Origin of the sequence: Halococcus sp. AFM35 (genome assembly GCF_051195015.1) — an archaeon.
Classification (GTDB): domain Archaea; phylum Halobacteriota; class Halobacteria; order Halobacteriales; family Halococcaceae; genus Halococcus.
In genome coordinates, this window is record NZ_JBNTJU010000007.1 from 108,153 (window position 1) to 154,506 (window position 46,354).

General features: G+C 65.1%; 54 protein-coding genes. 28 read left to right on the forward strand and 26 right to left on the reverse strand.

What is annotated here, in order from left to right:
- The first annotated feature begins 126 nt into the window (after nt 1-126).
- From ACQUQO_RS07790 to ACQUQO_RS07800, 3 genes are read left to right on the forward strand one after another with little or no spacing between them, the layout of a single operon-like run.
- On the forward strand, nt 127-276 hold the full coding sequence (locus ACQUQO_RS07790; RefSeq protein WP_435077411.1) for a C2H2-type zinc finger protein: 150 nt from the start codon (nt 127-129) through the stop codon (nt 274-276).
- 24 nt (nt 277-300) lie between these two features.
- The gene (locus tag ACQUQO_RS07795) at nt 301-567 is read left to right on the forward strand and encodes an HAH_0734 family protein (protein ID WP_435077412.1); all 267 of its coding nucleotides are present in this window, start codon (nt 301-303) and stop codon (nt 565-567) included.
- A gap of 52 nt (nt 568-619) precedes the next feature.
- Nucleotides 620-1,609: a matrixin family metalloprotease gene (locus ACQUQO_RS07800; protein WP_435077413.1), complete on the forward strand. Its 990-nt coding sequence runs from the start codon at nt 620-622 to the stop codon at nt 1,607-1,609.
- On the opposite strand, the gene ACQUQO_RS07805 is transcribed toward ACQUQO_RS07800, so the two are convergent.
- From ACQUQO_RS07805 to ACQUQO_RS07835, 7 genes are all read right to left on the reverse strand, one after another.
- On the reverse strand, nt 1,610-1,771 hold the full coding sequence (locus ACQUQO_RS07805; protein ID WP_435077414.1) for a hypothetical protein: 162 nt from the start codon (nt 1,769-1,771) through the stop codon (nt 1,610-1,612).
- Between the two features lie 67 nt (nt 1,772-1,838).
- Nucleotides 1,839-2,927: an aminopeptidase gene (locus ACQUQO_RS07810; protein WP_435077415.1), complete on the reverse strand. Its 1,089-nt coding sequence runs from the start codon at nt 2,925-2,927 to the stop codon at nt 1,839-1,841.
- Nucleotides 2,928-3,006: 79 nt separating this feature from the next.
- Nucleotides 3,007-3,285, reverse strand: a complete 279-nt coding sequence (locus ACQUQO_RS07815; RefSeq protein ID WP_435077416.1) for a hypothetical protein — start codon at nt 3,283-3,285, stop codon at nt 3,007-3,009.
- A 57-nt stretch (nt 3,286-3,342) separates the two neighbouring features.
- A complete protein-coding gene (locus ACQUQO_RS07820; RefSeq protein ID WP_435077417.1) occupies nt 3,343-4,797 on the reverse strand; it encodes a S8 family serine peptidase in 1,455 nt (484 codons plus the stop codon).
- Nucleotides 4,798-4,936: 139 nt separating this feature from the next.
- On the reverse strand, nt 4,937-6,859 hold the full coding sequence (gene thrS / locus ACQUQO_RS07825; protein ID WP_435077418.1) for a threonine--tRNA ligase: 1,923 nt from the start codon (nt 6,857-6,859) through the stop codon (nt 4,937-4,939).
- A gap of 54 nt (nt 6,860-6,913) precedes the next feature.
- Nucleotides 6,914-7,264, reverse strand: a complete 351-nt coding sequence (locus ACQUQO_RS07830; protein ID WP_435077419.1) for a DUF5802 family protein — start codon at nt 7,262-7,264, stop codon at nt 6,914-6,916.
- Between the two features lie 48 nt (nt 7,265-7,312).
- Entirely contained in the window at nt 7,313-7,456 is a 144-nt protein-coding gene (locus ACQUQO_RS07835) for a hypothetical protein (protein WP_435077421.1), read from the reverse strand.
- Here ACQUQO_RS07835 and ACQUQO_RS07840 point away from each other — a divergent pair.
- Both ACQUQO_RS07840 and ACQUQO_RS07845 read left to right on the forward strand, forming a co-directional pair.
- A complete protein-coding gene (locus ACQUQO_RS07840) occupies nt 7,450-8,184 on the forward strand; it encodes a hypothetical protein (protein WP_435077422.1) in 735 nt (244 codons plus the stop codon). The two genes, ACQUQO_RS07835 and ACQUQO_RS07840, sit on opposite strands and share 7 nt — an antisense overlap.
- A gap of 6 nt (nt 8,185-8,190) precedes the next feature.
- Nucleotides 8,191-8,868, forward strand: a complete 678-nt coding sequence (locus tag ACQUQO_RS07845) for an ArsR/SmtB family transcription factor (protein WP_435077423.1) — start codon at nt 8,191-8,193, stop codon at nt 8,866-8,868.
- 575 nt (nt 8,869-9,443) lie between these two features.
- Here ACQUQO_RS07845 and ACQUQO_RS07850 read toward each other — a convergent pair.
- On the reverse strand, nt 9,444-9,926 hold the full coding sequence (locus ACQUQO_RS07850; protein WP_435077424.1) for a hypothetical protein: 483 nt from the start codon (nt 9,924-9,926) through the stop codon (nt 9,444-9,446).
- A 63-nt stretch (nt 9,927-9,989) separates the two neighbouring features.
- A complete protein-coding gene (locus ACQUQO_RS07855; RefSeq protein ID WP_435077425.1) occupies nt 9,990-10,886 on the reverse strand; it encodes a ribonucleotide-diphosphate reductase subunit beta in 897 nt (298 codons plus the stop codon).
- A 132-nt stretch (nt 10,887-11,018) separates the two neighbouring features.
- Between ACQUQO_RS07855 and gatD the strand changes: the two genes are divergently transcribed.
- Together gatD and ACQUQO_RS07865 are read left to right on the forward strand one after the other, a co-directional pair.
- Complete coding sequence (gatD, locus tag ACQUQO_RS07860) at nt 11,019-12,284, forward strand: Glu-tRNA(Gln) amidotransferase subunit GatD (RefSeq protein WP_435077426.1); 1,266 nt, start codon at nt 11,019-11,021, stop codon at nt 12,282-12,284.
- Nucleotides 12,281-13,195, forward strand: a complete 915-nt coding sequence (locus ACQUQO_RS07865) for a GNAT family N-acetyltransferase (RefSeq protein ID WP_435077427.1) — start codon at nt 12,281-12,283, stop codon at nt 13,193-13,195. The genes gatD and ACQUQO_RS07865 overlap by 4 nt, the downstream gene beginning before the upstream one ends.
- A gap of 402 nt (nt 13,196-13,597) precedes the next feature.
- Here the strand turns inward: ACQUQO_RS07865 and ACQUQO_RS07870 are convergent, their stop codons facing one another.
- Nucleotides 13,598-14,491, reverse strand: coding sequence for a 1,4-dihydroxy-2-naphthoyl-CoA synthase (locus ACQUQO_RS07870; RefSeq protein ID WP_435077428.1), 894 nt, complete (start codon nt 14,489-14,491; stop codon nt 13,598-13,600).
- Between the two features lie 285 nt (nt 14,492-14,776).
- On the opposite strand from ACQUQO_RS07870, the gene ACQUQO_RS07875 reads away from it, so the two are divergent.
- From ACQUQO_RS07875 to ACQUQO_RS07890, 4 genes are read left to right on the forward strand one after another with little or no spacing between them, the layout of a single operon-like run.
- Entirely contained in the window at nt 14,777-15,715 is a 939-nt protein-coding gene (locus ACQUQO_RS07875; RefSeq protein ID WP_435077429.1) for a glycine betaine ABC transporter substrate-binding protein, read from the forward strand.
- Nucleotides 15,712-16,425, forward strand: a complete 714-nt coding sequence (locus ACQUQO_RS07880) for an ABC transporter permease (protein WP_435077430.1) — start codon at nt 15,712-15,714, stop codon at nt 16,423-16,425. Before ACQUQO_RS07875 ends, ACQUQO_RS07880 begins: the two co-directional genes overlap by 4 nt.
- Complete coding sequence (locus ACQUQO_RS07885; RefSeq protein WP_435077431.1) at nt 16,422-17,435, forward strand: ABC transporter ATP-binding protein; 1,014 nt, start codon at nt 16,422-16,424, stop codon at nt 17,433-17,435. Before ACQUQO_RS07880 ends, ACQUQO_RS07885 begins: the two co-directional genes overlap by 4 nt.
- Nucleotides 17,432-18,106, forward strand: a complete 675-nt coding sequence (locus tag ACQUQO_RS07890) for an ABC transporter permease (RefSeq protein WP_435077432.1) — start codon at nt 17,432-17,434, stop codon at nt 18,104-18,106. Before ACQUQO_RS07885 ends, ACQUQO_RS07890 begins: the two co-directional genes overlap by 4 nt.
- On the opposite strand, the gene menD is transcribed toward ACQUQO_RS07890, so the two are convergent.
- Together menD and ACQUQO_RS07900 are read right to left on the reverse strand one after the other, a co-directional pair.
- On the reverse strand, nt 18,103-19,872 hold the full coding sequence (gene menD / locus ACQUQO_RS07895) for a 2-succinyl-5-enolpyruvyl-6-hydroxy-3-cyclohexene-1-carboxylic-acid synthase (protein ID WP_435077433.1): 1,770 nt from the start codon (nt 19,870-19,872) through the stop codon (nt 18,103-18,105). The two genes, ACQUQO_RS07890 and menD, sit on opposite strands and share 4 nt — an antisense overlap.
- Nucleotides 19,869-21,218 (reverse strand): isochorismate synthase, encoded by a 1,350-nt coding sequence (locus tag ACQUQO_RS07900; RefSeq protein WP_435077468.1) that lies wholly within the window; start codon nt 21,216-21,218, stop codon nt 19,869-19,871. Before ACQUQO_RS07900 ends, menD begins: the two co-directional genes overlap by 4 nt.
- Nucleotides 21,219-21,470: 252 nt before the next feature.
- On the opposite strand from ACQUQO_RS07900, the gene ACQUQO_RS07905 reads away from it, so the two are divergent.
- The 6 genes from ACQUQO_RS07905 (at nt 21,471) to ACQUQO_RS07930 (ending at nt 24,411) form a co-directional block, all read left to right on the forward strand.
- Nucleotides 21,471-21,686: a DUF7120 family protein gene (locus tag ACQUQO_RS07905; RefSeq protein ID WP_435077434.1), complete on the forward strand. Its 216-nt coding sequence runs from the start codon at nt 21,471-21,473 to the stop codon at nt 21,684-21,686.
- Between the two features lie 52 nt (nt 21,687-21,738).
- Nucleotides 21,739-22,017 carry a UPF0058 family protein gene (locus ACQUQO_RS07910; RefSeq protein ID WP_435077435.1) on the forward strand — a complete coding sequence of 93 codons (279 nt, stop codon included), beginning with the start codon at nt 21,739-21,741 and terminating at the stop codon, nt 22,015-22,017.
- Nucleotides 22,018-22,082: 65 nt separating this feature from the next.
- Nucleotides 22,083-22,478 carry a cytidine deaminase gene (gene cdd / locus ACQUQO_RS07915; RefSeq protein ID WP_435077436.1) on the forward strand — a complete coding sequence of 132 codons (396 nt, stop codon included), beginning with the start codon at nt 22,083-22,085 and terminating at the stop codon, nt 22,476-22,478.
- Nucleotides 22,475-23,299: a nucleoside phosphorylase gene (locus ACQUQO_RS07920; RefSeq protein ID WP_435077437.1), complete on the forward strand. Its 825-nt coding sequence runs from the start codon at nt 22,475-22,477 to the stop codon at nt 23,297-23,299. The genes cdd and ACQUQO_RS07920 overlap by 4 nt, the downstream gene beginning before the upstream one ends.
- Nucleotides 23,300-23,386: 87 nt before the next feature.
- Nucleotides 23,387-24,040, forward strand: coding sequence for a ferredoxin Fer (gene fer / locus ACQUQO_RS07925; RefSeq protein WP_435077438.1), 654 nt, complete (start codon nt 23,387-23,389; stop codon nt 24,038-24,040).
- Between the two features lie 56 nt (nt 24,041-24,096).
- Nucleotides 24,097-24,411, forward strand: a complete 315-nt coding sequence (locus ACQUQO_RS07930; RefSeq protein ID WP_435077439.1) for an EthD family reductase — start codon at nt 24,097-24,099, stop codon at nt 24,409-24,411.
- A gap of 2 nt (nt 24,412-24,413) precedes the next feature.
- On the opposite strand, the gene ACQUQO_RS07935 is transcribed toward ACQUQO_RS07930, so the two are convergent.
- On the reverse strand, nt 24,414-24,890 hold the full coding sequence (locus tag ACQUQO_RS07935) for a GNAT family N-acetyltransferase (RefSeq protein ID WP_435077440.1): 477 nt from the start codon (nt 24,888-24,890) through the stop codon (nt 24,414-24,416).
- Between the two features lie 87 nt (nt 24,891-24,977).
- Between ACQUQO_RS07935 and ACQUQO_RS07940 the strand changes: the two genes are divergently transcribed.
- The 3 genes from ACQUQO_RS07940 to ACQUQO_RS07950 are packed head-to-tail and all read left to right on the forward strand — an operon-like array spanning nt 24,978 to nt 27,729.
- Nucleotides 24,978-25,817: a DUF502 domain-containing protein gene (locus ACQUQO_RS07940; RefSeq protein ID WP_435077441.1), complete on the forward strand. Its 840-nt coding sequence runs from the start codon at nt 24,978-24,980 to the stop codon at nt 25,815-25,817.
- On the forward strand, nt 25,814-26,224 hold the full coding sequence (locus ACQUQO_RS07945; protein WP_435077442.1) for an archease: 411 nt from the start codon (nt 25,814-25,816) through the stop codon (nt 26,222-26,224). Before ACQUQO_RS07940 ends, ACQUQO_RS07945 begins: the two co-directional genes overlap by 4 nt.
- Before the next feature lie 47 nt (nt 26,225-26,271).
- Complete coding sequence (locus ACQUQO_RS07950; protein WP_435077443.1) at nt 26,272-27,729, forward strand: RtcB family protein; 1,458 nt, start codon at nt 26,272-26,274, stop codon at nt 27,727-27,729.
- Here ACQUQO_RS07950 and ACQUQO_RS07955 read toward each other — a convergent pair.
- The 4 genes from ACQUQO_RS07955 to ACQUQO_RS07970 are packed head-to-tail and all read right to left on the reverse strand — an operon-like array spanning nt 27,726 to nt 30,886.
- Nucleotides 27,726-28,019: a hypothetical protein gene (locus ACQUQO_RS07955; protein ID WP_435077444.1), complete on the reverse strand. Its 294-nt coding sequence runs from the start codon at nt 28,017-28,019 to the stop codon at nt 27,726-27,728. The two genes, ACQUQO_RS07950 and ACQUQO_RS07955, sit on opposite strands and share 4 nt — an antisense overlap.
- 57 nt (nt 28,020-28,076) lie before the next feature.
- Entirely contained in the window at nt 28,077-28,484 is a 408-nt protein-coding gene (locus ACQUQO_RS07960; protein ID WP_435077445.1) for a YlbF family regulator, read from the reverse strand.
- Between the two features lie 38 nt (nt 28,485-28,522).
- Nucleotides 28,523-29,182, reverse strand: a complete 660-nt coding sequence (locus ACQUQO_RS07965) for an alpha/beta hydrolase (RefSeq protein ID WP_435077446.1) — start codon at nt 29,180-29,182, stop codon at nt 28,523-28,525.
- Nucleotides 29,183-29,236: 54 nt separating this feature from the next.
- Nucleotides 29,237-30,886 (reverse strand): NADH-quinone oxidoreductase subunit D, encoded by a 1,650-nt coding sequence (locus ACQUQO_RS07970; RefSeq protein WP_435077447.1) that lies wholly within the window; start codon nt 30,884-30,886, stop codon nt 29,237-29,239.
- A 115-nt stretch (nt 30,887-31,001) separates the two neighbouring features.
- Between ACQUQO_RS07970 and ACQUQO_RS07975 the strand changes: the two genes are divergently transcribed.
- From ACQUQO_RS07975 to ACQUQO_RS07985, 3 genes are all read left to right on the forward strand, one after another.
- Nucleotides 31,002-31,661, forward strand: a complete 660-nt coding sequence (locus ACQUQO_RS07975) for a helix-turn-helix domain-containing protein (RefSeq protein ID WP_435077448.1) — start codon at nt 31,002-31,004, stop codon at nt 31,659-31,661.
- 161 nt (nt 31,662-31,822) lie between these two features.
- Nucleotides 31,823-32,872, forward strand: coding sequence for a diphthamide biosynthesis enzyme Dph2 (gene dph2, locus ACQUQO_RS07980; protein ID WP_435077449.1), 1,050 nt, complete (start codon nt 31,823-31,825; stop codon nt 32,870-32,872).
- Between the two features lie 63 nt (nt 32,873-32,935).
- Complete coding sequence (locus tag ACQUQO_RS07985; RefSeq protein ID WP_435077450.1) at nt 32,936-33,490, forward strand: GNAT family N-acetyltransferase; 555 nt, start codon at nt 32,936-32,938, stop codon at nt 33,488-33,490.
- 242 nt (nt 33,491-33,732) lie between these two features.
- On the opposite strand, the gene ACQUQO_RS07990 is transcribed toward ACQUQO_RS07985, so the two are convergent.
- From ACQUQO_RS07990 to ACQUQO_RS08000, 3 genes are all read right to left on the reverse strand, one after another.
- Complete coding sequence (locus ACQUQO_RS07990) at nt 33,733-34,569, reverse strand: aldo/keto reductase (protein ID WP_435077451.1); 837 nt, start codon at nt 34,567-34,569, stop codon at nt 33,733-33,735.
- Nucleotides 34,570-34,625: 56 nt separating this feature from the next.
- A complete protein-coding gene (locus ACQUQO_RS07995) occupies nt 34,626-35,723 on the reverse strand; it encodes an NADH:flavin oxidoreductase/NADH oxidase (protein WP_435077453.1) in 1,098 nt (365 codons plus the stop codon).
- 106 nt (nt 35,724-35,829) lie between these two features.
- Nucleotides 35,830-36,117 carry a DUF7550 family protein gene (locus ACQUQO_RS08000; protein ID WP_435077454.1) on the reverse strand — a complete coding sequence of 96 codons (288 nt, stop codon included), beginning with the start codon at nt 36,115-36,117 and terminating at the stop codon, nt 35,830-35,832.
- Nucleotides 36,118-36,204: 87 nt separating this feature from the next.
- Between ACQUQO_RS08000 and hisF the strand changes: the two genes are divergently transcribed.
- Nucleotides 36,205-37,020 (forward strand): imidazole glycerol phosphate synthase subunit HisF, encoded by an 816-nt coding sequence (gene hisF, locus ACQUQO_RS08005; protein WP_435077455.1) that lies wholly within the window; start codon nt 36,205-36,207, stop codon nt 37,018-37,020.
- A gap of 141 nt (nt 37,021-37,161) precedes the next feature.
- Here hisF and ACQUQO_RS08010 read toward each other — a convergent pair whose 3' ends face one another.
- Complete coding sequence (locus ACQUQO_RS08010; RefSeq protein ID WP_435077456.1) at nt 37,162-37,389, reverse strand: hypothetical protein; 228 nt, start codon at nt 37,387-37,389, stop codon at nt 37,162-37,164.
- 88 nt (nt 37,390-37,477) lie between these two features.
- On the opposite strand from ACQUQO_RS08010, the gene ACQUQO_RS08015 reads away from it, so the two are divergent.
- A complete protein-coding gene (locus tag ACQUQO_RS08015) occupies nt 37,478-37,714 on the forward strand; it encodes a hypothetical protein (protein WP_435077457.1) in 237 nt (78 codons plus the stop codon).
- Nucleotides 37,715-37,734: 20 nt separating this feature from the next.
- Here ACQUQO_RS08015 and ACQUQO_RS08020 read toward each other — a convergent pair whose 3' ends face one another.
- Nucleotides 37,735-38,016 carry a DNA-directed RNA polymerase subunit L gene (locus tag ACQUQO_RS08020; protein WP_435077458.1) on the reverse strand — a complete coding sequence of 94 codons (282 nt, stop codon included), beginning with the start codon at nt 38,014-38,016 and terminating at the stop codon, nt 37,735-37,737.
- A gap of 79 nt (nt 38,017-38,095) precedes the next feature.
- Between ACQUQO_RS08020 and ACQUQO_RS08025 the strand changes: the two genes are divergently transcribed.
- Nucleotides 38,096-39,736: a rhomboid family intramembrane serine protease gene (locus ACQUQO_RS08025; RefSeq protein ID WP_435077459.1), complete on the forward strand. Its 1,641-nt coding sequence runs from the start codon at nt 38,096-38,098 to the stop codon at nt 39,734-39,736.
- Nucleotides 39,737-39,844: 108 nt separating this feature from the next.
- Here ACQUQO_RS08025 and ACQUQO_RS08030 read toward each other — a convergent pair whose 3' ends face one another.
- Nucleotides 39,845-40,528: a recombinase family protein gene (locus tag ACQUQO_RS08030; RefSeq protein ID WP_435077460.1), complete on the reverse strand. Its 684-nt coding sequence runs from the start codon at nt 40,526-40,528 to the stop codon at nt 39,845-39,847.
- Between the two features lie 242 nt (nt 40,529-40,770).
- Here ACQUQO_RS08030 and ACQUQO_RS08035 point away from each other — a divergent pair, with 242 nt between their 5' ends.
- Nucleotides 40,771-42,015 (forward strand): NRAMP family divalent metal transporter, encoded by a 1,245-nt coding sequence (locus ACQUQO_RS08035; protein WP_435077461.1) that lies wholly within the window; start codon nt 40,771-40,773, stop codon nt 42,013-42,015.
- Here the strand turns inward: ACQUQO_RS08035 and ACQUQO_RS08040 are convergent.
- The gene (locus tag ACQUQO_RS08040; protein WP_435077462.1) at nt 42,012-42,635 is read right to left on the reverse strand and encodes an METTL5 family protein; all 624 of its coding nucleotides are present in this window, start codon (nt 42,633-42,635) and stop codon (nt 42,012-42,014) included. The two genes, ACQUQO_RS08035 and ACQUQO_RS08040, sit on opposite strands and share 4 nt — an antisense overlap.
- 97 nt (nt 42,636-42,732) lie before the next feature.
- Here ACQUQO_RS08040 and ACQUQO_RS08045 point away from each other — a divergent pair, with 97 nt between their 5' ends.
- Nucleotides 42,733-43,674, forward strand: coding sequence for an alpha/beta hydrolase (locus ACQUQO_RS08045; protein ID WP_435077463.1), 942 nt, complete (start codon nt 42,733-42,735; stop codon nt 43,672-43,674).
- A 7-nt stretch (nt 43,675-43,681) separates the two neighbouring features.
- On the opposite strand, the gene tbsP is transcribed toward ACQUQO_RS08045, so the two are convergent.
- Nucleotides 43,682-44,512 carry a transcriptional regulator TbsP gene (gene tbsP, locus ACQUQO_RS08050; RefSeq protein WP_435077464.1) on the reverse strand — a complete coding sequence of 277 codons (831 nt, stop codon included), beginning with the start codon at nt 44,510-44,512 and terminating at the stop codon, nt 43,682-43,684.
- 390 nt (nt 44,513-44,902) lie between these two features.
- Nucleotides 44,903-46,354 (reverse strand): hypothetical protein (locus tag ACQUQO_RS08055; RefSeq protein WP_435077465.1); only part of this gene is annotated, 1,452 nt, incomplete at its 5' end.

Here is a 46,354-nt window from a genome sequence, read left to right on the forward strand (position 1 = left end):
TAACGAGCGGGCGGATAAAACCCGTTTGGTCTGGCGGGATGGTCCGCGGTGGGTGTCGTCCCCTCTCGCGGCGCGGAACCCGTCGTTTGCCGGTGAAAGCGTTTCGGTCGGTCGCCGGGACGGACGATGAGTTCGACCGACAACGACTGTCACATCTGCGGGGAATCGTTCGAGAGCGAGCAAGCGCTCAACGAACACATGGCCGAAGAACGTCCCGAGCACGAAATGACCCGAACGCCGTCGGTTTTCCCGTCGATGCCCGTCCGAAGCGCTTAGGTTCGCGTCGGCTGACGTGCAGGTATGAAGCGGCTCATCATCAACGGCAACCCCGACGTCCGCAAAGGGGGAATCATCGACCTCGACGGCGAGGAGCTGGTCTGTTTCGGCATCAGCAAACAGGGTGAGTGGCACGGTCCCGACCGCCCGCAGCTGTGGTGTACGGTCGGAACCGAAGACGAGACCGAAGCCTTCGAGCGCCGCGAGTTCATCCCGATGCACCTCGACGTCGAGACCGTCGACGCCGAGTCCGTCGAGGTGGTACAGCGCAAGGGCGAGCTCACCGTCTGAACGAGCCACGCATGAGCTAAACGTGACGGAAACGGACCGCCGTCGACCGACGATGGCCGAAACCATTCCGGTGGTCGTGGTGCTCGCCGTCGTCCTTTCCGCCGGCTGCGCCGGTCTCACCGAGCGCCCGCTGCCCGATGACCTCGCCGGCTACGCGGGCGACCCGGACAACCCCTACGGCGACCGAAATCTGACCGTGGCCGTCACTGCGAACGACTCGACACGCGCGTTCGACCCGCTCGTCGCCGAAGCGGTCGACTACTGGGAGACACACGACGAACGATATCTGAACTACTCGGTGAACGTCACGCTCGCGGCGAACGCCAGCGACCCCGACATCCGCGTGTCGTTCACGCCACGCATTGCCCACTGTGGACAGGTTACAAACGCCGCCGGCTGCGCACCCGAAATCACCGCTCCCTCCCAGACCGGTGACACCGTCGAGGTTCGCGCGCTCGACAACCTCTCGGCGAACTCGACGGTGCGCGTGCTCGAACACGAGTTCGGTCACGCGCTCGGCCTCGGCCACGGCGACCCCCCACAGGAGCTGATGGCGACGCACACGACGCTGACGAGCCTGCCGAAACCGAACGCCAGCACGCGCGCGCTCGCGTGGAACGATTCGACACTCACCGTGTTCGTCACCGACGACGCCTCGGCGGCCGAACGCGAGGGGATCGACCACGCGCTGGACTACTACGACCGGGGCGCGGACGGCACGGTTCCGGAAAACGTCTCCTTCCGCATGGTTTCGAGCTTCGCAAACGCCGACGTCGTGATTCGTCCCACCGAGCGCTCGCCCTGCGCATCCGAGCGGGGGTCGTGTGGCTCGGTCTTCGGCCGCGACAGCGACGGCGACGGCGCGCTCGAAACGTACACGCGCCTCGAAATTACCTACACCGGTCTCGACGCCGACGCCGTGGGCTGGCACGTCGCGCGCTGGCTCGGACTCGGTTTCGGCATCGAGAACGAATCGGCCTATCCGCCGGTACTGCGCGAATCGACGGGCTACGACGAGCGCCGGAGCGACTGGTGGCAGTAGTCATCGAAGCGGTCCCCACTCGCGGCGGCGAATCGAGTAACCTCCACACTCCGGACAGACCTGTCGGCGTTCGTCGAATCCAACGCCGCAGTTCCGGCAGACGTACTCGGTCTCCCCCTCGTCGCGCCCGATGTACCGGTTGAGTCGGTCGAAATAGCTCATCCGCAGGCCACTCCCAGTAAACTATCGACCACAGGCGGTAAATACTTTGTCGGGGTTCGACGGGCGCTCATTCCTCGAAGCCCGCCTCCCACCGGAAGGCTCCGTCGCGCTGGACGGTCTCACCGTCGATTTCGAGCCGCGAGTCGTCGCTCATGTCGGTGATCAAATCGACGTGAACCGCGCTCTCGTTGCCCGCCTCGCCGTCGGGCAGACAGGCGTCGTAGGCACGCCCGAGCGCCAAATGGACTGTGCCAGCCATCTTCTCGTCGAACAGAATACTATCCGTCGGCCGGTCGATGCCGCGGTTCATCCCGATTCCCAGTTCGCCGAGGCGGCGCGCGCCGTCATCGGTGTCGAGGATTTCGCCGATGACAGCAGGACCGTCGTAGTCGATGACTTCACCGTCTTCGAAGGTCAGTCGAACATCCTGAACCCGCTTTCCGCGAACGGTCATCGGCACGTCGAAGGTAGCGTGGCCCTCGGTCCCGTAGGGTGCGGTGAACACCTCGCCGCTCGGGAGATTGTGGCTGTCGTCGGCGACCGATGCGGTGGAGTTCACCGCGGTCCGGTTCTCGATTGCCATCGTGACGTCGGTCCCCTCGCCGACGATGCGGACCTCGCGTCCCGCGTCAAGTCGCTCTTTGAGTCCGCTCATCTCCTCGGCGAGCGCTTCCCAATCGCGGAGCACGGCGTCGTAGACGAACTCTCGGTAGGCTTCGTAGCTCATGCCGGCCTGCTGGGCAAGCGAGCGCGTGGGATGCACGGTCGAGACCCAGTCGGTGTTCATGTACGCCTCCCGAACCTTCTCGCGCGCCGTGGCGTGGGTCGACCGCGTTTGGCCCGGAACGTCCGCCATCGCGCTCGCGTTCCGCCCACCACCGAGCGAGAGCACGGCGTCGGCGTTCTCGTAGAGCGCGTGTTCGTGTGCGGGATTTTCGTCGAATTCGTCGTCGTGCGCCCGGAGGTAGGCGCGATTGATTTCACCCGAGGTGTACGTCACCACAGGGTTCGCGCCGCGGTCGCCGAGTTCCGCCGCGACGGCGACCGCGAGGTCGTGTGCGCCCGGTGCGACCGCGAGGACGACGTCGTCGCCCGCCTCGATACGGGCGCTCCACTCGACCAGTACCGCCGCGTGCTCGACGATGCGTTCGTCCATACTACCGGATAGCTCGACGCGACCAAAAACCCGTCCACACGACGCCACAACTTGGTCGGGTTTGCGAGGGGTCGTCGCGCTATCCGCGCCAGTCGCTGACGTGCGCCGTCTCGTCGACCCGTACGTGAGAGGGATTCGTCTTCCGCAGCCACAACGCGAACTTCTGCATCTCCTCGCTCGCCTTGAGGTCCGCGACGGTGTTGAAACGGTGTTTCAACTCGTGGTTGGTGAAGACGGCATGAATCTGGCGGTGACAGGGGTCACAGACCGGGGCGACCGAACTCTCCTTGCGATTCTGTGGCGTCAGATGGTGTCTCGTCGTTTCGACGTTGCGCTCACAGATGGCGCACTCGCTCATGTGTTTCGTACGGGTCGATTGCTCATCGGTGCTTCGACAAACGAGTTCGTCGGCGGTTCAGACGAGCGTCACGTCCGAGAACCCGGCGAGGGTACCGCTCTCGGCGCGCGAGGTGGCGGCGTAGGCGTCGACGAACCCGCTCCCGACGTTGTACGGCGTGTACTCGCTCGTTGCGTCCTCGGCCTCGGCGGTGAGCGTGTTCAACAGTTCCGTCGGCGAGACATCGCCGCCGTTGTTTGCGCGGTAGGCATCCACCACGAGCGTGGCGATGCCCACCGTCGCCGGACACGCCATCGAGGTGCCGCTGATGGTCGCATAGAAGAGTCGGCCGTCGTCGGCACTACTCGCACCGAGCACGTCGCCGGGCGACATCGTGCTGACGATGGCGTTGCCGGGCGCGCCGATGCCCGGTCGGTAGACGCCGATTGGGCCGGAGCTGCTCCCGGTCTCGTAGTAGTTTCGGAGGTTGTCGAGCGCCGTCCCCCGGTCCCAGTTGTCGGGCGTGTTGGCGCTGGTCTGCTTGCGCCCGCGCGAGGAGAAGTTCGTCACGGCCTTCTGGTCGTTCGTCGCGGCGACGCCGAGCACGTGGGGCGCTTTGGCGTACTGGTTCAGCGTGTTCGTGCCCGGCCCGGAGTTGCCGGCCGCGAACACCGACAGCAACCCCTCCTGATAGGCCTCCCACGTCGCCGTGTTGAGCGCGCTGTCGGGGTCGAAGTCCTCGCCATTGGAAGAGCCATAGGAGTTGCTGACGATCTTCACGTCGGAGTCGCCGTCCCGAACCCGCTTCAGGAGGTGGTCGTAGGCCGCGGCGGTCTTCAACACGACGAGGACCGCGCCGCCCGCGTACACGTCGAGGTCCGCGTCGGGAGCCATCCCGCGGAACTGGCCGTCGCTCGCCGACCCGTCGCCCGCCACAGTACCGGAGCAGTGGGTGCCGTGGCCGCCGCCGTCGGTGTCGACGATGCCGACGTCCGTCCAGAGCGTGGGCGAGCCGAGCGGATTGCCGACCCACTGCCAGTTGTGGGCGACGTTCTCACGGAGGTCCGGATGGTCGCCGTCGACGCCCGAGTCGATGACCGCCGCGTGGACGCCCTCGCCGGTGTAGCCCGTCGAGAGGCCGCTTCCGCTGCCCGATTGGACCTCATCTGCGCGCGTCACGTCTCTGGTGTCATCGTTGTACAGTTCGAGTTCCTTGTTGCGCTCGACGCGGCGAACGCCGTCGAGAGCGGCAAGCTCCTCTATGAGACCGCCACCCACTTCGGTGTAGCCGATTGGCAGGACGTCGAACTTGTAGTAGCCGTTCGGGAGGGCGAAGTTTGCCAGTTGGTCGACCGCGTCGTTGGACTCGAAGACGACCAGCGCCTCCTGGAGCACGTCGCTCGTGAGGTCGAACGCGCTGTCGACCAGCGACGTGGACGCCGCGCCCGCGACGCCGCTGAACGGTAGCGCTGCTGTGACGCCTGCTGCACCTGTCGCCGTGATGAACGTCCGCCTGTCGATTGCGTCTCGCATGGAGCGAACCCCCGTTCTACACGAGCAATTCGGTTCTGCCCGATTGAAACGGCTTTTTAAGTGTTCGTTCGGGCGGAACGTTGCTCGCTGGGTCCGTTCCGTGCCCGCTTCGTGTGGCCGGCGAGAAGTACCGTCCGCGTCAGTCGAGGAAGTCGGGCGCGACCGACTTCTCGTCGCGCTCGCGTTCGAGGTGGTCACGGAACTCCTCGACGGCGACGCCGTCGCGCTCGCGCTCTTGGCGGTCGCGGACCGACACCGTGCCGTCCGCCGCTTCGGTGTCGCCGACGATGAGCATATAGGGTACACGGTCGTCGTGGCCCGCCCGAATCTTGCGTCCGACCGTCCACGAACGGGTCTCGATTTCCGTACGGAACCCATCGAACTCGGCGGCGATGTCCTCGGCGTAGGCGATGTTGTCGTCGCTGACAGGTAAAATCCGCACCTGTTCGGGCGCGAGCCAGAGCGGAAAGTCGCCGTTGAAGTGCTCGATGAGCACCATGAAGAAGCGCTCGTAGCTGCCGTAGAGCGCCCGATGGATCATCACCGGGCGGTGCTCGTCGTTGTCCTCGCCCACGTACGACAGGTCGAAGCGCTCGGGCATGTTGAAATCGAGCTGCACGGTGGGACCGTCCCAGACCCGCCCGAGCGCGTCCTCGAAGGCGAAGTCGATCTTCGGTCCGTAGAACGCCCCGTCGCCCGCTTCGACGTCGTAGTCGTACCCGCCGTCGTCGAGCACGGTGCGGAGCTGGGATTCGGCCTGCTCCCAGAGGGCGTCGCTGCCGACGGATTTGTCGGGCCGGGTCGCCAACACGAGTTCGGTCTCCAGACCCACCGTGTCCATCACCTCGAAGACGGTGTTCATGATGGTTCGAATCTCCTCGGCTATCTGGTCGGGTCGGACGAACAGATGGCCGTCGTCGATGGTGAACGACCACGTCCGGGAGAGTCCCGAGAGTTCGCCGTGCTGTTCCTTTCGGTATACCTTCCCGTCCTCGAAGTATCTCACTGGGAGATCCCGATAGCTCCACGAATGCTGGTCGAAGATCGTCGCGTGGCCCGGACAGTTCATCGGCTTCAGCCCATACTCCTCGTCGTCGACGTCGAGCAGGAACATGTCGTCGACGTAGTTGTCGTAGTGGCCCGACTGCTTCCAGAGTTCCGTCCGAAACAAGTGGGGGGTTTCGACGGGTTCGTAGCCGGCATCGAGGTTGAGCGAGCGCGCGTATTCCGAAAGTTCGTCGAGCACGCGCTTGCCGTTGGGATGATACAAGGGGAGGCCCGGTCCCGTCGTCTCGTCGACCGAAAACAGGTCCATCTCCCGGCCGATCTTCCGATGGTCGCGCTCTTTTGCCTGCTCGCGGCGTTCGAGGAACTCCGCCAGACCGTCCTCGGTCGGGAAGGCCGTCCCGTACACTCGGGTGAGCGTTTCGTTTGCTTCCTCGCCGCGCCAGTACGCCGCCGAGGTTTCGAGCAGCGAGAAGCCACCGATTTCCCCTGTGGATTCGACGTGTGGTCCCTGACACAGGTCGAAAAACTCGCCCTGTTCGTAGAAGCTCACGGGGTCCTCGTCGGCGGCCTCCGTTTCGAGGATGTCGCGCTTGAACGGGTTGTCCTCGTAGATATCGAAGGCTTCCTCGCGCGGGCGCTCGACGCGCTCGATGGGGAGGTCCTCGTCGATGATTGCCGCGGCTTCGTCCTCGATTTCGCGTAGGTCCGACTCGTCGAGGTCGATGTTCGCGATGTCGTAATAGAACCCGTCGTCGGTCCACGGTCCGATGGTGAGTTTCGCGTCGGGATGGAGTCGGGAGAGTGCCTGCGCGAAGACGTGCGCCGCCGAGTGCCGGAGCACGTCGAGGTATTCATCGGACCCGTCGGTGACGATTTCCAGTTCACTGTCCTTCTCGATGGGTTCGGCGGCGGCGACGAGGTCGCCATCGACCACGCCCGCAATCGTATCGTGGCCGAGACCGGGACCGATCTCGTGGGCCACGTCCTCGACCGTCGAGCCGCGCTCGACCTGTAGTTCGGAACCGTCCGGCAGCGTCACGACGACATCGCTCATGAGGTGAATAGATGCCACGCGGGGGATAAGCCTGTTGAGACGCCCCCATCTCGCTCAGACGGCCTGCCCGGAGAGACGGAGCAACTGGGCGGCGCGGTCGGCCTTGGCGAGGAACACCTCCCGGAGGGTCGGCGGCGTCTCGATGCGAGTCTCGGCGAGCAACGACGCGGGCACCCAGAGCGTGTCGCGGGGGACGCCGCTGTCGCCGCCGACGGCGAAATGGCTCGTTTCGAGCTTCATCACGAGCGGCAGGTCGGTGCGTTCGATACCTTCGCCGGCGGCATACAACTGTTCGTTGAGCCGTTCGTGGGTGGCCTGTTGGATGAACGCACCCGCCCCCTCGTCGGGCGTGGGTTCGATGGAGAGCCGGCCGACGAAGTAGCCACGCGAGAACCGTTCGAACATACTATGTATATTGCTACCACACACCACCTCATAAACGTTTCCGCGTTGTCAGTCGTTCCCCCAGTCGGAGATACCGAGCACGACATCGCACTCTGGACAGGTCCAGACCTTCGGCGTGCTCGCGGCGGTCGCCTGTTCGAGCCGCTCCGCCCAAACGCTGATGTCGGCCTCACAGTACGGACAGTATGCCATTCAAGACCATACCACAGGATGGCACTTGTAGTTTCTGGCAGGCCACGCGCCACCGGAACGATGCACGGCACATCGGAGGGGCCGAACGGCCAGCGCGCTTTTACTCTCCCGTCTCCGAACGACCGGTAGTGAACACGAACGCCGCCGCGGTCGCTTTCGTTTCGGTACTGCTCTGTGGATTCGTTGGCATGGGTGTCAGTCCGCAGGTCGGGACGAGCGAGCCGACCACCCGACCTGCGACCGAAGACGTGGGACGCGAAGTCTCGGTGTTCATGCAGCGCGGCGTCGCCGCGGCCAACGGCTCGGTCGATTCGGGCATGTGGACGGCGGCCTTCGAGAGCGCCGAGAACCAATCGCGCAAGGAGGCGCTCGTCGCCCAGCGCGCGGCGACCCTCCGCGTCCGCCTCACGAGGCTCGAAACCCGCATCGAGCGGTTCCCCACGGGGACGAACCGTTCGGTCGCCCACCGAGCACGCCGGGCGCGTCTCGCCGCCGACCGCGACGCCCTCGCCACCGCCATCAGCGAGGCGAAGACGACCGCAGCGAGCGAGGGCGTGAACGCCTCGGGACTGGACCGACTCAGTCGCCGCGTCGAGAACCTCTCAGCGCCCACGGCGACGGGCAACGGAAGCAGTCGGTCGCCCACGCCGGCCGTCGGCACCGACGGCCCACGGCGGAGCGAAACGGCGGTCGCCGGGACAACGTTTTACACATCGAGCACTAACTGAAGGTGAATGGACTCCGCGGCGCTGCTCGACCTGCTCGGCAACGAGAACCGCCGACGCATTCTCAGGTTACTCGCCCAACGGCCGTTCTACGTCACCGAAATCAGCGATTCGCTCGGCGTGAGTCCGAAGGCCGTCATCGACCATCTCCGGAAATTGGAGGAGGCGGGACTGGTCGAGAGCCACGTCGACGACGGTCGTCGGAAGTACTTCCGCATCTCGCGCAACCTCAGACTGGAGGTGAACGTCTCGCCGTACGAGTTCGGCGCGAAAAGCGCCTATCCAGCGAGTTCGAGCCTCGACCTCACGACCTGTCGGTACGTCTCCATCGACGTCTCGCGCGAGGAGACGAGCGACCTCGCCGAACTCGCCGCGGACCTGCGGCGTTTCGAGCAGCTGGAGGACGAACTGTCGCTGGCCCAGCGCTGGGTGCAGGGCCGGCTGGCGACGCTGCACGACACGCTCACCGACCGCCTCGAAGACCGACTGAACACCGGGGGATTCGCCGACCACGGCGACGCGCGCTTCTGTGCGGAGGTCCTCGGCGCTGTCGAGGGCGGCACCGACACCGCCGACGCGCTCGCCGAACAGTTGGGCGTGCCGCTACCGGTCGTCGAGGACGCGCTCGATCTGCTCTCGACCAACGGGCTCGTGAGCCGTGAGAACGGTCGCTGGACTGTCGAGTGACGAATCGATAGTGTTAGTGAGCAAGGGACGTCTGCTTGCAGGTCGTGGGCAACGTCACCGTTTCTATAAGTGAAAAGAACGTATCGATAGTGCCGGCGGGCACTGCTCTCCCGGTGACGACGGGAGATATTTCGGCTAGAAATAAGTAGGAGCACTACAAGCACCCTTACTAATGACGAGATGTAACCCAAAGGTAAATCTTCAAATTCTCGGTTATATTGGAGTCATCGGTGGCATGGGTGCGTGGGTGTTGTTCGTGGTTCCGTCCGACCTCGGTGCTACTATCTTTTCAGGCCCTCTCGGATTGGCCATCATCGGATACAGTATACTGCTTCTACAGAAGACCGTGATAAAAATCGATCAGGCTGCTCATTTCATACGGCTGCATCACGATTCATCAATATTCGAATATTTTTTGGAGAAGATCACACGGTGATTTGATATCAAGCATTGTTGTACCTGTGGGAAGATGTCTGCTGTGAGTAACAAGATAAGCCGTGTCGTGAGTGTCTGCTCAACGACAGGACTGCCCCGGAGGGCTGGCAGAGTACGAATGACCCGACGACGCGTGTCCGCTACAGTTCGCGCGTCAGCCCGTCACGCAGGTCGCGCCCGAAGTAGTGGCCCGCGAGTCCAGCCAGCAGACCAATCCCGGCGGCGATGGCGATAACTGGCAGACCCACCCCGGCAATCGTCAGCGCGAAGTACTCCAGCAGCGTTCCAATGGTCGGCACGAGCGCACCCGCCAGCCCGGCTTCGAGGTAGTGGCGGCGCTCGCTGGCCGCGCCGAGCGCGAACGTTGCAGCGAACACGCCGACGTATCTGAGTACCGCGCCGAGAACCGGCACGAAGCCACCGAGAACGACGCCGACGGCCACGAGTGCGAGCGCGACGAAGAAGGCTCGCACCGAGAAGAATCTCCCCACGCGCTCGCGTAGCGTCGGACCGTCGCTCGCCTGCGCCGGTTCGCCATCCGCTTCGTCGGCCGTGGTCTCGACCTCCGCGAGCAGCTCGTCGGTGTCGCGGGTCGTCGTGCGTTCGCCGGCGCGGTCGGCCATAGTGAGGGGAGTATCCCGAACGGCATGGACCTTTCCCCGCGAGCGGGGTCGATGGACGAGCCCTCAGTCGCCGAGCGCGGTCAGTTCGTCGACATCGGGGATGGATTCGCTCGCAACGGTGATCTGCTGCATGCGCTGGCCGTGCTTGCTCGTGGCGTACTCGACGAGTTCGTTCGATTCGATGCTCGGTTGGTCGGTCTCGGCATCGGTATCGGGAATCGATGCCTGCACCAACGGGAGCAGTTCGCCGACGGTCTCCTCGATGACCGCCGAATCCACCCGCTCGGTCTCGACGAGTTCCTTGAGCTTCGCCATGCCGAAACCCACGTGACGACCCTCGTCGCTGCGGATTTGAGTGAGTCCGTCCACGAGTCCGGGCAGATGCGGGGCGTCGGGATACGTGTCTTCGTCGAACTGGCGCGTGAGTCCGTAGTACCCGGTCTGGGCGAGGATTCCCTCGACGGTCATGTGGTAGTGCGAGTACGCCTTCGCGCGGTTTTCCGGCGTATCCGCCTCAAGGAGCCGCGCCATCGCGCGCTCGTTGCGCTCGAACAGTTCGTCGTATTCCTCGGAGAACCACTGCTCGTCGGCCGGCGAGGTGCGCTCCGCCCCACGATTGTCCTCGGCCGGCCGGATGACTTCCCGCCAGTAGCGGTCGAAGAAATCGGCGTGTTTGGCCTCCTCGTAGAGCTGGGTCGTGATGAACAGTTGGTCCTCGAAATCGTCGAGGACGACCGCGAGCGGTGCGAGGTCCTCGGCGACGGCGTCCTCGCCCGCACCGAACAGCGCGAGCGCGCGTCTGATTCCCTCGAAACCCACGTCGTCGAGGTCGGCCATCGCGGCGCGGTCGGCGGCGAGGTCGATGTCGTGGGGGTCCCAGTGTTTCTCGACGGCGTGGCGGTAGTAGCGGAACGTTCGTGCGTCGGTGTCGATATGCATCGGCGGTTCGGTCTTCGACATCTCGCATAATTACGGACCGGGAAGCCATGAACCTCCTGCCATCTCGACGGCGCTATTTATATATCGGCATGGGATTCAGCGACCGGACCGACGGAAGGACGAATTGAAGTCCGCGAGGGAGGTAGTGGAGGTATGAATCCGGGCGACCGCGTCCGTCTCACGCGCGAGGGACGGACCCACGAGGGTGTGCTCATGCCCGCCACGACCGCCGAGCGGGCCGTGCTCAAACTCGACGGGGGCTACAACGTCGGCATCGACCGCGAGGGAGCCGAACTAGAGGTCATCGAGGCTGGCGTCCACGACGTCGGCGGCGCGGCCGCGAGCGAGTCGTCGAGCGTCGCGTTCGACGAGGACCTGCCGACCGTTGCACTCGTCTCCACGGGGGGCACTATCGCCTCGACGGTCGATTATCGAACGGGCGCGGTCACGGCTCGCTTCGACGCCGAGGACGTGTTGCAGGCGGTGCCCGACCTTGCGGGCCGGGCGAACTATCGAGGGCGGGTCGTGGCGAACATCCTGAGCGAGAACATGACGCCCGACGTCTGGCAGGAACTGGCCGAAGCTGTCCACGAGGAAATCGAGGCGGGTGCCGACGGTGTGGTCGTGATGCACGGCACGGACACGATGCAGTTCTCGGCGAGCGCGCTCGCCGTTATGCTCGATACGCCGGTCCCGGTGGTGTTCACGGGAAGTCAGCGCTCGGCCGACCGCCCCTCCTCGGACAACGTGATGAACGCCGTCTGTGCGGTCGAAGCGGCCAAAAGCGACTGCGCCGAGGTCATGGTCTGCATGCACGCGAGCGACTCCGACGACCGGTGTGCGCTCCACCGCGGGACCCGCGTGCGGAAGAATCACACCTCGCGCCGCGACGCCTTCGAGACCGTCGGCGGAATGCCGCTCGGCCACATGGCCTACGACACTGGGGAGGTGGTCTTCCACGAGGAACACCGCGAGCGCGGCGCGGCGGACCTCGCCATCGCGTCGGCGCTCGAAACCGACGTCGAGCTCCTGAAATTCACGCCCGGGACGAGCGAGCGGTTCCTCGACGTCGCCGAGGGGAGTGCTGGACTCGTCCTCGAAGGCACGGGATTGGGTCACGTCCACACCGACTGGATTCCCCGTATCGAGGAGTTGGTCGACGGGGGGACGACGGTCGTGATGACCAGCCAATGCCTGTCGGGACGGGTCTGTGACCGTGTGTACGACACCGGTCGCGACCTGCTCGATGCGGGCGTCGTCGAGGCCGAGGACACCCTGCCGGGCACCGCGAAGGTGAAACTGATGTGGGCGCTGGCGAACGAGGACGATGTCGCCGAGACGATGGGCGAGTCGCTGACCGGCGAGTGTACCAAGCGGTCGGTGCCCGTCGAGAACCGTCCCACAGGGCGAGTGCAGTGAGCACGGGCATCCACATCCGGCAGGCCCGTCAGGAGGACTACGAGGCGGTCGCGGGGTTCACCCGCGGGACGTGGGCCGACCGCGAGGCGAGCGACTACATTCCCGAGATTTATCACGAGTGGATCGCGAGCGACGGCGAGCGCCAGCGCACGTTCGTCGCCGACGCTGGCGACGACATCGCGGGCATCTGTCAGGGCGTGCTGCTCTCCGACCACGAGGCGTGGGCACAGGGAATGCGCGTCAATCCCGACTATCGGGGAACGGGTCTCAGCACGAAACTGAACGATGCGCTGTTCGCGTGGGCGCGCGAGCGCGGCGCGACCTGCTGTCGAAATATGGTTTTCTCGTGGAATACTGCTGGTTTGGGCGGGTCGCGCGCCGCCGGGTTCGACCCCCGAATGGAGTTCCGCTGGGCGCATCCCAATCCCGACCCCGGCCGGGGCAGTGCGGGGACGGGCTACGAGGTCGTCAATGCTCCCGATGACGCATGGGGATTCTGGCAGCGCTCGGAAGCGCGGAACGCCCTCGGAGGCCTCGCTCTCGACAGGAACGAATCGTGGGCGGTCTCGGAACTCACCCGCGAGCGCCTGCGCCGGGCGGCCGACGAAACGCGGGTGTTCGCCGTGCAGGGCGCGGACGGCACCCGCGGGATGGCCCATCGGGTGCGCGATTACGAGCGTGAGCAGGATGGCAAAAGCGAGCGCTGGGCGGAGTACGGCGTCGGCGCGTGGGCGGACCTCGATGCCGCGCGGGCGCTGTTCGATGCCATCAGCGCGGATGCCGCCAAACTGGATGCCGACCGCACGCGCGTGTTGATTCCAGAGACGCCGCGGCACGTCTCGGACGCCGCGGCCGCCCGCATCGCGGTGAGCGGCGAGCCGGATTTCGTGCTCGAAGCCCCACTTTTTTAGACGGGGGAATCGCTCGCGCTTCGCGCTCGCTCAACCCCCGACCAAAACCTGGACTAAAAAGAGCCGCTCACTCGCCTGCGGCCCGCTCGCGGTACAGCTGCTGGCGCTTTCCGCAACCGTCACCGCGACTGTTCCGCATTACTGCCCCTCAATACGCGACCACAGGGAACAAGCGGCCTTCGCGGTGCGGCCCTTGGCGGATGAAGGGCGAGGGCGCGAGTGAAACGAGCGCCCGAGGGCTTCGGCGGTGCTGTACGGTTGCGGAGAGGGTCGGCATCCGCGCGAGTGTAACGAGCGTGGTTCACCGCGAGCGAACGGAGTGAACAAGCGGAAGTTTTTGGTCCAGATTTTTGCGAGGGGTTGAGCGAGCGTAGCGAGCGATTCCCCGAAGTAAAAAGGTGGCTAGTAATACCAGGGAACGTCCTCGAACTCGGGGTCGCGGCCCTCCATGAACGCCTCGCGGCCCTCACGGGCCTCGTCGGTCATGTAGGCCAGCCGAGTGGCTTCGCCGGCGAAGACCTGCTGGCCGACCATGCCGTCGTCGGTCGCGTTGAAGCCGTATTTGAGCATCCGAATGGCTGTCGGCGATTTGCCGTTGATCCGGTCGGCCCACTCCAGAGCCGTGGATTCGAGGTCGTCGTGGGGAACGGCCTCGTTGACCATTCCCATTGCGGCGGCTTCGTCGGCGTCGTAGGTCTTCCCGAGGAAGAACACCTCGCGGGCCTTCTTCTGACCGATCTGTTTGGCGAGATAGGCAGAGCCAAAGCCGCCGTCGAAGCTCGCGACGTCGGGGTCCGTTTGGAGGAACTTTCCGTGTTCGGCGCTGGCGATGGTGAGGTCACAGACGACGTGGAGGGAGTGGCCGCCGCCGACCGCCCAGCCGGGGACGACCGCGACGACGGGTTTCGGGAGGTGGCGGATCGCGCGCTGGACTTCGAGGATGTGGAGTCGGCCGGTGTTCTCGCTGTCGCCCTCGTCTTCGTCGCCGTCGTACTCGTAGCCCGAGCCACCACGGACGGACTGGTCGCCACCCGAGCAGAAGGCCCAGCCGTCGTCCTTCGGCGAGGGACCGTTTCCCGTCAGCAGCACGCAGCCGACGTCGGTCTGGCGCTTTGCGTGGTCGAGCGCCGTGTGGAGTTCGTCGACCGTTTTGGGACGGAAGGCGTTGCGCACGGCTGGTCGGTCGAAGGCGATGCGCACGGTACCGGAGTCGACCGCTCGATGGTAGGTGACGTCCGCGAAGTCGAATCGGTCGACCGACCGCCAGCGCCCGGGGTCGAACAGTTCCGAAACCATATCGAGGTTCCAGCCGCACGGCCGAAAAACCTTGGTAGTCCGACGCGCGCCGGGTAACGTTACGTGAACTCCACCGCCGATTCGCCGACGCTTGCGAACGCCAGCGTTGTTCGACAATTCCCGTTTGTATAGTCGATACGCGCGTCGGCAAGCCAAGATGTTAAGTGTTCGACTCCGTGTTATCCCAGCGCTACAGCGATGCAACCCCACAGCGAACTCACGCGAACGAGAGTATCGTCCATCCAGCGTTCGGGCGCTGTCGAGACCGATACAGGGAGTTAATACGTGACCACACGACGCGAATTCCTCAAATACGGCAGCGGGGTGGCCGCGACAGCCGGCATGGGCGCGACCGCGGGCTGTACGACCGTCCTCGGGGCCGACACCAACGCGGTGAAGGTGAGTTCCCAGCGCTTCCCGGAGGCCATCCTGCTCAGCTACATGGCCATCGTCGCGCTCCGGGAGAACACCGACCTCACCGTCATCGACGAGACCTCCCTCGGCGGCGACCCGATGAACTTCCGGGCGGTCAAAAGCGACGAGACCGACATCTGTTGGATGTACACCGGCACCGCGTGGGCGCTCATCCCGCCGAAGCGGGACAAGATCATCGCCGACCCACAGAAGCTCTACAGAAAGGTCAAGCGGTCGATGAGGCGTCACCACGGACTGACGATGCTCCAGCCGGCCCCGTTCAACAATACCTACGCCATCATCGCCGAACCGGAGTGGGTGGAGAAAACGGGCGTGAAGTCCGTCAGCGAGTTCGCAAACTACGTCCAGAACAACCGGATGAACTCCCCGGTCGTGCTCGGGATATCGTTCTCCCAGCGCGACGATGGCTGGCCGGGGCTGATCAACCACTACGGCTTCGAGCAGGCCGCCTCGAAGCTGAGCATCCGCACCGTCAGCTCGTCGCTGACCTACCAGATAATCAACGATACGCGGGCCAAGGTCGGGATGGGATTCACCACCAACCCGCAGATACGGCAGTACAATCTCACGGTTCTCAAAGACGACAAGAACTTCTTCCCGATATACAACCCAGCACCGCTGGCCAACGATGTCGTCGAGAAACATCCCGTCATCCGCGAGGTCCTGAACAAGATCGGGCCGACACTCACCTACGACAAGATCGTCCGGCTCAATAAGAAGGTCCAGATTCAAAAGCAAGACCCCCAGAAGGTCGCCCGGCAGTATCTCCGCTCGGAGGGGCTGATATGAGCGGCGTCGTGGCGTTCCTCCGGAGTCTCGTTCAGTTCACACTCGACAACAGCGACCGTCTGTTGCGGCTGTTCGTCGAGCACATCGTCCTCGTCGTCCAGACGCTCGTCATTGCGCTGCCGATTGCCATCGGTCTCGGCATCGCCATCAGCTACAACGAGCGGGCGGCGACGGTCGTCCTCTGGGCCGCGAGCGTGCTGCTCACGCTGCCGGCCATCGCCTTCTTCGGCGTTCTCGTGCCCGTGCTGGGTATCGGGACGCCGCCGGTCGTCGCCGCCTTGGTGGCGTACTCACAGCTACCAATCATCCGGAACACCTACCTCGGCATCACCCAGACCGACCCCGCCGCCATCGAGGCCGGCACAGGACTAGGAATGACGCGCCTCGAACGCCTTCGACGTGTGCGCCTGCCCGTGGCCTTACCGGTGGTGATGGCCGGCATCAGAAACGCCGTCGTCCTGCTGGTGGGGCTTGCGACCATCGGCGCGTTCATCGGCGGTCCGGGTCTCGGTTTCTACATCTTCTACGGCATCAATCAGGGCAACACCGCGATGATCGTCGTCGCCACGGTGGCGGTCTCGGTGCTCGCGCTCGCCTTCGACTATCTGTTCGCCATGACCGAACACGGTCTCCGCCTCCGCAACGGCGAGGACCTCGAACCGATGTACACGACACGACTGTTCGACTCGATTCGTACCCAGTTCCAATGATTCAGTTCGACAACGTTCACAAACAGTATAGCGACGGCACGCAAGCGGTCGACGGTCTCAGCTTCGAGGTCGAGGAGGGGACGACCACGGTCCTCGTGGGTCCCTCCGGCTGCGGGAAGACGACGACGATGCAGCTGGTCAACCGCCTCGAAGAACCCACCGAGGGAACGATCTATTACGACGGGACCGACGTCCAAGACCTGCCGGCGACCGAGCTGCGCCGCCAGATCGGCTACGTCATCCAGGACATCGGGCTGTTCGACCACATGACCATCGCCGAAAACGTCGCCACGGTCCCCGAACTCAAGGGCTGGGACGACGACCGCACCGACGAGCGGGTGGACGAACTGCTCGACCTGATGGGCCTCCCGCCGGAAGAGTATCGGGACAGCTATCCGGGCGAGCTCTCTGGCGGCCAACAGCAACGCGTCGGCGTCGCCCGCGCGCTCGCGGCCGGTCCCGACGTGATGTTGATGGACGAACCCTTCGGCGCGCTCGACCCCATCACCCGCGAGAACCTCCAGGACGAGTTCCTCGACATCCAGGAGGAGATCGAGACCACCATCATCTTCGTCACCCACGACATCAACGAAGCGTTGAAGATGGGCGACAAGATAGCCATGATGAACGAGGGTAAACTCGTCCAGTACGACACGCCGACCGCGCTGCTCGAAGCGCCGGCAACGAAGTTCGTCGAGGACTTCATCGGCCCGGACCGCACGCTGAAACAGCTGCGCGTGCTCCAGGTCGGCGAGGTCATGCGGACGGAGATACCCGACGAGCACAGGGATGTCGTCGAGGCGTTCGACCCCGCCGACACCGTGATGGCCGACGGCGGTGAACTCATCCCGGTCACGCCATCCGACAGCGCACAGGTCGCGCTCTCGCGGTGCATCCAGGCCGGCGTGGGCGCACTGCCGGTCGTCGAGAACGCCGACGTCATCGGCGTCGTGACCGAGGACGACATCAGGGGCTATCACGCCGAGGAGATGATCGAGGAGAGCGCATGAGCCTCATCAGCCTGCTCGCGGAGACGTGGGCGTACCTGCTGGCGAACTCGGATCGGTTCTTCGAACTGCTGCGCGAACACCTCACGCTCGTGTTCGTCTCGGAGGCGCTCGCCATCGCCGTCGCCGTCCCGTTGGGAATCGCCGCGACGCGCAACGAACGGGTGAACACGGTCGTCTCGGGACTCGGCAACGTCGCCCAGACGGTGCCGACGCTCGCGGTCATCGCGCTCGCCTTCCCGCTGCTCGGGCTGGGCTTTCTGCCCTCGGTCGTCGGCCTGTTCGCCTACTCGCTGCTGCCGATCCTCACGAACACCATCGCGGGTATCAACAACGTCAGCGACAGCACCGTCGACGCCGCCCGCGGGATGGGCATGACCGACTGGGAAATCCTCCGAAAGGTCCGCCTGCCGCTCGCCATGCCAGTGATCTTCGCCGGCATCCGCACGAGTACTGTTCTCAACGTCGGGTCGGCCTATCTCGCCTTCTTCATCGGCGGCGGCGGGCTGGGCGTCTGGGTCATCGGCGGCATCAAACTGTTCAGCACCACCCAGCTGCTCGCCGGCGCGATTCCGGGCGCACTGTTGGCCATCACGCTCGACGGGCTGCTCGGGCTGGCCCAGCGGCGACTCGGCACCGAGACGGCGAGCGACCGGACCGCGGCAGCAGCCTAATCGCCGTCGAGCGCGTCGAGAACGCGCTCGTGTACCGCTTCTCGAAATCGATGGCTCGCCGCCGAATCGAACGAAGCTTCGATGACCTGCGTACCGTCGCTGTCGAGTGAAGCCCGGTAGGCCTCCCGAAACGCCGCGCGGCCATCAGGGCGGACGAACTCGAAGCCGTAGAGTTCCCCTGTCGGCGCAAAGTCGAGTCCATGCGGGGTTTCGAACTGCTCGAACACCGATTCGAAGTCGGCGATAGGCAACATCCGGAAGATGCCGCCGCCGTCGTTGTTAACGAGGACGATGGTCGCATCGACGTCGCAGCGCGAGAGCGCGAGCAGGCCGTTCATGTCGTGGTAGTAGGCGAGGTCGCCCAGCACGAGCACGAGCGGGTCGTCGGTCGCGCTTCCGGCACCCAATCCCGATGAGATGACGCCGTCGATGCCGCTCGCGCCGCGATTGCCGAGCACTGTGAGGGTATCATCACGTGGCCCGCCGAAGCGGTCGGCATCCCGCACAGTCATGGAATTCGAGACGAACACCGTCGCCGGGTCGGAGGCGTCGGCGAAAACGTCACTCATCACTGTGCCCTCGAAGAACTGCTCGTCGTGGGCGTCCGCAACGAGTTCCCAGTAGCGCCGTTCGGCCGCCGCGAAGCGCTCGCGCCATCCGTCGCTCGTGGGCCCCTCGACGCGCTCGGCGAGGTCGTACGCGAGGCGGTTCGGGTCGGCGACGAGCAGATCGCTCGCCGCGAACGTCGCCTCGCGCCACCCACCGGCAGGGTCGACGACGAACTGGTGCGTGCCCGACTCGCGGGCAGCGTCCCGGAGGTATCCCCTGAGCACCTTCGAGGTCGGCGATGCGCCCACTCGGAAGACGACGTCGGGAGCGGGCCATCCGTCGATATCGAGATAGGAGTCGTAGCCGCCGCAAACGAGGGCGTCGGCGCGATGCGAGCCGAAGCGTAATCCCGACAGCGGGTCCGCGAGTACCGGAAAGCCGGTGCTATCGGCGAGCGCGGCGATTGCGCCGGCGTCGAGGTCCGTGCTCGGCCCGGCGACGACGAGTCCGCGCTCGACCGCGAGCGCCGCACGCACCCGCTCGGTGGTGGCATCGTCGAGCGCGGGACGACCCTGTGCGGTGTGGACGAACGGCCCGTCGCGGCCGCTGGCGGCGAGTGGCTCCGTCTCGGTGAAGTCGTCGGGAACGTCGTCCGAGACGGGAACGGGTTCGAGCGGCTTGCGGAACGGGAAATTCAGGTGGACGGGTCCGGGCGGTGTGCCGGTGCTGGCGGCGAGTGCGCGGGCAGCCGTCACCCGCAGCGAGCGGAGTTTGCGGCCGTTCGCTTCCGGTTCGGGTAGCTCGTGATACCAGCGGACCGCCGAGCCGTACAGTTTCTGCTGGTCGATAGTTTGGTTCGCGCCGCTATCGCGCAGCGCGGGCGGGCGGTCGGCGGTCAGCACCAGCAGGGGAACACGGGCCTGATTCGCCTCGATGACGGCGGGATGGAAGTTCGCGGTCGCGGTGCCGGAGGTGGAGAGCAGAGGCGTGGGGTCGCCGGTGCGTTTGGCGCGCCCGAGGGCGAAAAACCCCATCGAGCGCTCGTCGAGATGTGAAAACACCTCGATGGCCGGGTGGTCGGCGAACGCTACCGTCAGCGGCGTCGAGCGGCTGCCCGGTGCGATACAGACCGCCGAAACGCCACCCGCTGCGAGTTCGTCGACGAACGCCGCCGCCCAGAGCGTGTTCCGGTTCGGCCAGCCCGATTCCCGCCTCATCCGTCGAGTTCGTCGAGTTCGTCGAGTATCGGTCGGAACTTCGGTGCGAGTTCGGCCCACTCCTCCTCGGGGTCGGAGTCGCCGACGATGCCGTTGCCGGCGTACAGCGTCGCGTCGCGCCCGCCGGCGACCGCCGAGCGAATCCCGACGACGAACTCGCCGTCGCCGGCGGCGTCGAACCATCCGATTGGAGCGGCGTACCAGCCCCGGTCGAACGGCTCCGTCTCGCGGATGACGGTTCGGGCGCGCTCGGGCGGGAGACCGCCAACCGCCGGTGTCGGATGGAGCGCCTCGACCACGTCCAGAACGTGTGTCTCGTCGTCGAGCGTCGCGGAAATCGGCGTTCGGAGGTGTTGAATGGTGGACAGTCGCTTGATTTCTCGCTCGCCGACGCTCACGGTGCCGAAGGGTTCGAGGCGTTCGCGGATGGCGTCGGTGACGAGGGCCTGTTCGTGGCCCAGTTTTTCGCTTGCTTCGAGCGAGCGCGCGAGGGCGGCGTCTTCCTCGGGCGTGTCGCCGCGCTCGACCGACCCGGCGAGCGCCTCGGTGGCGACTCGCTCGCCGTCCATCCGGACGAGTCGCTCCGGCGGCGGGCCGAAAAACCCCCTCTCCTCGGTCGGCTGGACGAGAAAGCGATAGCAGTCGGGATAGGTCCGCCGGAGCCGTTCGAGCGTATCGGGAACGTCGATGGACGCATCGAGGCTCGCATCGAGCGCGGTGGCGAGGACGACCTTCCGGAGGTCGCCGTCCCGAATGGACGAGACGGCGCGCTCGACGCTCGTAATCCACTCTTCCTTCGTGGTCAGTCGGCGGGTCGCGGCGATACCCGGCCGCCGACCGCTCGGACGCATCATCGGCAGTTCATCGATGCGCTCGTGAACGGCGTCGAGACGGGCCGCGACCGATTCGGGAGTCGCGTCGGTTCCATAGGAAGCGACGCTGAGCCACGTGCGGTCGTCCGCACGCGTGAGTTGGACGCCGGGCAGGACGAACAGCGCCGCCGGGAACCCCTCCCACGGCGGGGCCGGCGCGTGGTCGGCCTCGAAGGCAAGCCCGCCGAGGACGCGCGGGCGAGTCGCGGGCGGGCCGTCCGCATCGACGTCGGCGAACAGTCTTCCGGTCTCCGTACGGAGCACGTCGAAACGGTCCGTGCCCTCGGCGCGGACGACGGCCGCCGCGCCGCCGCCGACGAGTTCGAGACCGTCGGGTGCCGCCCACGCGACCCGCGGAACCGGTTGGGTCGACAGAAACGAACGAAACGAGCAGTCATCGATCTCACGGGTTCGACTCACCAGCCGTCCGTCGCCGATGCCCGGCGGGCGCTCCTCGCGTCCTGCCTGTGCCATCACCCGACGTTGGGCCGGCAGGCTCTTGAGCGTGTCCTTCCGCTTTCGACCGCGCTCGCGCCACGATTCGACCGATGCGCTCGTCGAGTGTCCGCGGACCATTCACGCGGGTGGGCTGAGTCTTCGTCGAAAGGGAACACCGATTTCAATCCATTCAACTATTGTTCTCTGATAGAGATATATACTTCTCTAAGAGTGAAGGAATGTTCCCGCCAAAGTTAAATACCCCTCTACCGAAGCCCCGGTGTTCCGATGGCTAAAGTAGAGATCACGATCCCGGAGCAGCTCGAAATGCAGATCGCGCGCATGGTCGAGGAGGGGGAGTTCCTCAACCGGCAGGAGGCCGTCGAGGAGTTGCTTTCGACCGGGATGCGGGCGTATCAGACGAGCGGGCCGATGGACGACGAGGACGAACCGGGCCTCGAAGACGACGGGATGATGGGCCACGACGACGAGTACGTCTTCTGATCCGGCATGGGGGACAACTGTTAAACCGGACGCGCTCGTTTAGTCATCCAATATGCACAAAGAGGAACTCCTCGACCTCCACGAGGAGATGGTGACCATCACGGAGTTCGTCAACGACCGCGAGGACGTCGACCCGGAGCTGTTCGAGACCTACGAACAGCTCGACGTCACACCGGACGACGTCCACAAATCGAAAAACGAACACAAACACGCCGTCTTCATCCTCGGCAACGCCCTCGCCGAGGCGATGAGCGACGACGAGTTCTCGGATGCCGGCCGCATCGGCAAGCGCATGCGCGAACTCGCCAACGACGCCGAAGGCAAGCTCTGAGAGGAATTCGACACCGCGCCGCCGAGTCCCGGTGGGTATTTCACCCGCGAGGGCGACCCACAGGCATGGACGAGACGGAACTGCTCACAGCCGCGCGCGAGGCGACGGCGAACGCACACGTCCCCTACTCCGAGTATCGGGTCGGGGCGGCGCTCGAAACCGCCGATGGAACGGTGTTCAGAGGTTGCAACATCGAGAACGCGAACTACTCGAATAGCCTCCACGCCGAGGAGGTCGCCCTCGCCGAGGCGGTTAAAAATGGCCACCACGACTTCTCGCGTCTCGTGGTCGCCTCCTCCGAGCGCGACGGTGTCCTTCCCTGTGGCATGTGCCGCCAGAGCCTCTGGGAGTTCTGCGACGAGGACTTTCGCGTGCTCTGTGACGAGGGCGACTCGGTGAGTGAATACCGATTGGGGGACCTGCTGCCGGATGCGATTTCGGCCGAAACGTTGGGACGATGACCGACGATAGCGAGGACCCGAACGACGAGACCCAGTACCATCTCGCAGTGGGTTCCGACGACGTTGCCGACACCGTGTTGCTGCCGGGCGACCCCGAACGCATCGAGAAAATCACGAACCAGTGGGACGAGTCGGAACTCGTCGCCGAGCACCGCGAGTTCCGCACTGCCACGGGCGAGTACGACGGCGCACCGATAAGCACGACCTCGACGGGCATCGGCAGCCCCTCTGCGGCCATCGCGGTCGAGGAACTCGCGCGCGTCGGGTGCGAGACGTTCCTCCGGGTCGGCTCTTGTGGAGCCATCCAGCCCGAGATGGATATCGGCGACCTCGTCATCACCTCGGGGGCCGTCCGTCAGGAAGGGACCAGCGGCGAGTACGTCCGTGAAGACTTCCCGGCGAGTGCCGACGACCGCGTGGTGGCGGCGCTGGTCGCGGCCGCCGAACAGTTGGGTCACGACTACCACGTGGGCGTGACTGCGAGCACCGACAGTTTTTATGCTGGACAGGGCCGGCCGGGCTTCGAGGGCTTCGAGGCCGCCGGTAGCGAGGAACTGGTCGAGGAACTCAAGGGGGCAGGCGTGCTCAACTTCGAGATGGAGGCGAGCGCGATCCTCAGCCTCGCCACCCTCTACGGGCTGCGGGCCGGCGCGGTCTGTACGGTCTATGCCAACCGCACCACCGGCGAGTTCCGCACCGAAGGGGAGAACCGCGCGGCCGAGACGGCGAGCCTCGCGACGGCGCTGCTGGCCCGGATGGACGAACGGGCGCGCGAGGCCGGCGCGAAGCGGTGGTATCCCGGTCTCGGCATCGACGACTGACCGCACGGACGCTCGATACCACGGAGAACGCCCATAGCCGGGTTCCGTATCGGGAATCCTTTTCAGTCGGGATGTGGTATGTGCGATGTGGCGTCCCCGTTCGAGGTTTTGGAGGTCGACCCCGACGCGAGCGCAGCCGAACTCCGGCAAGCCTACCGCGAGCGCGTCATCGAGGCCCACCCAGACCACGGCGGGTCGGCCGCGGAGTTCCAGCGCGTCCGGGAGGCCTACGAGGCGGCCAAGGCCGGCCGCGAACTCGAAGCGCCGTCCGAACCTGAAGCGGTCGAAGACGAGAGCGAGCCCGAGGGCGGACCGGACGGCGCACACGTCGAATACCTGAACTACGCGGTGCTCGACGACCACGGCTGGAACGTCGGCGACAGCGACCTCTTCGGGAAGGCGGGCGATGCGGACCTCGACCCCGTGAATCACGGCAAGTTCGTCGTCGAGCCGGGCGAGTCGCTGCTCGAAGCCGCCGAAAATCGTGGCTTCGCGTGGCCCTATGCCTGCCGTGGCGGCGCGTGCGCGAATTGTGCGGTCGCGGTCGTCGAGGGCGAGTTGGAGATGCCCGCCGACACCATCCTCCCGCCGGAGATGAAGGCCCACGGGATTCGCCTCTCCTGCAACGGCGTTCCGGTCACCGACGAGATGAAGGTCATCTACAATATCAAACACCTTCCGGGTCTCGACGAGTTGCGACTTCCTCCCAGACCGTTCGAGCAGGCCCACGCCAGCGACTGAGATGGATGGCGGGAACGTGCTAAACAGTTAAGCCGGATGCGGACACAGACCAACACATGATTAAACTGGTCGTCGGGCTGGTCTGCAAGGACGGCATGAGCATCGAGGCGTTCGAAGCACACTGGCACGACGAACACGCCCCACGGGCGGGCGAGATTCCGAACCTCGAAAAGTACACCACTGCGGTCGCACTCGACCCCGACGAAAGCGCCTACGACGGCATCGCCGAACTCTACTTCGATAGTCCGGAAGACATCGAGACGGCCTTCGACTCGGAAGCCGGCCGATGGGCGCTTGCGGACCTCGAAAACTTCACCGAAACGGACGAAAACACGCAGATGGTGCTTGAGGAGACGGTACAGGTCGAGTAGGGTCAGCCCCGCAGAAACGACGAGATGCGGTCGGTGAGACCGCCGTCGCCGAGTTTGAGGTAGTAGGCCGCGCCGCCGTCCTCGTAGTAGTGGTCGATGTGCCGTTGGACCTCGAAGCCGATGTGTTCGTAGAAACCGACGGCGTCCTGATTGCTCGCGCGGGCGTGACAGCTCACGGAACTGTTCTCGTCGGCGACGGTGGCGATGAGGCGCTCGCCGAAGCCCTCGCCGCGGTGGGCCATATCGACGGCCAGAAAGAGCACGTAGCCGTCGCGGCGGACGGCGGCAAAGCCGATGAGGTCCTCCTCGCCGGCGAAGACGAGATGGACGGTCGCGCGGCGGTAGGCGTCGGCGAAGAAGCCGCGGCGCTGTTTGAGTACACCCTCCTCGCGGCGGATGCGCTCTTTCAGCTCCCACGCGGCGTCGAGGTGCTCGTCGCTGCCCGGCCCGACGACGCGATTCGTGATATCGATACTCACCACCGGCTGTAGCGCACAGGGAACTATAACTCCACCGCCCGCAGGGGAAGGCACAACGCTTTCGACGCGGCCACCGCTGACAGCGGTATGGCTTCGGCGTCGGGACCACGAGAGTCGTCGGGGGCGCTGTACCGGGTGCGCGAGTGGCTCGTCACGGGCGCGGCGCTCACGGTTCCGTTTCTCATCACCGTGATGGTGCTCGCGTTCGTGTTGAACTTCCTCAGCAACGTCCTCACGCCGGTCGTCGCCGCCGCGCGCGCGCTCGGATTCATCGGGCCGGTCGTCGGTCTCGCCCGCGCGGTCGGACTCGGCCCGGCGTTCGGCTCCGTGTTCATCGAATTCGGGGCCGTGTTCGCGCTCGTGGCCATCGTGCTCGTCGTCGGGTTCGTCGCCCACACGACCTCCTCCGACCGGAAGTTCGCCGAGTGGTTCCACACCGCGATGGAGGCGATTCCGGGCGTCGGCTCGGTGTACACCAGTTTCAGACGGATGAGCGACGTGCTGCTCGAAAGCGACACCAGCAGTTTTCAGGACGTGAAACTCATCGAATTCCCGAACGAGGGGACCTACTCCTTCGCGTTCGTGACCGCAAAACCGCCGGCGAGCATCGACGAGGCGGCGAGCCACGACGACCTCAGGACCTTGTTCATGCCGCTCGCGCCGAACCCTGTGATGGGCGGATTCCTCGTTCACGTCCCCGCAGCGCGCGTCTACGATGTCGATTTGACTGTTGAGCAGGCCGTCAGCGCAATCGTCACGAGCGGCGTCGCCATCGGCGATACGGAGGACACGACGAGCCTCTCGGCCGACGAACTGGCGGCGCTCGGGCAGTACGACGCCGAACGGACGACCGTCGAGGAGGGACTCGTCGGCGGGCCGACCAAACACACCGACGAAACCGACGGGACGGAACGGGGCGAGTCGTGAGCTTCGAACTCCGCGCACACACCGCCGACGTGGCCGTCGCCGCCACAGGAACGACCCTCGACGATACGTTCGGCGCGGTCGCCGACGGGCTGGCGGCGGCGATGTGCGAGGCGATTCCCGACGATGGCGAGCGCTTCGAGTTCGCGGTTCAGGCTGAAAACTGCGAGGCACTCCTCTATGAGTACCTCGCCGACTGCATCTACCAGCGCGACGTGCGCGGCGTGCTCCCCGTCGAGAACCGGGCGAGCGTCCGGCAGGACGGGGACGAATGGCATCTCGATGCGAGCGCACGCGGCGTTCCGTTCTCAGTGGTCGATGCACGGGAAGTGAAGGCCGTGACGTACTCCGAGATGCGCATCGAAGAGTGTGAGGGGGGCTGGCGGGCGTACGTCGTCTTCGACGTCTGACCCGCCGAGACGAAACCTATTCCGGCAATGCCGGAGTAGGGCGGGATATGGACACCTACGACGCCGACGGCATCACGCTCGAACGAGTGGACGAGTACGTCTGGGAGATTCCACAGGAAGGCAAGATGAACGCACCGGCGCGGGTGCTCGCCAGCGAGGCGCTGCTCGACGAGATTTCCGACGACAAGACCCTCCAGCAGTTGAAAAATTCGACACACCTTCCGGGAGTGGAGAAGTACGCCATCTGCATGCCCGACGGCCACCAAGGCTACGGCTTCCCGGTGGGCGGCGTCGCCGGCATCGACGCCGAGGACGGTTGCATCTCGCCCGGAGCCGTCGGCTTCGACATCAACTGTGGCGTGCGAATGATGACGACGAACCTCACCTACAAAAACGTTCAGGGCCACGAAGAGGCGCTGGTCGAGTCGCTCTTTGCCAACATTCCATCGGGTCTCGGCGGCGGTGGCGTGGTCGAGTCGGGCGTCGAAACCGTGGAGGAAATCCTCGAACGAGGCGTTGAGTGGGCGCTCGATGAGGGGCACGCCGTCGAGGACGACCTTGCCCACTGCGAGGACGAGGGCCGTCGGCCGGACGCAGACCCCGCTGTGGTCTCGCAGAAGGCCAAAGACAGGGGCAAAAACCAGATCGGCAGTTTGGGATCAGGCAATCACTTCCTCGAAGTCCAGCGCGTGACCGACGTCTTTCGTGAGGGCGTCGCCGATTCCTACGGACTCTCGGAGGACCAAATCGTGGTGCTCATCCACTGTGGCTCGCGCGGACTCGGCCATCAGGTCTGTACGGAGTACACCCGCGAGGTCGAACAGGCCCATTCGGGACTCCTCGACCGACTCCCCGACAAGGAACTCGCGGCCGCTCCGGCGGGGAGCCAGCTCGCCGACGAATACTACGCCGCGATGTGTGCGGCCATCAACTACGCATGGGTCAACCGCCAGCTCATCATGCACCGGACCAGAGAGGTGTTCGAGCGGGTGTTCGACCGCTCGTGGCAGGACATGGAGATGAACCTGCTCTACGACGTGGCCCACAACATCGCCAAGAAGGAGACCCACGAGGTCGATGACGACGACCGCGAACTCTACGTCCACCGCAAGGGCGCGACGCGGGCGTTTCCGGCAGGACGGCCGGAGGTCCCGAGCGCCTATCGGGACGTGGGCCAACCGGTCATCATCCCCGGAAGCATGGGCGCTGGCTCGTACGTCCTGCGTGGCGGCGAGGCCTCGATGGACACCACGTTCGGCTCGACGGCTCACGGCGCTGGCCGGACAATGAGCCGCACGCAGGCCAAAGACGAGTTCTGGGGCGAGGACGTCCAGGACGAGCTTCGTGGGCAGAAGGTGTATGTCAAAGCTCAGAGCGGCGCGACGGTCGCCGAGGAAGCCCCCGGCGTCTACAAGGACGTCGACGAGGTGGTGCGAGTTTCGGAGGAATTGGGCATCGGCGACACCGTCGCACGGACTTTCCCGGTCTGTAACATCAAGGGCTAACGAAGGAAATCGAACGAAACCTCGGCCGGCGTCGTGCGTGCCTCGACCGCACGACCCTGCTCGAATTTCACGAAGTTCAGACAAAACAGTTCACCGCAGCCCTCGCCGTCGGTTTCGGCCGCACCACAGACGATTTCGACCCCGTCTGCGCTCTCGAAGTCCTCGTGCGGGGCGGCGTACTCCCAGCCATCGAGGGCGAAGGACGTCACCGACTTGTCGGCGATTTCGACTGTGCGGTCGAGCGTGACGAGTGCATCGCAGCGCGGGCAGGTGTAGCGGACGGCGACCATACCGAAAGCAGACGCTGGACGGACATATACCGTCGGGAGAGTGCTTCCGTGAGAGACCTAGTCGTTGCAGCAGCTCCCGATGCGGTCGCCGAAGTCGATGGCGAGGTCGGCAGCGATCTCCTGATTCACTCGCTCGAGGCGTGCATCGAGTGCCTCCTGTGCTTCGAGGAACTCCGCCATCTCGGGCACGTTGTGGAGGTCCTGTTGGGCACTCTGGAGCGTTTCGAGGTCGTCCTGTGTGGCCTCGCCCGTCTGACGGGCTTGGACGAACTGGTCACGGAGGCGCTCGAACTCCTGCACTTTCCTCTGGGCTTCGGGACTCTGCTCGACTGTGGCTTTCGCCTCGACGAACCGTTCGTATTCGGGCGTGTCGGCGATGGCCGCGCCGAGGTCGCCCGCGATGGTTCCGGGTTCGTCCCGTGTCGTGGCTTCGACGCCGGCGTCGGCTTCCGATTCGGTGCTCATCATCAGGGGTTGGGTCGTGAACGTCTTCAACGTGGCGGTCAGGCCATTCGGGTTTCGACCCAGTTCACTACATCGGCGAGTTCGTCCGGGCCGATGCCGTGGGCGCTGTCGTACTGATGGGACTCGACCGCACAGCCCATCTCACGAAGGCGGTCGGCGGCCGCCTCGGCCCGTTCGGAAGGGATTATCCGGTCTGCTGTGCCCGAGCCGACGAACACCGGCGTGTCTTCGATATCCTCGGGCGTGCTGTCTTCGTGCGATTCGGCGAGATACCCATGTAGGCAGACGACCCACGCGAACCGCTCGGGTTGTTCACAAAGCAGCGAGAGGCTCGTGATGGCCCCCTGACTGAACCCAAGCAAGCCGATTTCGTCGGGTGCGAGGTCGTAGCGCTCGATGGCGGCGGCGATGCTCTCGCTCACGAGGTCGAGACTCCGGCGAAATTCCTCCATGTTGGGCTGGCTGCGATGGAGGTCGCCGTCGGGCATTTCGATCTCGTACCACGTGTACCCACCCATCAGTCGGTCGGGCGCGCGCAGGCTGATGACGTGGAGTTCGCCGGGGAGGCGCTGGGCAACCGGCAGCAAGTCTTCCTCATCCGCACCACGACCGTGGAGGACGAACACCGCGGGCGCTGGCCCGTCGGTCGGGGTATCCGGTTCCACATGAACGTGTTCGAGCGGGAGGTCGGCGGGCATGGAGGGGGTAGACGGGCGAGGGGTTTCAACCTCCCGAGTGTCGCCACCGACTCGTCAGCGGTCGACCTCACCGAGGACGATGTCGAGGCTCGCCAAGGAGGCGATGAGGTCCGGCACGTACTCGCCGACGGCCATCTCGCCCAGTGCGTGGAGGTTCGAAAAGCACGGGCTGCGAATCTTGAAGCGTGCCGGCTTGTCGGTGCCGTCGCTGCGGATGTAGATGCCGAGTTCGCCCTTCGCACCCTCGACCGCGCGGTAGATCTCGGCATCGTCCTCGGGTCTGAGGGTGCGGGGAACGTTCGATTGGATTTCGCGGTCGTCCTCGGGCCAGTCCTCCAAGAGGTCCACGCACTGCTCGATGATGCGTGCCGACTGCTCGACCTCCTGGAGCCGACAGAGCACGCGCGCGTAGTTGTCGCCCTCCTCGGCTGTCACGACATTCCAGTCAAGGTCTTCGTAGTAGCCGTATGGGTCGTCGCGCCGGAGGTCGTAATCGATTCCCGACGCGCGTGCGACGGGTCCCGTGCACCCGTACTGTTTCGCGGTGTCGGCATCCAGAACACCGGTATCGACACAGCGCATCTGAAATATCTCGTTCGAGGTGAGCAGGTCGTGGTACTCGTCGAGTTTGTGCGGTAGGTCGTCGAGAAACCGTCGAATCTTCTCGAAGAACTCCTCGCGCGGTTCGGGCAGGTCCCACGCCACGCCACCGAGGCGGAGGTAGTTGAACATCAGTCGTTGGCCGGTGAGGTCTTCGAGGATGTCCTGAACGATTTCGCGGTCGCGGATGGCGTACATGAAGACCACCGTGAACTCGCCGATGATGTCGAGGGCGAACGTGCCGACCGCGAGCATGTGGGCGAGAATCCGCGAGAGTTCGGCGCTCATCGTTCGGACGAGTCGAGCGTACTCCGGTACGTCGATACCGGCGAGGTCCTCGGCGGTCTGAGCGTAGGCCCACTCGTTCAGTATCTGCCCGCCGAGGTAGTCCCAGCGGTCGGGATAGGGCATTATCTCGTGGCGATATTTTCCCTGCTGGCATAGCTGTTCCTCGCAGCGATGGAGATAGCCGGGGTCCGGCTCGACATCGACGACCTGCTCGCCGTCGAGCACCGCCTCGATGTGGAGCACGCCGTGGGTCGCGGGGTGATGCGGCCCGATGTTCAGAAACATCGTATCGGAGCCAGCATGGTCGTCTTCGAGCGGGTTGGCATGGGATTCGAGCGTGACGATCTGGGGCTTCTCCTGATTGTAATTCAGCCCCATCGGATGGCCCTGCCACGTCTCGGGCAGGAGAATCCGCCGGAGGTCGGGATGGTCGTCGTACTCGATACCCACGAGGTCGTAGGCCTCGCGCTCGTGCCAGTCGGCGGTCCGATAGACCGGCTCGGCGCTCTCGCTTACTGGGTCGTCCCGTGAAGTGGGCACGATGACACTCACCTCGTCGGTCGGGTCGGCGTACTTCTTCAGATGATAGGTGCTCTCGAAGCGGTCCTCGTACTCCTCGGCAGTGACACACGAGCAGTAGTCGAAGCCCGCCTCGTCGCGCAGCGTGAACAGCACGTCCTGCACCTCGTCGGGCCGGATGACGAAGCCCGGCGCGTTGTAGTGGTCGTCACGGGCGACGGTGTGGGGTGCGAGCAGTTCCGCGAGCGGTTCGTCGGCATTCTGAACAAGTTCTTCGGCGGCTGGCTGCGAACTCATGATGTGGACTGCCGGCGTGTCGCTGGCCGGTGGGTGGGAATGTTACCGCTACCACCGAGTACGTTCTGCCTCACTGTTGAGGGTGATTTAAGTACCCTTGTTGGCAGTACCCCTCATGAAGTATCTGCGACTGCGACTCGGGCAGGATTCGGCCATCATCCACCCGATGCACGAGTTCGTCGCCAATCATGAGGCGTACGGCTCCTATCGGCTCCTCCAATGGAACCCCGCCGTCGGCGAGACGAACACGATGATATTCCACGTTGAGGGACCGCCCGGTCCCTACGCGGAGGCTCTCGACGGTGTGGAGACGGTTCTGGAGTACGAGATACTGCCGGCGGATGGCGAGGCGTTCTACGTCTACGTGCGCGAGCGACTCGACGCCGGCGCGCGACAGTTGACCGACGCCTTTACTCATGGGAGCCTCGTCGTGATGCCGCCAATTGAGTATCGCAGCGACCACACCATCGGTCTCACTGTTGTCGGAACGGCTGCATCGCTCCAGCGAGCGTTCGAGGAGACCCCGGCCGGCGTCGATGCCGAAATTCGGCGCATTGGTCAGTACGATGCTGGACGGATGGATGCCGCAAGCACGCTGAGCGAACGCCAATCTGAGGCGGTGACAGTGGCGCTCAACCGCGGCTACTACGAGACGCCGCGCGAAGCGACGGTCGCCGGCGTGGCCGAGCACCTGGGCTGTGCGCCCGGCACGGCGGCCGAGCACCTCCGGAAAGCCGAAGCCGCGCTCGTCCATCGCGTCGTTGGCAAGGAATGAACGGACCTACGGGTGTAGACGGAACGACAGCAGTTGTGGGCGAGAACGGCGACGTTCGCTCACATAGAGCGCGACCGCGGCAAAGCCGTATCCTACCCTGTGGTCGTCTCGTCGCCCGGTAAAACGCCGAGACTAAACGTCAGGGTGCGTAAAACCGGCCAATGAGCCATACGTCGGAATCGAAAGATGGGGACCTTACGGCGACGGGAATGTCACTCAAACACGACCGCGAGTGGGACTACGAACTCGAAAGAATCGTCGAAGCGGTCGAGGAACGCGACGCGAAGAAAGTCGGCCTACAGTTCCCCGAGGGGCTGAAACGCCGCGGTCCCGCGGTGACAGACGACCTGCGCGAACGCCTGCCCGACGATGTTCGGGTACTCCTGTCGGGCCAGCCCTGCTACGGAGCCTGTGACCTCGACACCTACATGATGCGCCGCACAGATGTCTTCGTTCACTTCGGCCACTCGCCGATGAAGGAATCGGAGAAAATCATCTACGTCCCCCTCTTCTCGAACGTCGATGTCGAACCGATTCTCGAAGATTCTCTGACCGAACTCACAGACCCCGAAGAGAACCCGGATGTGGGACTCGTGACGACCGCCCAGCACATGAACAAGTTCGAGGGCATGCGCGAGTGGCTCGAATCGCGGGGCTTCGACGTGCATACCCGCCGCGGCGACGACCGACTCACCCACGAGGGGCAAGTCTTGGGCTGTAACTACGCCTCGGCGGACATCGACGCCGACCAAGTGCTCTACGTCGGCGGCGGGAAGTTCCACCCGCTCGGGCTGGCGATGGAACACCCCGATAAACGAGTGGTCATCGCCGACCCCGTGAACAACACAGTTTCGATTGCCGACACCGAGAAGTTCCTGAAACAGCGCTACGGGGCCGTACATCGGGCGATGAGTGCACAAAAATGGGGCGTCATCTTCTGTACGAAGATCGGGCAGGGCCGCTACGACCAAGCGGAGGCAATCGTCGAAGACAACGACGACGCCTACCTCATCACGATGGACGAGGTCACGCCCGACAGGTTGCGAAACTTCGACATGGACGCCTTCGTGAACACCGGTTGTCCGCGCATCACGACCGACGACGGCCCGCAGTTCCACAAGCCGATGCTCACGCCGGGCGAGTACGAGATCGCCGTCGGCAACGAGCCGCTCGACAGTCTTTCCTTCGACACTTTCCACGGCACGTGGTAAGTGCGTGAAAGCCCAGTCGATTCGAGCCGGAACGCATATAGTGGCCATCCCGGTCGTGTACCCATGCCCGGTGCACGCATCGAGCGCGGCGAGCGCGTCACGCTGCGAACGGTCGAGGAAGAGGACGTCCCGTTCATCCAGCGCGCGTCGGCCAACCCGGGGATTCGCTACCCGCTCGGCTCCCCACTCAGAAGCCGTGAACAGATAGAGGACAGGGACAGTGAGGCGACGGACCGATTTCTCGTCTGTCTCGATGACGACGCGGGTCCCGGTCAGCCCGACGAGGGCGCGGTGCGACGGGTTGGCGTCGTCTCCGTCGAGGACGCCGATTGGAAGCGTCCCGAACTCGGCTACTGGCTCGTGTCAGAGGTCCACGGCGAAGGCTACGGCACCGAAGCGGTCGCGCTCGTCGTCGAGTTCGTCTTCCGAAGCTACGAGACGCCCGCCATCGGCGCGGGTGCGTTCGCCTCGAACGATGCTTCGCGCGGGCTGCTCGAATCGCTCGGTTTCACGAGGGAGGGTCGCCGCCGCAAGTACATGTTCGTCGACGGCAAGCACCGCGATATGGTCCAGTACGGACTGCTGCGGCGAGAGTGGCACGAACAGCGCAATTCGTGAAGTTCACTCATCGGAACCGACTGGTAGCTCACCAAGTTCTATCCAGCCGAGTAGCTTCTTCGGACGATTTCTGATGCAAATGAGAACCGCGGGCCACACCCTCCCCAGCCGATTCGCTCGCTCCCTGCGGTCGCTCACTCATCCCTCGCGCGTTCTCCGGCCAAAGGCCGGATTCATCGCGCGCCACCGCTACCGAAAATGGTTGGTCCAGAAAATCGAGCGTAATCGCTCGTTCGCCCGGTTCAGTTCTCGATGGTCTCGATCTCGTCGTCGGTGAGTTCGATGTCCGAGGCGGCGATGTTCTCCTCAACGTGTTCGACGCTCGAAGTGCCCGGTATCGGGAGCATCACGGGCGAGTGCTGGAGCAGCCACGCAAGCCCGACCTGATACTCGGTGGCGTCGTGGTTGTCGGCGACCTCGTCGAGTCCGTCGAGGTCGCCCGAGCCGAGCGGTGCCCACGGGATGAAGCCGATGTCGTGGTCTTCACAGTATTCGATCACTTCCTCGGATTCGCGGTCGCCGGCGTTGTACTGGTTTTGAACGGTGGCGATCTCCACGACATCGCGGGCGGTCTCCAACTGCTCGACCGAGACGTTCGAGACGCCGACGTGGTTGACCTTCCCCTCGTCCTTGAGGTCGGCGAACGTCCCGACCGCTTCGGCATAGTCCACGTCGGGGTCCGGGCGGTGGTACTGATAGAGGTCGATGGTGTCGGTCTGAAGCCGGTCGAGGCTGCCGAGAATCGAATTGCGGATGTAGCCCGGCTGGCCGCATTTCGGCCACGAGCCGTCGCGGTCGTCGCGCCAGAGTCCACCCTTGGTGGCGATGAACTGGTCGTCGTAGGGCGCGAGTGCCTCGCCGATGAGCCGTTCCGACACGGCTGGCCCGTAGGAGTCGGCCGTATCGATGAAGTCAACACCGAGTTCGCTCGCCCGCTGGAGGACCTCCCTCGCTTCCTCCTCGTCGTCCGGTGGACCGATGATTTCCTCGCCGGTGAGCCGCATCGCGCCGTAGCCCAGTCGGTGCACCGTATCCTCGCCGCCGATGTCGAACGTATCGCTCTGATTCGTGGTTGCCATCGCTCCGACCGAGGGCTGGCCGACAGTAGCCTCTTTCGGCCGCGGCAGTCGAGACCCTAGAACCCGCGCTGGTACTGAGTGGGTGGTTCGACCGCCTCGGACCGGTCGAGGTCGCGGGCGGCATGCAGCGAGAAATACGGGTCGCGGAGATGCTCGCGTGCGAGAATCGTCATGTCGGCCCGACCGTTGCGGACGAGTTCGTCGGCCTGCACGGGTGAGGAGATGCCGCCGACTGCACCGACCGCAATCGCCGACTCGCATTCGTTGGTGATTCGCTCGGCGAGCGGGACCTGATAGCCCGGCCCAGTGTGTGGTATCTGTGGGTCGGGACTGTTGCCGCCCGCGCTCACGTCGATGAGGTCTGCCCCGGCTTCGGCGAGGGCGTCCGTGAGTTCGACCGAATCCTCGACGGTCCACGACTCGCGGTCGGGGAGCCAGTCGGTCGCCGAAATCCGGACGAAGACGGGTTTGTCGTCGGGCCAAACTTCCCGGACTGCGCTCGTGACCTCACGAACCAGTCTGCTCCGGCCGGCGAAGTCACCGCCGTAATCGTCATTGCGGTGGTTCGTCACCGGCGAGAGGAACTCGTGGAGGAGGTAGCCGTGGGCCGCGTGGACCTCGGCGATTTCGAAGCCCGCCTCGTGGGCGCGCTCGGCGGCCGCACGGAACGAGTCGATGACGCCTTCGATGTCGTCTTGGTCCATCTCCGCGGTCGCCGTCTCACCGTCCTCGTAGGGCCACGGCTCGGCGCTCGGGGCAATCGTCTCCCAGCCACCCTCGTCGGGCTGAAGCGGCTCGCTGCCCTCCCACGGACGGGATTTCGATGCCTTTCGACCGGCATGGGCGAGTTGAATTGCCGGGACCGACCCCTGCGAGGCGATGAACTCGGCGATTGGTGCGAGTGCCTCCCCATGTGCGTCGCTCCAGATGCCCAAGTCCTCCGGCGAGATGCGCCCGCGCGCCTCGACCGCGGTCGCCTCGGTCATCACGACACCGGCCCCGCCGGACGCCCGGCTGCCGAGGTGGACGAGATGCCAGTCGGTCGCCAGTCCATCCCTGTCCTCGCAGGAATACTGACACATCGGCGAGACCATCACCCGGTTCGGGACCGTGGTCTCGCGCAGTTCGAGCGGCGCAAAGAGGTCTGCTGTCATCACCTTCGGTACTCGCTCGCCGGGAAAGACGGTGACGAAATCCGGCCGCTATGGGACAGAAGTAGGCCGATACTGCCGATTCCTGGAATCACTCACCTGATTCGATTCAGCCGAGCGTGAGCGCGAGCGGGATGGCGAACGTGACCGCGAGACCGACGAGCGCCACGACCGCCCCGATACCGACCTCCCGGCCCGAGAAGTCGCTCATCGGGGCCGTCTCGCGGGTGGCGACCGGCTCGACGCTTCCATGCGTTCCCTCGCCCGTCGCGTCGGGGTGGCTCTCGCGGGCCTCGTGGTCGCCCTCGACCATCGTCTCGTCTTCGGTGTCGGTCGCCTGCTCCTGTCCGGATTCGGACTCGCGTGGCTCGGTCGGCGCGTTCTCGTCGTCGCTCATATCGGGCGCGACGACCGCAGGCTACTAAAGCCTCCCTGTCGGATGCGACCGGACCGCTTTTTGCTCGGAGTGCCGTACCCTCGGTGAATGGCGTTGACGAAGCGCGTTATCCCCTGTATCGATGTCGACCTCGACGACGAGGGCGAGCCGGCGGTCTACACCGGGGTGAACTTCGAGAACCTGACCTATTCGGGCGACCCCGTCGAGATGGCCCGCCAGTACAACGAGGCCGGAGCCGACGAGTTCGTCTTCCTCGACATCACCGCGAGCGCGGATGGTCGAGAAACGATGCTCGACGTCGTTTCACGTGTGGCCGACGAGGTGTTCATTCCTCTGACTGTGGGCGGCGGCATCCGCACCCGTGCGGACATCAAGGAGACCCTCCGGGCGGGCGCGGACAAGGTCTCCATCAACACGGGCGCGCTCAGTCGGCCAGCACTCATCACCGAGGGTGCCGAGAGCTTCGGCAGTCAGTGTATCGTCATCTCGGTCGATGCACGCCGCCGGTACGACGAGGCCGGCGAACACTTTATCACTACTGACGGCGAGTCATGCTGGTTCGAGTGCACGGTGAAGGGTGGACGCGAGGGTACGGGAATAGACGCCGTCGAGTGGGTACGCGAGGCCGAATCCCGGGGAGCGGGCGAGCTGTTCGTCAACTCCATCGACGCCGACGGCACCAAGGAGGGCTACGATATCCCGCTGACGCGGGCGGTCTGTGAGACCGTCTCGACGCCGGTCATCGCTTCGTCGGGTTGTGGCGGTCCCGCCGACATGGAAGAGGTGTTCACCGATGCGGGCGCGGACGCGGCGCTCGCGGCCTCGATCTTCCACTTCGGCGAATATTCGATTCGAGAGATCAAGGAATATCTCGACGGACAGGACATCCCAGTCCGGCTCTGAGCGGTATCTCACATGCGGCAGGCAGTTTTTTGGTGCAGGTTTTTGTGACCCGGTAAACGGAGTGAGCCGGGGCGCAAAAAGGTGCCAACGGAATACCTCGACGAGCGGGACATCCCAGTCAGGCTCTGATATCGTGGGTGCTCACTCGGTGAGTGGCAGGACGATACCGAAGAGGACGACCGAGAGGAAGGCGATGATGATGCCGGCGATTTCGCTGTCGGCGAGCAGGGTTTTCCCCCAGCCGGGCAGGGGGCCGAACAGCGCAGGACCGGCAATCGCGCCGAGCGCGCCGAGGGCGAACAGCGCGACGCCGAGACCGAAGCCGTGTTTGGTGAGCCAGCCGTAATCGAGGTCGCCGTAGCGGGCCATACCCACCGCTTCGCGCGAATTCCCTCAAAGATTGCGTTTCAGCGTCGAAGCACAAGCGCTTTGTCCACCCACTGGTGAGCCAACGCGAATGGACGAGACAGTTTTCGAGCTGGCGGGGGAGTTCGGGTCGGCCGCCGTGCGCGCCGTTGGAGCGGCGTTCGCGGCCGTCGCCGGCGCGCTCGTCGAACTCAACGGTATCGAGACGCTCGGCGCGGGTGAGGGGATGATCGGTCTCTGGATGGCGGTCCTGGGTGGCGTGTTGCTCATCGCGGGCTACGTGCTCGCCCGTGATGCCATTGCCCTGTTCAGACAGCCCGCGAACTGACCGACGCTTTTTCCTGCGGTTCAGGCAGCGCTCTCGAAGGCCGTGCGGAACGCCGCCGTCATGTCGCTCACGCGCCTCGCGCCGCTTTCGAGCGCATCGAGCGGGTCGGCACCCTCAGTACGAATAGTGAGCACTGGCTCGGTCTGGCCGCCCGACTGCTCGGGATTCATGTCGTAGGTAGCCGCCGCGACGCCCTCGGTTTCGAGCAGCGCGCCCTTGAGTACGTTCATGAACGTGTGGTCCTCGTCCGTTACCTCTATCGACAGTTCCTCGTCGCCGCTCTCGATGACGCGTAGGTCCATGTTTCCTCTTCGTTCTCGCGCGCTTCAACCTGACGACTGCCCGCGACAGAGTGAAACCCACGCACCTCCACCACCGAACATGGTCTCGCCGTGGCCGGCGCTCGCCCGCGTCGGGGTCGCCCTCGCAATCGTTCTCTCGGCGCTCGTCGCATGGCGACTCGACAGTCGTGAATGGGAGGCGGCGTTGCGGGCGCGCCTTCTCGTCGGCGTGCCGTGGGGCACGCTGCTCACGGTGGCCGGCGTGCTCGCGGTCTATCTGTTCGCACAGGGCGGGTTCTGGCACTGGAACGGTCCGCTGGCGCTGCCCTTTCGTGCGTGGTCGTATCTCTACCCGCTCGGCATCGTCCTCTCGTCGTTCGCCCACGTCGGTCCGGGTCATCTGGTGGGCAACCTCGTCGGCACGGTCGCGCTCGCGCCGCTGGCCGAGTATGCGTGGGGACACTACCCGAGCGAGCGCGACTCACCGCTTCTGGGAACGCCGCTCGCGCGCGTGCTCGCGGTGCCGGCGGCCGCCTTCCTCGTCGGACTGTTCATCGCCCTGTTCGCGATTGGTCCGGTCATCGGCTTTTCGGGCGTGCTGTTCGCCTTCGCTGGCGTCGCGCTCGTGCACTATCCGCTCGCGACGGTGGTCGCGCTCTCGGCCAGTGGTGCCGTCCGACAGGTGTACGCCGCCGTTCGGAACCCGGTCGTCCAGGCCAGCGCCGAGCCGTCGTTCGGGACGCCGTGGTGGGCCGGCATCGCCATCCAGGCCCACGCCATCGGCCTGCTCGTCGGTGTGCTCGTCGGGGTCGTGCTCGTTCGCCGCCGTGGCCGGGGACCGTCTGCTGGCCGACTCTGGGTTGGTACGGTGTTGTTCGCCATCTCGCAGTCGCTGTGGGCGGTCTACTGGTTTCGCGGCAACGGGAGGTTCGTGCTCTACCGGGCGCTCGGCGTGGTGCTCGTCTTCGGGCTTGCCCTGGTGGTCACCGCAAGCGTCACCGCCCCCGACCGGTTCCCGTCAACCCGACCGTTCGTCGGCGGGAGCGAGCGCCGGGCTGGGGCGGCCGTCGTCGTTCTGCTCGCGCTCGCGGCGCTCGCTGCACCGGCCATCCCGGTGAACCTCGCCACCGTCGACTCCTCGACCGCACGGGCGGCCGCCACACCGGAGACCACGACGCCCGCCCCCATCACCGTGGGCGATTACACCGTGCGATACGCCGAGAACGTCACCAACCGGCAGGTGTCGGTGGTCGACGTGTCGGCGTTCGGCGAGAGTACGACGGTGAACGCCAGCGGCGTCATCGTGGCGAGCGAACGCCGGCACCTCTGGACGACCGCCGTCCGGGCGTCACGACTCGCCTTCACGGGACAAGCGTCCGTCCGCCTCGGCGGTCTCAGCTGGGAGGAGCGAATCGGGGTCTCGCGCACCGGCTGGCGGACGGGGGGCGAGCGTGCCTACAAGGTTCGTTTCAACTGGGACAATCGAAGCCGACTCGCCTATCGTTCCGAGCGCGCGACCGCCGACGCGACGGTTCGGGGCAAGAACGTCTCGCTCGTGCCCCGACAAAGGGGATTCGGTCTGGTCGTCTCGCGGGGCAACGAGACGCTCGGGCGCGCACCGCTTCCCGGAAACGGCACCACGCGCGCTGCGAACCTCACCTTCAGCCGCGAGGGTCGAAAACTGTTCGCCGCGGTCGGCGGGACACGCGTCCCGATAGCCAAACGCGAACGCTATCGGTGAGTCCGAACGATTGGTCGCTACAGCGGCCGACCATCGACTACGACACGACGAACCGCCGCAGTCCCGGGCAGGAGAGCCTTCGAGCGGACGGGCAGTAGCCGGAGGGGGTCACTCCTCTCCGGCCGCGTAGTCGAGATACTGCTCCTTCTGGTCGATGATGTTCCCGACCGTCGAGCGGGTGACACCGGCTCGGCGGGCGGTCGAGCGCTTGCTCTCGCCCGCCTCGATCTCCTCGATCACCGCCAGCGCGGTCTCGAAGTCCTCGTTCGGAATCAGCCCACCCTCGCCGTCGGCGTCGAAGCCGAACGGCGGCCGGCCGACGTGTTTGCCTTCGGCTTTGGCGGCGGCGATTCCCTCCCGGGTTCGCTCGCTGTTCACCGCGGTCTCCAACTCCGCGGCGATGCCGAGCACACGCAACAGCGTCCGGTCGTCCGGTCCGGCATCCTCGCCGGGTTCGCCGATGCGGATGCCGGGTTCGATGATGTGGACGGCGACGCCAGACTCGACCAACTGCGTAACCCGGTCGTTCAGGTCACGCATGTTCGTCGCGATCCGCGCGGCGTCGCACATGATGACGCGCTCGATTGCGCCGTCGGCCGCGAGGTCGAACAGCCGTTGATGGCCCGAAGAGTCGTCGGTGCGCGTGTACGTTCCGGAATCGGTGAGGACGAGACCGTCAGCTGGGTCGATGCCCAACACGTCGGCGGCGTATTCGAGTGCCGCCTCGCGCTGTTCGCGCGTCGATTCCGTGCCCGGCGCGACACGGATGTAAATCGCCGTCTTCGGGGTCATTCTTCGTTGCTTCGTCCCACCGGCGACCGATGTATCTTGCGCTCCAGCCCGACGAGTGAGCGTTTCTCCACATAAATCCTCTCGACTTCCATCGGAAAACGCACCGGCGACCGACCCTGTTTCGAACTGGTGAATTTAAAACACCCGTCACCTGCAGGCAGTCGAACCAACCGATGGGGTGGCGTGTACTCCAAACGAGTTCAAGGTCGATTACGGATGATACGAGTGAAGGAGGTCCGACGATGAGTTCGGTCGATAGATACGTCCCCTCGTGGCTTCCGGTAAAGGGACCGAAACGATTCGTGGAGTCGTACGGTCTCGGTCTCCTGTTCTCGGCGAACGTGTTCGGGGCCGGGTCGGTGTACATCCTCGCCAACACCGGGGCGAACTGGGGGTTCACCCTCTTGTGGGCGTTGCCGGTCGCGCTCGTCGTTGACTTGGCGATGCACGAGATGTCCGGCCGCCTCGCCACCATCGACGAACCCGTCGTGGACTACATCCGGGACGCAATCGGTTCGGGACCGACCAAGGTGATGGCGCTGTTCATCGCGTTCATCATGCAGTTCTGGGCGATTTCGAACTACGCGGTCGCCGGCGCTGCGTTGGCCTATCTGACGCCGCTCAACAACGTCTATATCGGGGCCATCCTCGCTGGCGGCATCGGCATCGCGCTGGTCGAACTCCGCGTCTACGACCGCGTCGAGGCCGCCATCGCGGCGATCATTCTGACTGTCTTCGCCATCTACATCGTCCTCACGCTCGGACTCGACCTCCCGCTCCAGCGGGTCGCAGCGGGCTTCGTCCCGGTGCTACGGACCAAAATCGGCTTCCTGACCAGCCTCATCGCGCTGTTCGGGACCACAGTGTACTACCCGAACTTCATCATCCAGTCGAGCATTCAGCCCTCGAAGAACTGGACCGAGATGGCTCCCTATCGGAAGGACAACTTCGTCGGCATCTTCTTCATCGTGCTGCTCAGCGCGGCCGTCATCATCGTCTCGGCGCTGACGATGGAGCCGGGCACGCCGACGCTCACCAGTCCCGGCCAACCATTGCAGGCCATCTTCGGCAACTGGGCGCTGCCGGTGTTCATCCTCGCGGTGTTGCTGGCGACGTTCTCCTCCGCGACTGGGACGCTGTTCGGGGCCGGCTTCCTCATTCCGCAGGCGTGGAATCGGACGACCGTCTTCGGCGACCGGGCCTTCCGGCGCACCGTCGAGGTGCTCATCGTCATGGCGGTCGGCTTCGCGGTCCTCCTGTTGGAGTTCACCGACATCACGCCGGTTCGGCTCGGCATCGTGATGCCCGCCGTGAACGGTCTCATCGGGCTGCCGATATTCGCGCTCGCGCTCTTCTTCGCCAACCGGAAGTTCTTCGACCATCCGCGGTGGCTGAACGCCGTCTTCGCCGTCGTGACCGTGCTGATGTTCGTGTTCACGTTTTTGACGGCCAGAAGTCTCTACAGCCAAATCGTGACGTGGCTCTAGTCCCACTCGATACGGAAGATTTCGGTCTCCACGGTGTGGGAATCCTCAGCATGAAATTCGAACTGTGGTGGGAGGTCGAGTTCGGCACGAAACTTCCGGGTAACCGTTCCTTCGTTGTCGGCCGCGAACGATTCGACGAACGCCCGACTACCGGCGTTGTGGACCGAGTACGAGACGTCGCCGAGGCGGGCGGCCGTGGCGAGAAACGCGCGGTCGGCGTGTTCATTTCTATCCTGTGCGCCGAAGGGCGGGTTCATCACGACGGTCGTCCTCTCACCCGTGTCGAGCGGCGCATCGGTCGCGTCGGCGCGCAGCCACGAGATGTCGGCGACTGTGCCGACCCGCCCCTCGTTGTCGCGGGCCGTCGAGAGCGGATCGGGGTCGATATCGATACCCACCACGCCCGTGGGACCCCGGAGCGCGGCCGCAAGCGCGAGCATCCCGGTTCCGGTACCCAAATCGATGACGAAGCGTCCGTCGATGTCGCCCTGTAGGTCGGCATCGTGGACCAGTCTGGCCGCCAGCTCCGGCGGCGTTCGGTACTGCTCCAGACTCACCTGGGGATTCTCGAAACCGGCGACCACGGCGAGTCGCTGGGCCAGCGCGCTCACGGAACTCATCGCTATCCATACCCAACGGGCATACGAAAGCCTTTCTACATACTTCTGAGTTATTCGATGGACAGAGTTACGTCGTCGGTCATCGTCGCTTCGGTGAATGGACCAACCGGACCCGCAGGTTCAGCAGTTGCTTGAGACCATCGAGCGACAGCGCACGCCACCGACCCACGGCATGTCGGTCGCGACCGCCCGCGACCGCCTCGACAGGCTGTTCACGACGCCCGACCCCGAACCCGTCGGCGACATCGAGAACTTCGCCATCGAGGGTCCCGACAGACCGCTTCCCGTTCGTGTGTACGCCCCCGAGACGGGCACCGAGCCGTACGGCGTATTCGTCACCTTTCATGGCGGTGGGTGGGTCGTCGGCAGTCTCGACACCCACGACCCGGTCTGCCGCGCGCTCGCCAACGCCGCCGAGTGTCTCGTCGTCTCGGTCGACTACCGCCTCGCACCCGAACACCCCTTCCCGGCGGCCGTCGAGGACTGCTATGCGGCCGTCGAGTGGGCTGCCGCGTACGCCGACGAGCTGGGTGGCGACCCCGAGCGCATCGCCGTCGGTGGCGACAGTGCGGGCGGCAATCTCGCCGCCGCCGTCACGCTCGCCGCACGCGACCGCGACGGTCCCGAACTCCGCCACCAGTCGCTCGTCTACCCGTCGGTCAACTCACCGACAGTGAAACAGTTCGATTCCTACGAGGAGAACGCCGAGGGCTATCTCCTCGAACTGGAGAGCGCCGAATGGTACTACGAACGCTATCTCCAACACCCGACCGACGCGCGCAACGAATACGCCGCGCCGCTTTTGGCCCGCGACCTCTCCACTCTCCCGCCGGCGACCGTCATCACCGCGGGGTTCGACCCGCTACGCGACGAGGGGTTCGCCTACGCCGACCGCCTCGACGCGGCCGGCGTTGCAGTCACTCACGAGCACTTCGAGGGGATGATACACGGATTCCTGAATCTGGTCGACACCATCGACCGCAGTCGCGACGCCATCGCGGTGCTCGCTGCCGACCTCGAAGCAGCGTTCGCGGAGTAACTGAGGCTCAGGAAGCGTCCGTCGAGAGGAGACCGCTGGCGACGGCGGCCAGTTCGCTGGCGTCGGCCTCCCGGAGGCGTTCGTCACCGAGCAAGAGCCTGAGCCGTGGTCGACCGACGTCGATGGGGACCTTCGTCGTGTCGAGTAGTCCCATCTCCTCCAGACGGGTTTTCGTCCGCGAGAAGGTGGCCTTGCTGGCGACGCCGGTGTCCTCGCCCCACTTCGAGATGTCGTAGAGCAGTTCCTCGTTTTTCGCCGCGACGAGCAGGCTGATGGTCACCTCGTCGAGACCGTCGCCGTCGCCACGAGCGGTTTCGAGCGAGGCGAGCACGGCGTCGAAATCGTCGCGCATGCCGGGGTCGAATGCCTCGACCATCGTCTCGCGCACCCGCGAGATCGGCGGCGTTCTGAGGCTATATTCCGAGCTTTCTTCCCAGCGCCCGTCGTACTGTTCGGTGGCGCTCGCCACGAACGCCTCGTCGTCCGTTCCGAGCGCAGCCACCCGCTGGCCGGCCGTAACGAGCGAGACGACCGCGCTCTCGGTGATGACCAACGGACCGGTACCGGCGTCCTCGGTCGTCCGCAGCGAGAGCGTGCCGTCGGCGACGTGGTCGGCGGCCGTGCTGGCGACGAGGAAGTCGTCGAGGACGGTCTTGAGCGTGTCGTCGAACGCGAGCAGCCGAACCGTCGGCGGGCTGTCGAGGGCGTCGAGCACCGAGACCAACCGCTCGACCGACGCCGCCGAGGGAACGACGACGAACGCTTCGTCGGCAGCGTCCGCGAACACGGCGCGGTAGATTTCGGCAACGTCCGTTTCGATTCGGTTCGAAAAAGCCATCGTAGCTAAACCGAGGTACCCCATCTATTTAATTTTACTGGCCAAGAGCGCCTGAAACGCATAAAATCGAAAGAATTGGGCAACGTATCGATTCATCGTCCGGGACGGTCGGCTTGCGCAACGTGGATGGGCTGAGGGACGAACCGCGAGGTAGTGGGCGAGCGCCGCCGGTAGGCTGCACAACGGAGCGCCCGCTCGGAGCATGTTTTGGCCATCGATTTAGTATTTGAACGATTACAATACATTCACCTCGGCTGCGGGTGCCCCTCGAATCATCATGGTCGACAGTCAACAGAAGCCGGCCGAGTCGAAACCGCTACCGAGGAGTATCCAGTTCGAGGTGACGTGTCTCGGCGTGACCGAGGCCGTGACCGCCGACAGTGCCTGTACTTACCCCGGTCCCTGAAACGCATCGGCATCGAGCCGGTCGCTCCAGTACAGCCGTCCATCGATTTTCACCGGCATCGCTTCGAGTGCGAGAAACGCCCATAGCTCGTGGGCGGCGAGCGTGAACGTCCGGACGTGACCCGCAGCGAGATAACAGTCGCTTTCGCCCGCGGCCGAAGGGATGAGGAGACTGCCGAGACCGTGTTCGCGCGTCGGGTACGTGAACTCCTCGACCCGAAACCCCTCCTCGGTGCGCTCGATTTCGTAGAGGGTCGGCGTGCCGCTCGCGGCGTGGACGATGGCAAACCCGCCGTCGCCCACGACGAGATACTGTCCACCGACGATGCTCTCGCCGCGAGCGGTGTCGAGGGCGGCGCGCAGCGGGAACCCGGCGTCGAGCAGTCCCGCGAGTGCCCGGCCCATCCGAACGGCGTCGCGGTTCAAGATATCGGAGAGGGTCACGATACCGCCGATGGCCCCGGCCTCGATCAGCGCCATCCCCTGCCGATAGGACTGGCAGGCGTTGAGCAGGAACGCATCCACGCCAACCGCATCGAGTTCCCGAGCATCGAGGCGACCGTCCGCGCAGGCGAATCCCGCACTGTCGACGTGGCCGATGTAATGCAGGAAGTCCGTCCGCGTCGAGAACGCTCCTTCGAGTGCCGTCGTGGTGAGGTCACGCTCGACAGTGATGTCAAAGGGCAGGTCCGCCCGCTCGCCATACATCTCCTCGACGGCACGCTCGTCGTCCATCGCCCTGTCGTTACAGACCACCGTAATCTCGATGTCGCCCTCCGCCGGCGTCCGCTCCAAGCGATTGTGGTAGGCCGAAAGCGACGCCTTGCTCGCACCCAACGGCGTTCCCGCCCCGATCCACGTCTGCTCCAGCGAATCGGCTCGGGGTGGATGGACGTACGCACCCCCGCTTCCCGACTGCACACCCGCACTCCGTCTGTCATCGCCGCGCAAGAACGTGTCGAGCGCGGTCGCCCGAACGTTCGACACCGAGACCTCACGGGTGTGCGAAGACCGAACAACGGCGAGGTCGGCGACGACGAACGGCAGGCTCTCGACGCTCGCCGGCGTGGCCGCGACGTGGGCCGTGAGCTTCCACGTCGGGACCTGCTCGGCTATCGTCGCGTACGGTATCGACAGGTACGCTTCCAGTTGCTCGGCCAACGGCCGCTCGTACAGCGCCGCGAAATCCAATCCCAGCTCACCCTCCAACACCCGCCGCTCGTGCAGCTCGACTGGCGTCCAGCCTTCAGTCCGAGTGAGACAGTCGAGAAAGAACACCTGCTTGAGCGTGCGGGCGACCGTCTCCTCGAACCCATCGGCCCCCGTCAGTCCGTACTCGAAAGCGGCTGTTCGCAGCAGCGGTCGCTCACCCGGTTCGACGGTCGCCCCCAGATAGTACGAAAGCGGCGCGACCGCGTAGACCGCGCCGTACTCCCG

Bases quoted from the DNA above. Each gene is read 5' to 3' on its own strand.
- ACQUQO_RS07790 (WP_435077411.1), top strand. From the start codon at position 127: ATGAGTTCGACCGACAACGACTGTCACATCTGCGGGGAATCGTTCGAG.
- ACQUQO_RS07795 (WP_435077412.1), top strand. From the start codon at position 301: ATGAAGCGGCTCATCATCAACGGCAACCCCGACGTCCGCAAAGGGGGA.
- ACQUQO_RS07800 (WP_435077413.1), top strand. From the start codon at position 620: ATGGCCGAAACCATTCCGGTGGTCGTGGTGCTCGCCGTCGTCCTTTCC.
- ACQUQO_RS07805 (WP_435077414.1), bottom strand. From the start codon at position 1,771: ATGAGCTATTTCGACCGACTCAACCGGTACATCGGGCGCGACGAGGGG.
- ACQUQO_RS07810 (WP_435077415.1), bottom strand. From the start codon at position 2,927: ATGGACGAACGCATCGTCGAGCACGCGGCGGTACTGGTCGAGTGGAGC.
- ACQUQO_RS07815 (WP_435077416.1), bottom strand. From the start codon at position 3,285: ATGAGCGAGTGCGCCATCTGTGAGCGCAACGTCGAAACGACGAGACAC.
- ACQUQO_RS07820 (WP_435077417.1), bottom strand. From the start codon at position 4,797: ATGCGAGACGCAATCGACAGGCGGACGTTCATCACGGCGACAGGTGCA.
- thrS (WP_435077418.1), bottom strand. From the start codon at position 6,859: ATGAGCGATGTCGTCGTGACGCTGCCGGACGGTTCCGAACTACAGGTC.
- ACQUQO_RS07830 (WP_435077419.1), bottom strand. From the start codon at position 7,264: ATGTTCGAACGGTTCTCGCGTGGCTACTTCGTCGGCCGGCTCTCCATC.
- ACQUQO_RS07840 (WP_435077422.1), top strand. From the start codon at position 7,450: ATGCCATTCAAGACCATACCACAGGATGGCACTTGTAGTTTCTGGCAG.
- ACQUQO_RS07835 (WP_435077421.1), bottom strand. From the start codon at position 7,456: ATGGCATACTGTCCGTACTGTGAGGCCGACATCAGCGTTTGGGCGGAG.
- ACQUQO_RS07845 (WP_435077423.1), top strand. From the start codon at position 8,191: ATGGACTCCGCGGCGCTGCTCGACCTGCTCGGCAACGAGAACCGCCGA.
- ACQUQO_RS07850 (WP_435077424.1), bottom strand. From the start codon at position 9,926: ATGGCCGACCGCGCCGGCGAACGCACGACGACCCGCGACACCGACGAG.
- ACQUQO_RS07855 (WP_435077425.1), bottom strand. From the start codon at position 10,886: ATGTCGAAGACCGAACCGCCGATGCATATCGACACCGACGCACGAACG.
- gatD (WP_435077426.1), top strand. From the start codon at position 11,019: ATGAATCCGGGCGACCGCGTCCGTCTCACGCGCGAGGGACGGACCCAC.
- ACQUQO_RS07870 (WP_435077428.1), bottom strand. From the start codon at position 14,491: ATGGTTTCGGAACTGTTCGACCCCGGGCGCTGGCGGTCGGTCGACCGA.
- ACQUQO_RS07880 (WP_435077430.1), top strand. From the start codon at position 15,712: ATGAGCGGCGTCGTGGCGTTCCTCCGGAGTCTCGTTCAGTTCACACTC.
- ACQUQO_RS07885 (WP_435077431.1), top strand. From the start codon at position 16,422: ATGATTCAGTTCGACAACGTTCACAAACAGTATAGCGACGGCACGCAA.
- ACQUQO_RS07890 (WP_435077432.1), top strand. From the start codon at position 17,432: ATGAGCCTCATCAGCCTGCTCGCGGAGACGTGGGCGTACCTGCTGGCG.
- menD (WP_435077433.1), bottom strand. From the start codon at position 19,872: ATGAGGCGGGAATCGGGCTGGCCGAACCGGAACACGCTCTGGGCGGCG.
- ACQUQO_RS07900 (WP_435077468.1), bottom strand. From the start codon at position 21,218: ATGGCACAGGCAGGACGCGAGGAGCGCCCGCCGGGCATCGGCGACGGA.
- ACQUQO_RS07905 (WP_435077434.1), top strand. From the start codon at position 21,471: ATGGCTAAAGTAGAGATCACGATCCCGGAGCAGCTCGAAATGCAGATC.
- ACQUQO_RS07910 (WP_435077435.1), top strand. From the start codon at position 21,739: ATGCACAAAGAGGAACTCCTCGACCTCCACGAGGAGATGGTGACCATC.
- cdd (WP_435077436.1), top strand. From the start codon at position 22,083: ATGGACGAGACGGAACTGCTCACAGCCGCGCGCGAGGCGACGGCGAAC.
- ACQUQO_RS07920 (WP_435077437.1), top strand. From the start codon at position 22,475: ATGACCGACGATAGCGAGGACCCGAACGACGAGACCCAGTACCATCTC.
- ACQUQO_RS07930 (WP_435077439.1), top strand. From the start codon at position 24,097: ATGATTAAACTGGTCGTCGGGCTGGTCTGCAAGGACGGCATGAGCATC.
- ACQUQO_RS07940 (WP_435077441.1), top strand. From the start codon at position 24,978: ATGGCTTCGGCGTCGGGACCACGAGAGTCGTCGGGGGCGCTGTACCGG.
- ACQUQO_RS07950 (WP_435077443.1), top strand. From the start codon at position 26,272: ATGGACACCTACGACGCCGACGGCATCACGCTCGAACGAGTGGACGAG.
- ACQUQO_RS07955 (WP_435077444.1), bottom strand. From the start codon at position 28,019: ATGGTCGCCGTCCGCTACACCTGCCCGCGCTGCGATGCACTCGTCACG.
- ACQUQO_RS07960 (WP_435077445.1), bottom strand. From the start codon at position 28,484: ATGAGCACCGAATCGGAAGCCGACGCCGGCGTCGAAGCCACGACACGG.
- ACQUQO_RS07965 (WP_435077446.1), bottom strand. From the start codon at position 29,182: ATGCCCGCCGACCTCCCGCTCGAACACGTTCATGTGGAACCGGATACC.
- ACQUQO_RS07970 (WP_435077447.1), bottom strand. From the start codon at position 30,886: ATGAGTTCGCAGCCAGCCGCCGAAGAACTTGTTCAGAATGCCGACGAA.
- ACQUQO_RS07975 (WP_435077448.1), top strand. From the start codon at position 31,002: ATGAAGTATCTGCGACTGCGACTCGGGCAGGATTCGGCCATCATCCAC.
- dph2 (WP_435077449.1), top strand. From the start codon at position 31,823: ATGAGCCATACGTCGGAATCGAAAGATGGGGACCTTACGGCGACGGGA.
- ACQUQO_RS07985 (WP_435077450.1), top strand. From the start codon at position 32,936: ATGCCCGGTGCACGCATCGAGCGCGGCGAGCGCGTCACGCTGCGAACG.
- ACQUQO_RS07990 (WP_435077451.1), bottom strand. From the start codon at position 34,569: ATGGCAACCACGAATCAGAGCGATACGTTCGACATCGGCGGCGAGGAT.
- ACQUQO_RS07995 (WP_435077453.1), bottom strand. From the start codon at position 35,723: ATGACAGCAGACCTCTTTGCGCCGCTCGAACTGCGCGAGACCACGGTC.
- ACQUQO_RS08000 (WP_435077454.1), bottom strand. From the start codon at position 36,117: ATGAGCGACGACGAGAACGCGCCGACCGAGCCACGCGAGTCCGAATCC.
- hisF (WP_435077455.1), top strand. From the start codon at position 36,205: ATGGCGTTGACGAAGCGCGTTATCCCCTGTATCGATGTCGACCTCGAC.
- ACQUQO_RS08010 (WP_435077456.1), bottom strand. From the start codon at position 37,389: ATGGCCCGCTACGGCGACCTCGATTACGGCTGGCTCACCAAACACGGC.
- ACQUQO_RS08015 (WP_435077457.1), top strand. From the start codon at position 37,478: ATGGACGAGACAGTTTTCGAGCTGGCGGGGGAGTTCGGGTCGGCCGCC.
- ACQUQO_RS08020 (WP_435077458.1), bottom strand. From the start codon at position 38,016: ATGGACCTACGCGTCATCGAGAGCGGCGACGAGGAACTGTCGATAGAG.
- ACQUQO_RS08025 (WP_435077459.1), top strand. From the start codon at position 38,096: ATGGTCTCGCCGTGGCCGGCGCTCGCCCGCGTCGGGGTCGCCCTCGCA.
- ACQUQO_RS08030 (WP_435077460.1), bottom strand. From the start codon at position 40,528: ATGACCCCGAAGACGGCGATTTACATCCGTGTCGCGCCGGGCACGGAA.
- ACQUQO_RS08035 (WP_435077461.1), top strand. From the start codon at position 40,771: ATGAGTTCGGTCGATAGATACGTCCCCTCGTGGCTTCCGGTAAAGGGA.
- ACQUQO_RS08040 (WP_435077462.1), bottom strand. From the start codon at position 42,635: ATGAGTTCCGTGAGCGCGCTGGCCCAGCGACTCGCCGTGGTCGCCGGT.
- ACQUQO_RS08045 (WP_435077463.1), top strand. From the start codon at position 42,733: ATGGACCAACCGGACCCGCAGGTTCAGCAGTTGCTTGAGACCATCGAG.
- tbsP (WP_435077464.1), bottom strand. From the start codon at position 44,512: ATGGCTTTTTCGAACCGAATCGAAACGGACGTTGCCGAAATCTACCGC.